Raw genomic sequence first — 54,660 nt, 5'->3', positions numbered from 1 at the left:
GTGGTGGTTCGCACCGCCAAGGGTGTTCGTCGCCAAGACGGCTCGCTGATCAAGTTCGACGGCAATGCAGCCGTCTTGTTGAATACCAAGCTCGAGCCCATCGGCACCCGCATTTTCGGGCCGGTCACGCGTGAGTTGCGTAGCGAACGGTTCATGAAGATCGTTTCGCTCGCGCCGGAAGTGCTGTAAGGAGTCGCGATGAACAAGATTCGCAAGGGTGACGAAGTCGTCGTCATCACCGGCAAGGACAAGGGCAAGCGTGGTGTGGTGCTGGCCGTCGGTGAAGATCGCGTGACGGTGGAAGGCATCAACCTCGTTAAGAAGCACGTCAAGCCGAACCCGATGAAGGGTACGACGGGTGGCGTGGAAGCGAAGACGATGCCGCTGCACATTTCGAACGTCGCGCTCGTCGACGCGAACGGCAAAGCCTCGCGTGTGGGCATCAAGGTCGAGGACGGCAAGAAGGTGCGCTTCCTGAAGACGACCGGTGCCGTGCTGAGCGCCTGACGCTGCGGAGTATAAAAAATGGCTCGTTTGCAAGAGTTTTACAAAGAGAAGGTCGTTCCCGGCCTTATCGAGAAGTTCGGCTACAAGTCGGTCATGGAAGTGCCGCGCATCACCAAGATCACCCTGAACATGGGTCTTGGCGAAGCCGTCGCTGACAAGAAGATCATCGAAAACGCCGTGGGCGATCTGACGAAGATCGCAGGTCAAAAGCCGGTCGTGACGAAGGCTCGCAAGGCAATCGCGGGCTTCAAGATCCGTCAAGGCTACCCGATCGGCGCGATGGTCACGCTGCGTGGTCAAGCGATGTACGAATTCCTGGATCGTTTCGTGACGGTGGCGCTGCCCCGCGTGCGTGACTTCCGTGGTGTGTCGGGTCGGGCGTTCGACGGTCGCGGCAACTACAACATCGGTGTGAAAGAGCAGATCATTTTCCCCGAAATCGACTACGACAAAATCGACGCGCTGCGTGGGCTGAACATCAGCATCACCACGACCGCGAAGACCGACGAAGAAGCCAAGGCACTGCTCGCCAGCTTCAAGTTCCCGTTCAGAAACTGAGGTTACCGTGGCTAAACTGGCACTGATCGAACGTGAAAAGAAGCGCGCCCGCCTGGCGGCGAAGTTCGCCCCGAAGCGCGAAGCGCTGAAGGCGATCATCGACGACCAATCGAAGTCGGAAGAAGAGCGCTATGCAGCTCGCCTCGAGCTGCAACAACTGCCCCGCAACGCCAACCCGACGCGCAAGCGCAATCGCTGCGCGATCACGGGTCGTCCGCGCGGCACGTTCCGCAAGTTCGGACTTGCGCGTAACAAGATTCGCGAAATCGCATTCCGCGGCGAGATCCCCGGCCTGACCAAGGCGAGCTGGTAATAGGAGAAACATAAATGAGCATGAGTGATCCTATCGCCGATATGCTGACTCGCATCCGCAACGCGCAGATGGTCGAGAAGGTTTCGGTGGCAATGCCCTCGTCGAAAGTTAAGGTGGCGATTGCGCAAGTCCTGAAGGACGAAGGTTATATCGACGACTTCGCCGTGAAGTCGGAAGGCGCGAAGTCGGAATTGAACATCGCGTTGAAGTACTACGCTGGCCGTCCGGTCATCGAGCGCCTCGAGCGCGTCTCGAAGCCTGGTCTGCGCGTGTACCGCGGTCGCAATGACATCCCGCAGGTCATGAACGGCCTCGGCGTCGCGATCGTTTCGACGCCCAAGGGTGTGATGACCGACCGCAAGGCCCGCGCCAATGGCGTCGGCGGCGAAGTCATCTGCTACGTCGCTTAACGCCGAAAGAGGAGAAGAAACATGTCTCGAGTAGGTAAAAGCCCGGTTGCGCTGAACGGCGCCGAAGTGAAGGTCGAAGGCGGCCTCATTACGGTCAAGGGCGCGCTCGGCACGATTTCGCAAGCTGAAAACAAGCTCGTGAAGGTCGTCGTCGACGGCGCCGTCCTGAAGTTCGAGCCGGTTGACGAAAGCCGCGAAGCGAATGCGATGTCGGGCACGATGCGCGCGATCGTCGCGAACATGGTGCACGGCGCGACGAAGGGTTTCGAGCGCAAGCTCACCCTCGTCGGCGTGGGTTATCGTGCGCAAGCGCAAGGCGACAAGCTGAATCTGTCGCTGGGTTTCTCGCACCCCGTGGTGCACCAAATGCCGGAAGGCGTGAAGGCTGAAACCCCGTCGCAAACGGAAATCGTGATCAAGGGGATCGACAAGCAGAAAGTCGGCCAAGTCGCTGCCGAAGTGCGCGGCTATCGCCCGCCTGAGCCCTACAAGGGCAAGGGTGTGCGCTACGCCGACGAGGTGGTGATCCTCAAAGAAACGAAGAAGAAGTAAGGGTGCGCAATCATGGATAAGACTCAATCTCGCCTGCGCCGCGCTCGTCAGACGCGTATCAAGATCGCCGAATTGCAGGTCGCGCGCCTTGCTGTGCATCGCACGAACACGCATATCTATGCGCAAGTGTTCTCGCCCTGCGGCACCAAGGTGCTCGCCAGCGCGTCGACGCTCGAAGCTGAAGTGCGTGCGCAATTGGCCGACCAATCGGGCAAGGGCGGCAACATCGCCGCCGCCACGCTGATCGGCAAGCGTATCGCTGAAAAAGCCAAGGCCGCCGGCGTCGAATCCGTCGCCTTCGATCGCTCGGGCTTTCGCTACCACGGCCGCGTGAAGGCGCTGGCCGATGCGGCGCGCGAAGCCGGGCTCAAGTTCTAAGGGAAGGAATTCGTCATGGCAAAGATGCAAGCGAAAGTTCAGGCTGACGAACGCGACGACGGCCTTCGCGAAAAGATGATCTCGGTCAACCGCGTGACCAAGGTGGTGAAGGGCGGCCGGATTCTCGGCTTCGCCGCACTGACCGTGGTCGGCGACGGTGACGGCCGCGTCGGCATGGGCAAGGGCAAGGCGAAGGAAGTGCCGGTTGCCGTGCAAAAGGCAATGGAACAGGCCCGCCGCAACATGTTCAAGGTGCCGCTCAAGAACGGCACGCTGCAGCACGAAGTGCACGGCAAGCATGGCGCGTCGGTTGTTCTGCTCGCTCCGGCGAAGGACGGTACCGGCGTGATCGCCGGCGGCCCGATGCGCGCGGTGTTCGACGTGATGGGCGTGCAAAACGTCGTTGCGAAGAGCCACGGTTCGACGAACCCGTACAACCTCGTGCGTGCCACGCTCGACGGTCTGCGCAAGCAGTCGACGCCGGGCGACATCGCTGCGAAGCGCGGCAAGTCGGTCGAAGAAATTTTGGGCTAATGCCTAGGTGGTCACCATGTCTGATAAAACTGTCAAGGTTCAGCTCGTCAAGAGCCTGATTGGGACCCGCGAATCGCACCGTGCCACGGTGCGCGGCCTGGGCCTGCGCCGACTCAACTCGGTCAGCGAACTGCAAGACACGCCCGCCGTGCGCGGCATGATCAACAAGGTCTCGTACCTTGTTAAGGTCATCGCTTAAACGCGGTCAGGGACTCGAGGAGTTGAATATGGAATTGAACAACCTGAAGCCCGCCGCGGGCGCCAAGCACGCCAAGCGTCGCGTCGGCCGTGGTATCGGCTCCGGCCTCGGTAAGACGGCCGGCCGTGGTCACAAAGGTCAGAAATCGCGTTCGGGCGGCTTTCACAAGGTCGGCTTCGAAGGCGGTCAAATGCCGCTGCAACGTCGCCTGCCGAAGCGCGGGTTCACGTCGCTGACGAAGGAATTCGTCGGTGAAGTGCGCCTGGGCGATCTGCAAGCCCTGCCCGTCGACGAAATCGACTTGCTCGCACTGAAGCAAGCCGGCCTCGTCGGTGAGCTGACGAAGAGCGCCAAGATCATCGCCACGGGCGAGATCTCGCGCAAGATCGTCGTGAAGGGCCTGGGTGCGACGAAGGGTGCGCGTGCCGCGATCGAAGCGGCCGGCGGCTCGTTCGCCGAGTAATTGGCTTTCGATCGCGTGATAAGCCGATTGCCGTCAATGACATTTGCATCGGAGAAGGTACTTGGCTAACAGCCCGAGTCTCGCAAAAACCGGTCGAAGCACGGCGAAGTTCGGCGATCTGCGCCGGCGAGCAATGTTCTTGCTCCTGGCGCTGATCGTCTATCGCATCGGCGCGCACATTCCGGTGCCGGGGATCGACCCGGACCAGTTGGCGAAGCTGTTCCAGAGCCAGTCGGGCGGCATCCTGGGCATGTTCAACATGTTCTCGGGCGGTGCGCTGTCGCGGTTCACGATTTTCGCGTTGGGGATCATGCCGTACATCTCCTCCTCGATCATCATGCAACTGCTCGCAATCGTGTCGCCGCAGCTCGAAGCGCTGAAGAAGGAAGGCCAGGCAGGGCAGCGCAAGATCACGCAATACACGCGGATTTTCACTGTGCTGCTGGCGACGTTCCAAGCGTTCGGCATCGCCGTGGCGCTCGAGAACCAGCCGGGCCTCGTGATCGATCCGGGTATGGTGTTTCGCCTGACGACGGTCGTGACGCTCGTGACCGGCACGATGTTCTTGATGTGGCTCGGTGAGCAGATCACCGAACGCGGTCTGGGCAACGGGATCTCGATCATCATCTTCGGCGGTATCGCCGCGGGTTTTCCGAATGCGGTGGGCGGTCTCGTGTCGCTCGTGCAGTCGGGTTCGATGTATCCGTTCACGGCGATTGTCGTGGTGGCGTTGATCGGTGCCGTGACCTACCTCGTGGTGTTCATCGAGCGTGGTCAGCGCAAGATCCTCGTGAACTACGCGAAGCGCCAGGTCGGTAACAAGATTTACGGCGGACAGTCGTCGCATCTGCCGCTCAAGCTGAACATGTCGGGCGTGATTCCGCCGATCTTCGCATCGTCGATCATCTTGTTCCCGGCAACGATCCTGAATTGGTTCAGCTCGGGTACGCGCGGCAACTGGCTCACCGATACGCTGCACAACGTCGCCGAGGCCCTGAAGCCCGGTCAGCCTGTGTACGTGTTGCTGTATGCGTTGGCGATCGTGTTCTTCTGCTTCTTCTACACCGCGTTGGTGTTCAACAGCAGAGAGACGGCCGACAACCTGAAGAAAAGCGGCGCATTCGTTCCGGGCATCCGTCCGGGCGACCAGACCGCACGGTATATCGACCGCATCCTCACGCGTCTGACGCTGGCCGGTGCGATCTACATCGTGTTCGTCTGCTTGCTACCCGAGTTTCTGGTGCTGCGCTGGAACGTACCGTTTTATTTTGGTGGAACGTCGCTGCTGATCATTGTCGTCGTCACGATGGACTTCATGGCGCAGGTGCAGTCGTACGTTATGTCGCAACAGTATGAGTCGTTGCTCAAGAAGGCGAACTTCAAGGGCGGCGGCAACATCCCGATGCGTTGAAAGGACTTATGGCCAAAGACGATGTAATCCAGATGCAGGGCGAGGTCATCGAGAACCTGCCTAATGCTACCTTCCGCGTGAAGCTGGAAAACGGTCATGTCGTGTTGGGGCATATCTCCGGCAAGATGCGGATGCACTACATCCGTATCCTGCCCGGCGACAAAGTGACAGTTGAGTTGACGCCTTACGATTTGTCGCGTGCGCGGATCGTGTTCCGGGCGAAGTGATTTGAAAAAAGGGTAATATCATGAAAGTGATGGCATCGGTTAAGCGCATTTGCCGCAATTGCAAGATCATCAAGCGCAAAGGTGTCGTGCGCGTGATTTGCAGCTCTGATCCGCGCCACAAACAGCGCCAAGGCTGAACGCCGCGCTTTTGCTTGCGCTTTTTGTTTGAGGAAAAACAATGGCTCGTATTGCAGGGGTGAACATCCCGAACCACCAGCACACCGTGATCGGCCTGACGGCGATCTACGGGATCGGTCGCACGCGTTCGCAACAAATTTGCGAAACGGCTGGCGTCGCAGTGAACAAGAAGGTCAAGGACCTGACGGACGCTGATCTCGAAAAGCTGCGTGAAGAAGTCGGCAAGTTCGTTGTCGAAGGCGACCTGCGCCGTGAAGTGACGATGAACATCAAGCGTCTGATGGACCTCGGCTGCTACCGCGGCGTCCGTCATCGCAAGGGTCTGCCCCTGCGTGGCCAACGTACGCGCACGAACGCCCGTACGCGCAAGGGTCCGCGCCGCGCTGCCCAATCGCTGAAGAAATAAGCGCGACTGACAGTTACAGGAAAACGTAATGGCTAAGGCTTCGAACAACACCGCGGCGCAACGCGTTCGCAAGAAGGTCAAGAAGAACGTCGCCGAGGGCGTGGTTCACGTTCACGCGTCGTTCAACAACACCATCATCACGATCACCGACCGTCAAGGCAACGCGCTTGCCTGGGCAACGTCGGGTGGCCAGGGCTTCAAGGGCTCGCGCAAGTCGACGCCGTTCGCGGCGCAGGTTGCTGCGGAGTCGGCCGGTCGCGTGGCGATGGAATACGGCGTGAAGAACCTCGAAGTGCGGATCAAGGGCCCCGGCCCCGGCCGCGAATCGGCGGTGCGCGCTCTGCATGGTCTTGGCATCAAGATCACGGCGATCTCCGACGTTACGCCCGTTCCGCACAACGGCTGCCGTCCGCCGAAGCGTCGTCGTATCTAAGACGCGCGCCTGTATGACGCCTGTTGGCGCTGACCCGCGCCAACAGGCTATTTGCGCATTGTCCGCGCATCGTTTGTGTTTGACTAAGCCCACCGTTCGTCCCCTCCGGGGAACGGACTAGCGCAGACGAAAGTTTGCGTGACTAAACCAGAAGGAAAGCAAAGTGGCACGCTATACCGGCCCTAAAGCCAAGTTGTCCCGCCGTGAAGGCACTGACCTGTTCCTGAAGAGCGCGCGCCGCTCGCTCGCCGACAAGTGCAAGCTCGATAGCAAGCCGGGCCAGCACGGCCGCACGTCGGGCGCCCGTACGTCCGACTACGGCACGCAGCTTCGCGAAAAGCAAAAAGTGAAGCGCATCTACGGCGTGCTCGAGCGCCAATTCCGCCGTTACTTCGCCGAAGCCGACCGCCGCAAGGGCAACACGGGTGAAAACCTGCTGCAATTGCTCGAGTCGCGTCTCGACAACGTCGTCTATCGCATGGGCTTCGGCTCGACGCGCGCCGAAGCACGCCAGCTCGTGAGCCACAAGGCGATCACGGTGAACGGCGTCGTGGCGAACATTCCGTCGCTGCAAGTGAAGGCGGGCGACGTGATCGCCGTTCGCGAGCAAGCCAAGAAGCAAGCCCGTATTCTCGAAGCGCTGTCGCTCGCCGAGCAAAGCGGTATCGCGAGCTGGGTTGCGGTCGATGCGAAGAAGTTCGAAGGCACGTTCAAGCAGATGCCGGAACGTAGCGATATCGCCGGCGACATCAACGAAAGCCTGATCGTCGAATTGTATTCGCGCTAATCGGATTTACGGCCGGGGTACCTCGATTGCGTTGCGCAAGGGGGAACCTCGGCTGTTTATTTTCAGGGTGTGACCGGTCAGCCTTATCGGTGTAACGAGCCGAGGGTATTGAAAAGGAAAACCTATGCAAACCAGTTTGTTGAAGCCCAAGATCATCGCTGTGGAATCGCTGGGCGAGAGCCACGCGAAAGTGGTCATGGAACCGTTTGAACGCGGTTACGGCCACACGTTGGGCAACGCGCTTCGGCGCGTGCTGCTGTCGTCGATGGTCGGCTATGCGCCGACGGAAGTGACGATCGCAGGCGTGGTGCACGAGTACTCGACGATCGACGGCGTGCAAGAAGACGTCGTCAACCTGCTCTTGAACATGAAGGGCATCGTCTTCAAGCTGCACAACCGTGACGAAGTGACGGTCACGCTGCGCAAGGAAGGCGAAGGTGTCGTGACGGCTCGCGACATCGAGTTGCCGCACGATTGCGAAGTGATCAACCCCGATCACGTCGTGGCGCATCTGTCGAAGGGCGGCAAGCTCGACGTGCAGATCAAGGTCGAGAAGGGCCGCGGCTATGTGCCCGGCAACGTGCGCCGCTACGGCGAGGAAACGGCCAAGATCATCGGCCGCATCGTGCTGGACGCGTCGTTCTCGCCGGTTCGCCGCGTGAGCTACGCCGTGGAAAGCGCCCGCGTCGAACAGCGTACCGACCTCGATAAGCTCGTGATGAACATCGAGACCAACGGCGTGATTTCGCCGGAGGAAGCGATTCGTCAATCGGCTCGTATTCTGGTCGACCAGTTGGCCGTTTTCGCGGCGCTGGAAGGCACGGAAGCCGCAGCCGAAGCCCCGTCGCGCGCGCCGCAGATCGACCCGATCCTGCTGCGTCCGGTGGACGATCTCGAGTTGACGGTGCGCTCGGCCAACTGCTTGAAGGCCGAGAACATCTACTACATCGGCGATCTGATCCAGCGCACGGAAAACGAGCTGCTCAAGACGCCGAACCTGGGCCGCAAGTCGCTGAACGAGATCAAGGAAGTGCTCGCGTCGCGCGGCTTGACGCTCGGCATGAAGCTCGAAAACTGGCCGCCGGCTGGTCTCGACAAGTAATGTATCGGGGCGCGTGCGCCCCACGTCTGGCAAAGACGCGGATTTTCCTTTAAAATCCGCGTCTTGTCTTTTTTCTTACCGGCCCGTGTCCGCACCGCTTGCTTCATTCGGCGGGGACGATAGAAGAGCTGGATCAAAACTTCGAACGAAGGAACTGAAATGCGTCACCGTCATGGTCTGCGGAAACTGAACCGCACGAGCAGCCACCGTCTGGCAATGCTCCGTAACATGTCCAACTCGCTGATCGAGCACGAAGTCATCAAGACGACGCTGCCGAAGGCGAAGGAACTCCGCAAGGTTGTCGAGCCGCTCATCACGCTCGGCAAGAAGCCCTCGCTCGCGAACCGTCGTCTGGCGTTCAACCGCCTGCGCGATCGCGACTCCGTCACGAAGCTGTTCGACGTGCTCGGTCCGCGTTTCGCGAACCGTCCGGGCGGCTATCTGCGCATCCTGAAGTTCGGTTTCCGCGTGGGCGACAACGCTCCGATGGCATTGGTCGAATTGCTCGATCGCCCGGAACCGGTGGAAGCGGAAGAAGTGCAAGAAGCTGAATAAAGACCGGGGCAAGCCGCACGGCTTGCCTTCGAGTGATTCGGCACAAGGGGTCAAGCGTGAGCTTGGCCCTTTTTGTTTGCGCATCGGATTTCAGGGAAGAACGGCGCCCGCGCGGCCAAGTGACGCGGCTCGCCCAGGCTGAGCGGGCCGAGAGGGCGAAAGCGCGGGCGGTGATACGATAGCGGCGTGTTGGATCGCTTCTAGGAAGACGCCTTGTCCTTGCCTGTGGTGCTCGTGTTGACGACGGTTCCCGATGACGAGTCGGCGCAAAAGCTCGCGCATGCCGCGCTGGAGTTGCGCTTGGCTGCGTGCGTGACGGAATTGGGCAAGGTGCGCTCTCGCTACCGATGGAAGGGCGAGATGGAAACCGCGGACGAAATCCAATTGCTGTTCAAAACCAGCGCCGCGCGCTCGCTCGAGCTCGAGCGATTCATTGCGGCGAATCACCCTTACGAGACCCCCGAATTGCTGACGTGGCAAGCCAATGCATCGGCCGCATACGGGGCCTGGGTGGTGACCGAGACCGATCGACCGACCCATGTTTAAGCCGCTTTCCAACTTCTCGCGCGTGCTCGCACGCGCCATGGTGTTTCTCATTGCATGCGCCGCGCTCGGGGCTGGGCTCGCCGGCGTGGCGCACGCGGACGATTTTCTCGATCCATCGGTCGCGTTCCGCTTCAGCGCCGAAGAAAAGCCGCGAGAAGTCGATGTCCACTTCAAGGTCGCCGATGGCTATTACCTGTATCGCGAGCGCTTTCAGTTCGCGGTGAAAAACGGCACGGCCACGCTCGGCGCGGCGCAAATGCCGGCGGGTCACGTCAAATTCGATCCGACGTTCGAGAAGAACGTCGAAACCTATCGCGGCGATCTGACCGTTCGCGTGCCGGTTCAGACCGCCTCGGGTCCGTTCGACCTCGTCGTCACGTCGCAAGGGTGTGCCGACGGCGGCATCTGTTATCCGCCTGCCGACCATGTCTATCACGTCAAAGGCGCCGCGTTGAACGCCGATGCGGGCGGTGCCGCGCCAACCGGAGGGGCCGCGACGCAGCAGGCCTCTTGGTACGAGCGGGCGACGAGCGCCGATTACGCGCAATCGCTATTGCAGGGCGGTAGTTTCGCCGCCACCGTGGGTTTGTATTTCTTGGCTGGGCTGGTATTGAGCCTGCTGCCGTGCTCGTATCCGATGATCCCGATCGTTTCGGCAATCATCATCGGGCAAGGCACGCAAGTCACGCGCGCGCGCGGGTTCGCCCTGTCGCTTGCCTATGTCGTCGGCATGGCGCTCGTCTATACGGCACTGGGGATCGCGGCCGCACTCGTCGGGCAGTCGCTCGGGGCCTGGCTGCAGAATCCCTGGGTCCTCGGGTTTTTTGGCGTGCTGTTGACCGCCTTCGCGTTGACGCTGATCGCCGGCGTCGATCTCGTGCTGCCGCAGCGCTGGCAAGACGGCGTATCGCAGGCGTCGAGCCGGCGTTCGGGCGGCACCTTCGCGGCCGTGGCCGTCATGGGGGCGCTCTCGGCGCTCGTCGTCGGCGCTTGTATGACGGCGCCGCTGTTCGCGGTGCTTGCCTTTATCGCGCATACGGGCAATGCCGTTCTCGGCGGCACGGCATTGTTTTCGATGGGACTCGGCCTCGGTGTCCCGCTGCTCATCATCGGGTTGGGCGCCGGCACGCTGCTGCCGCGCGCGGGCGCCTGGATGGATGGCGTCAAGGTGTTCTTCGGCGTCGTGTTGCTCGCCGCCGCGCTCTGGATCGTCTGGCCCGTATTGTCGTCGGCGGCGCAAATGGTGCTCGGCGCGCTATGGCTGTTGATCGCGGCGGCGGCGTTGGGACTCTTCACGCCCAATGCGGGCGGCCCCTCGGTCTGGCGCCGGTTGGGTCGCGGCCTCGGCGCGGCGCTCGCGATTTGGGCGGCGGCACTGCTCGTCGGCTTGGCGGCGGGTTCGGGCGATCCGGTGCACCCACTCCAGGTGCTGGCCGCGCGCGCAGCCGGTGGGCCGCAAGGCACGAGCGGTACCGTGCAGCCCGAAGCGAAATTTGCCCCGATTCAGTCGAGCGAGAAGCTCGATGCCGTGCTGAAGACCGATACGCGCCCCGCGATGCTCGACTTTTACGCGGACTGGTGCGTAAGCTGCAAGGAAATGGAGCGCTTCACGTTCTCGGACAAGCGCGTACAGGCGCGGCTTGCCGAGTTGCAGTTGCTGCGAGCGGACGTCACGGCGAACAATGTCGACGACCAAGCCTTGCTCAAACGCTTCGATCTATTCGGTCCGCCCGGGATCATCTTCTTCGACCGCACGGGCAAGGAAGTGCTGCGCGTCGTCGGCTACGAGTCGCCCGATAAGTTCTTGCGTAGTCTCGATCGCGTCGCGCCCGCATTGCAGTCTTGAGGCAAGCGGTGCGGGGCGGGCGCCGCTACCCGCTCCGATTGAGCGATCCCTCGGCCGCATGCTTGCAACCGCGAGGATCGCCCCGCGAAGGCGCTGCGATCGTTACTTCTGTGCCCGCAGCAGACGCGCCGCATCGAGCGCAAAGTAGGTCAGCACGCCATCCGCACCTGCGCGCTTGAATGCGAGCAACGACTCGAGCACGACCTTGTCGTGATCGAGCCAGCCGTTTTGCGCCGCGGCCTTGAGCATCGCGTATTCGCCGCTCACCTGATAGACGTAGGTCGGAAAGCGAAACTCGTCCTTCACGCGGCGCACGATATCGAGGTACGGCATGCCGGGCTTGACCATCACCATGTCGGCGCCTTCGTCGATATCCATGCGCACCTCGCGCAGCGCTTCATCCGAATTGGCCGGATCCATCTGGTAAGTCATCTTGTTGCTCTTGCCCAGATTCGTCGCGGAGCCTACCGCGTCGCGGAACGGACCATAAAACGCCGAGGCGTACTTGGCTGCGTACGCCATGATGCGCGTGTAGATGTGCCCCTCGCTTTCGAGCATTTCGCGCAGGGCGCCGATGCGCCCGTCCATCATGTCCGACGGCGCGACGATGTCGACGCCGGCCTCGGCCTGGGCGCGCGCTTGCTCGACGAGGATCTCGACCGTTTCGTCGTTCAGCACGTAGCCCGCTTCGTCGAGCACGCCGTCTTGCCCGTGGCTCGTGTAAGGATCGAGCGCGACGTCGGTCAACACGCCGAGTTCCGGAAAGCGCTTTTTCAACTCGCGCACGGCGCGCGGAATCAATCCCTCGGGGTTCGCCGCCTCGCGGCCATCGGGGGTCTTCAGCGCCGGCTCGATCGCCGGAAACAGCGAGAGCACCGGTACGCCGAGCGCCACGCATTGCTCTGCCACGCCCATCAACAGATCGACCGAGACGCGCTCGACACCCGGCATCGAGGCGACGGGTTGACGGACGTTATTGCCGTCGACGATGAACACGGGGTAGATCAAGTCGTTCGTCGTCAGCGTGTTTTCGCGCATAAGCCGGCGAGAAAAATCGTCACGACGCATGCGGCGAGGGCGGTGATGCGGATAGAAGCTCATAGGGGCGAAATCGCTATCGGTGAGTGAAAGCGCCGGCCTGGCCGGCACAAAAACTTTTGCAAACAATGGTATATGATAGCGATCGAGCGAAGCCCGTGCCTCCCAGTGAGCGCACGTCGCGGATCTCCCCGCTTCTCCTCCCTGAGCGGGTGCCTGTCGTTTTTTCGATTAGGCTGTTCAACCCGCCGGCATTCGGCGGGTTTTTTTATGGGCATTCGTCGTAGGTTTGGCAAGCATCTGCCGCGACTACATGTCGCGGGCGGCACCCTCGCCGGCTAGCCAGCCTTCGAGCCGCGCGTGGGCTTCGTCGAGGCCGACGCGCTTGAGCGCCGAGAACAACTGCGCCGAGAGTTCGCCCTTGAACCCGGCGGCCCGATACTCGGCGAAACCTTTCTCGGTCGCGCGCAGGGCATTGACGCTTTCTTGGCGCGTCAGTTTGTCGCACTTGGTCAAGAGCGCATGGATCGGCTTGCCCGTGGGCGCGAACCATTCGATCATGCGCCGGTCGAGTTCGGTCAACGGGCGCCGCGAGTCCATCATCAGCACCATCCCGCGAAGCTGGGCGCGGCTTTGCAGGTAGCTCGAGAGCAGCGCTTCCCAATGCGCCTTGGCCGCGCCGGGCACTTCAGCGTAGCCGTAGCCGGGCAAGTCCACGAGATAACCCGCGGGCTCGGCTTCGGGCCCGACGCTGAAGTAGTTGATATGCTGCGTGCGGCCGGGCGTTTTACTCGCGAAAGCGAGCCGCTTTTGGTTGCACAAAATGTTGATCGCCGTCGATTTTCCGGCGTTCGAGCGTCCGGCGAAGGCGATCTCGGGCTGGACCGTCGCGGGCAGGTCGCGCAGATGATTGACGGTCGTATAGAAGCGGGCTTGGTGCAACAAGAAGGCCATGGCGAGACAGGAAGGAGAGTGCGGGAATGCGCCCGAAGAACGGCGCGGACGAGGCGGGGGCTTGCCCGACTGGCGTCTTGGCGAATAGCGAGTTATTGTACAATACGACGGTTTACTGGAGACCGATCGAGGTGTTTGTCAAGCTTTTGTCAAGCGCTTCGTCACTTATGGCCGTGCGACTTTTGGCGGTGATCGGTTGCTGTCGTTTTTGCTTCAACCTCTCGGGAAAACGCCGGGCCGCTTGGCGATCCCGCCGTCCGCAAGGGCGGCGTCCGAATTCGGGCGCTAGAGGACACTCTATTCTCACAAGACGAAACCGGGTGTGCGAATGAATCGACTGTGCAAGTCTTTGAAGGTGCTTGAGGTCGTTGCAGCAGCGGGTTTGTTGAGTTTGGCGGCACAAACGAGAGCGGCGGATTCTCCGAAGCCGGATTTGAATCGAGGGCAGGCGATCGCGACGCAGGTATGCGCCGCGTGTCATGGAGCGGACGGCAACAGCGCGAGCGGATCGTTTCCGAAATTGGCGGGGCAGCAGCAGGCTTACCTCGTCAAGCAGTTGAAAGACTTCAAAGTGCAAGCGGGCGCGAAAGCGGCCGCGCGCAAGAACGACATCATGGCCGGCATGGCGGGTGCGCTAAACGACCAGGACATGATCAACGTGTCCGCGTATTTCGCGAGCCAAACGCCGAAGCCCGGGTTCGCGCACGATCCGGCCGCGGTGCAGGAAGGGCAGAAGATTTACCGTGGCGGCATCGCCGAGAAGAACGTGCCGGCGTGCGCCGCTTGCCACGGGCCGACGGGGACGGGTATCCCCGTGCAGTACCCGCGCTTGTCGTGGCAGTGGGCCGACTACACGGTGACGCAGTTGCACGCGTTCCAGCAGGGTCCGGGGGCGCGTAACAACAGCGACGTAATGCACGCGATCGCCTCGCGGCTCTCGGATAACGAGATCAAGGCGGTTGCCGATTACATCGCCGGCCTGCACTGAGCACCACCGGGAACGAACGAAGCGCCGGGTCTCCCGGCAAGAACAACAAGGGTGGGAGCGCCACCGCCTCCGGCGGTCGGCCCTCACCCTTTTTTGCTGTAACGAGATGGATAGCGCCGGGCCGTCGCTCAACGACGGCCGGCCGATCGAAGGATGAGACCTGGGTGGCCCTCGATGCGCTCGCCCCGGTCCACGGGAGTTTGAATGAGCGTCAGTACGTCGGGTTTTGAGTTGAAGTCGGACCGCCGGGTCCTCACGCATGTCATCGAGCTTTTGAGTTCGATGCGCTTCGCCATCGCGCTGCTCGTCGTGTTGGCGATCGCGAGCATCGTGGGGACCGTGCTGACGCAAGACGACCCTTACCCCAACTACGTCAATCAGTTCGGTCCATTCTGGGCCGACATCTTCCGCGCGGCCGGTCTGTTCACGGTGTATAGCGCGTGGTGGTTCATGCTGATTCTCGGCTTTCTGATCGTGTCGATCTCGCTGTGCGTGATACGCAATGCGCCGAAGATGATCGCCGACATGAAGAGCTGGAAGGACAAAGTGCGCGAAGGCAGCTTGCGCGCTTTCCACCATAAGGCCGAGTACGCCGCCGGCGCGGCGCGCGCCGATACGGCGCAGCGTTTGTCGGCGCTCGCGGGCAAGCTCGGTTACCGGTATGTCGTGCGCGAAACGGAAGGCGCGACGCTCGTGGCGGCCAAGCGCGGCGCGCTCTCGAAGATCGGTTATATCTTTGCGCACTTGGCGATCGTCGTGATCTGTATCGGCGGGCTGATGGACAGCAACTTGCCGATCAAATTCCAAATGTGGCTGTTCGGCAAATCGCCGATCTCCACGAGCGCGGTCATCAACGACATTTCGGGGGCGCACCGGCTTTCGCCGTCCAACCCGACATTTCGGGGCTACGCCTGGGTGCCGGAGGGGCAGCACGTGTCCACCGCGATCCTCAATCAGCCGAACGGCTCGTTGATTCAGGACCTGCCGTTCTCCATCGAGCTCCAGAAGTTCATCGTCGACTATTACTCGACGGGCATGCCCAAGCTGTTCGCAAGCGATATCGTCGTCGTCGATCATCAAACGGGCAAACGCATCCCGGCGCGCGTCGAAGTGAACAAGCCGTTCGAATACGACGGCGTTTCGATCTATCAATCGAGCTTCCAAGACGGCGGCTCGCAAATGTCGATGACGGCTTGGCCGATGACGGGCGATACGACGAAGACGGTGCCGGTCTCCGGAACGATCGGCAGCGCGGCGCCGCTTGCGGCCTCGATGCCCGGCGTCAACGGTCAAACCGTGGAGTTCGCCGATTTCCGCGCGATCAACGTGGAGAACATCACAAACGGCAGCGGCCAGACCGATGCGCGCGGGGTCGTCGTCCATCATTCCGTCGAGCAGATGCTCGACGCCAGGCTCGGCTCGGGCGCCAAGTCGTCCAAGCAAATGGATCTGCAAAACGTCGGGCCGTCGGTTCAGTACAAGATTCGCGGCACCGATGGGCAGGCACGCGAGTTCAATAACTACATGCTGCCGATCGAGGTCGAGGGGGCGCGCTACTTCCTCGCCGGTATGCGCACGACGCCCAACGATCCGTTCCGCTATCTGCGCATCCCCGCCGACGAGCAAGGCGGCCTGACGCAATGGATGCGGCTGCGTGCCGCGCTGGCCGACCCGGGCCTGCGCGCACAGGCCGCGCATCGGTTCGCCGAGCGCTCGGTGGCCGATGCGAATCCGGAACTGCGGACCCATCTCGAGGAAAGCGCCGCGCGCGTACTCAACCTGTTCGCGGGCGCCGACGACAGCGTGACGAAAATGGCGCCGGGCATGGCACCGGGCGGGTTCCAATCGATCGCCGCGTTTATCGACCACTCGGTGCCGAAGGGCGAGCAAGAAAAGGCGGCGTCGCTGCTACTGCGTATGCTCGAAGGTTCGACCTGGGATTTGTGGCAACTCGCGCGCGAACGCGCGGGCGAGCCCGACGCCAAGGCCACGCCGAGCGCCAGCCGTTTCGTGCAGAATTCGATCAACGCCCTTTCCGACAGCTTCTTGTACGGATCTCCTGTCTATTTGCAGCTTGATTCGTTCAAACAGGTGCAGGCGTCGGTGTTCCAGCTCACGCGCGCGCCCGGCACGAAAGTGGTGTATCTTGGCAGCTTGCTGCTCGTCGCGGGCATCTTCTCGATGTTCTACGTGCGCGAGCGGCGGCTCTGGTTCTGGCTCAAAGACGCGGCGACGGGCACGACCGTGGTGATGGCGATGTCGACGGCACGTAAAACGCTCGACTTCGACAAGGAATTCGCAACGGTGCGCGACGCGGTCGGCGCCGTGCTCGGCGCGGCGCCGCACGACGCGCCGCCATCGATCCATCATCCCCGCGCGCAAGACGGCGCGCAGTTGCCGGCGCTCGAATCGTCCTCCGGCTCGCAAGACTGACACTCGATATTCATCATGGACCTGACTCACGCTTCTCGATCCGGCCCGGCCGCGGATTCGGCCGCCGGTGCGCTCGACGAACGTTCGTTCCTGCGCCGCCTCGGCATCATCGATTGGGTGTTCGCGGCGCTCGTCGCCGGCGGGGCCGGCTTCGCGCTGTCCCGCTATCACGCCTACATGAACTATTACGACAAGCTCGTGCTCGTGTGCACGGTGCCCGCGCTCCTCGTGCTCGGCTGGCGCTGGAAGCCGGTTCGACTGCTCGCGGCCGGTATCGCCGCGTTCTCGTTGCTGTCGTTGCAGATTTATCACGGCGATTTGGCGCGCGCCGATTCAGCCTTCTTCTTGAAGTACTTCTTGTCGAGCCAGTCGGCGATCCTGTGGATGAGCGCATTGTTCGTCCTCGCCACGTTGTTCTATTGGATCGGACTGCTGTCGCGCTCGCCGTCGGGCGCCGCGATCGGTTCGAAGCTCACTTGGTTTGCCGTGTTGATGGGCTTCACGGGCATGATGGTGCGTTGGTATGAGTCGTACTTGATCGGAAGCGACGTCGGCCATATCCCGATCTCGAACCTCTACGAAGTGTTCGTCCTCTTTTGCCTGATTACGGCGCTGTTTTATCTGTATTACGAGCGGCACTACGCGACGCGTTCGCTTGGTGCGTTCGTGCTGCTCATCATCAGCGCGGCCGTCGGCTTCCTCATGTGGTACTCGGTTGCGCGCGACGCTCAGCAGATTCAGCCGCTCGTCCCCGCGCTGCAGAGCTGGTGGATGAAGATTCACGTGCCGGCCAACTTCATCGGCTACGGTTCGTTCGCGCTCTCGGCCATGGTCGCCGTGGCGTATTTGCTCAGCGAGCGCGGGATCTTGGCCGACCGCCTGCCTTCACTCGTCGTGCTCGACGATGTCATGTACAAGTCGATCGCCGTCGGGTTTGCCTTCTTTACCGTGGCGACGATTCTCGGCGCGCTGTGGGCCGCCGAAGCATGGGGCGGCTATTGGAGTTGGGACCCGAAGGAAACCTGGGCGCTCATCGTATGGCTCAACTATGCCGCCTGGTTGCATATGCGCTTGATGAAGGGCCTGCGCGGCACGGCGGCGGCTTGGTGGGCGCTGACCGGCCTCATCGTGACGACGTTTGCGTTCCTCGGCGTGAACATGTTCCTGTCGGGGCTGCATAGCTACGGCAAGCTGTAAGGACGCGCCTGCGCCGATTTCGATCGCGCTCCGTCACGAAGAAACCGCCGCAGGTTTGCTCTTGCGGCGGCTTTTTTTTTGTTCGTCGGCGCAATTCGGTGCATCCGAACGGTGTTTGCGCCGGTATATACGGCAGTGGGGCGTCATCGAGCAGCGGCCCGGTTTCTTTCATCAGGAGCAGCATCGTGTTGATCAAACGAGAGCAGCGGATCTTACTGGCCGGCGAGGACATCGCCGCGAGCGACATTACCGCGCGTGCGGTATTCGACAATCGGCGGCGCGTTTTGCAAGCAGCGGGCGCTGCGGGCTTGGCCGTCGCCGGTGGTGCGCTAGGGTTCGGCCGCGCCGCGTTCGGGGCCTATGCGTCGCCCGATGCCAAAGCGCACAAACTAGTCGCGGCGACCAACGCCAAGTTCGTCGTCGACGAAAAGGTCACGCCGTATCAAGACGTGACGACGTATAACAATTTCTACGAGTTCGGCACCGGCAAGAGCGATCCGTCCCAAAACGCGGGCACATTGCGTCCCCACCCGTGGCGCATCAGCGTCGAGGGCGAGATCAAGAACCCGAAGGTGTACGACATCGACGAGTTGCTGAAGCTCGCGCCGCTCGAAGAGCGCGTCTACCGGCATCGATGCGTGGAAGGATGGTCGATGGTCATTCCATGGGTGGGCTACCCCCTCGCGGAGCTGATCAAGCGCGCGCAGCCGACGAACAATGCGAAATTCGTGCAATTCATCACGCTTGCCGACCCGTCCCAGATGCCTGGAATCGCCGATCCGATCCTCAATTGGCCGTATTCCGAAGGATTGCGGATGGACGAAGCGCTCAACCCGCTGACGCTGCTCACCATGGGCGTGTACGGGCAGGTGTTGCCGAATCAAAACGGCGCCCCCATCCGCGTCGTTTTACCGTGGAAGTACGGCTTCAAAAGCGCGAAATCGATCGTCAAGATCCGCTTCGTCGAGCAACAACCGCCCACGAGTTGGAATACCTACGCGCCGCATGAATACGGGTTTTATTCGAACGTGAACCCGAACGTGGACCATCCGCGCTGGAGCCAAGCCACCGAGCGGCGGATCGGCGAAGACGGCTTTTTCAAGCCGAAGCGCAAAACGCTGATGTTCAACGGGTACGGGCCGCTCGTCGCCTCGATGTATCAGGGCATGGATCTGCGCAAATACTTTTAAGCCGACGAGGAGCGCCGCATGTCAGTCGAGAGCCAAACGTTGAGACGCGGCGAGCCGCCCGCGGGGCGCGTTTCGCCGAGCGCGCGCGCGGCGGGCACCGCCGGCCGCCGAGCCGGGGGCGAGCGTTGGCTCGCACCGGCCAAGATCGCCGTCTTCATCGCCGCCCTATATCCACTGGCCCGCATCGTGTTCTTCGGCCTGACCGATCGGCTCGGAGCGAACCCCATCGAGTTCATCACGCGCTCGAGCGGGCTGTGGACCCTCGTGTTCTTGTGCATCACACTCGCCGTCACGCCGGTGCGCCGGCTCACGGGCATCAACGCATTGCTGCGATTCAGACGAATGCTAGGCCTGTACGCATTCTTTTATGCGGTGCTGCATCTGACGACCTATGTGTGGTTCGATAAGTGGTTCGACGTCGCGGACATGCTGAAGGACATCGGAAAGCGTCCGTTTATTACGGTCGGATTTCTGGCTTTCGTCTTGTTGATTCCGCTGGCGGCAACCTCGCCGCGAGCGGCCGCGCGCAAGCTGGGGCGACGCTGGCAAACGCTGCATCGCGCGATTTATCCTATCGCCGTGCTTGCGATTTTGCATTTCTGGTGGATGAGGGCGGGCAAGCACGACCTGATCTTGCCGAAGACCTACGGTGCGATCGTTCTCATCTTGCTGGGCTGGCGCTTGGCGACGTGGGGCGCCGGCAAACTCACCGCGACCAAGCGCGCTTGAGTTGCATCGAAATAAATGCAAAGGGCCGCCGCGTGGCGGCGGCCCTTATGGGCGGTCAGCGCTAAGTAGTAGTGCGTACGGTTAGCGCGGCAGAATCGATTCGCCGGCGAAGAGTTCGGGCACGGTCTCGCGAGCGCGAACCAGATGGACTTCGCCGCCGTCGACCATGACTTCGGCGGCGCGCGGTCGCGTGTTGTAGTTCGAACTCATGGCGAACGAGTAGGCGCCGGCCGAGCGGATCGCCAGCAAGTCGCCCGGCTCGATCGCCAGCGCACGCTCGCGGCCGAGCCAATCGCCGCTCTCGCAGACGGGGCCGACGACGTCGTAGACGTGCGGTGCGTCTTGGCGCGGCACGACGGGATCGATCGCATGATAGGCCTGGTACATCGCGGGCCGCGCGAGATCGTTCATCGCGGCATCGACGATCGCGAAATTCTTCTCGGCCCCGGGCTTCAGGAACTCGACGCGCGTCAGCAAAATACCGGCGTTGCCCGTTACCGAGCGCCCCGGTTCGAAGAAAACCTCACGATGGCCGTGGCCCCGCGCCTCGATGCGCGCGAGCAGCGTGCGCACGAATAGGCCCGTCTCCGGCGGCGTTTCGGTCGAGTAGGTGATGCCGAGACCGCCGCCGACATCGATGTGACGAATGCGAGCGCCGTCCGCTTCGATTTGCGTGACGAGATCGAGCAGCTTATCGAGTGCGTCGATGTACGGCGCGATCTCGGTGATCTGCGAACCGATATGGCAGTCGATGCCGACCACCTCGAGATGTTCGAGCGCCGCGGCCGCGCGGTAAGCCGAGCGCGCTTCGTCGAAAGCCACGCCGAACTTGTTCGCCTTGAGCCCCGTCGAGATATACGGGTGTGTCTTCGGATCGACGTCGGGATTGACGCGCAACGAGATCGGCGCCTTCTTGCCGCGTTGTCCCGCCACGGCATTGAGGCGATCGAGTTCGGCGATCGATTCGACGTTAAAGCATTTCACGCCGGCGTCGAGTGCCTGGCGCATTTCGTCCTCGCTCTTGCCGACGCCCGAAAACACGATGTCTTTCGCTTGACCGCCCGCGGCCAGCACGCGCGCGAGTTCGCCGCCCGAGACGATATCGAAGCCCGCGCCCAGGCGTGCGAACACGTTGAGCACGGCCAGGTTTCCGTTGGCTTTGACGGCGACGTGCACGCATGCCCGGTGTCCTTCGCAGGCTTTCGCGTAGGCTTGGTAGGCCTCGGTCAACGCGGCGCGCGAGTAGACGAAAAGGGGCGTGCCGAAGCGTTCGGCAAGCGTGACGGCGCTGACGCCTTCGGCGTGCAGCACGCCGTCGACATAGGCAAAGGCGGAGTGAGACATGCGAAAGTCCTGCGTTATTGATCGGGGGCGGCGCTCGATGCGGCCGCCGGCGCGGCCTGGCTACCGGCGTGCGGCGTGCTGCCTAGTGAATCGGCCGGTGCCAGCGTGAGCGGCGCATGGGCGTCGTTGCCGGACGAGTCGATCTCGCCCTGGGAGCCCGTGCTGCCCGCCGGCGCTTCAGGCGCGGTGCGAATGACGGGTTTCTCAGGCAGCGGAGGAACGCTCGGCAGGTAAAGCGGCCCGCGTTGACCGCATCCGGTCAGCGCCGCGCTTGTCGCAACGGCCAAAGCCGCTACAATCGCGCTCATCCTGAAAACGACTCGCATGACTGTGTCTAATGAGCTGTGAGTTCAACCGGCGGAGTTTAGCATGACCGACAGCGACTACCTTTCCCGTGCGGAGGCCGTACTCTCGAGCATCGAGGAGGCCGTCGACGATAACAGCGCCGACATCGAACTCGATCGCAGCGGCAACGTATTGACGCTCGAATTCGAGAACGGCTCCAAGATCATCGTCAATCTGCAGCCCCCCATGGAAGAAATCTGGATCGCCGCGAAATCCGGCGGATTTCACTTCAAATTCGTCGACGGACGCTGGCTCGATACGCGCAGCGGCCGCGAGTTTTTCGAGGCGCTTTCCGATTACGCGACGCAGCAGGCCGGCGAGAGCGTGACGTTCTCGGCCTAATGCACCCGCCGCGCTAGGACGCTCTCGGCGGCCTCGCGGCGGTGCAAGACGCGTGGGCTCGCCACGATTACTGCGCGCCGCCGGGTTGCGACGCGGCGGGAGGCTCATCGTAGTGCCCGCCCGTCGCGGATTGCTCGGTCTCGCCGTCCGAACCGGTTTGCGGCTCGCCTGCGTGCAAGGCCGCTTCGCTGATGCCGACGGTCGAGACGAATCCTTGGCCCGGCAAGAACGAATCGAAATACAGTTCGCCGCCGATCGTGGCGACGTCCGGCGGCATCGGCATTTGATACTCGGGCACGCCCTTCAGCGCTCGGCCCATATAGTCCATCCAGACCGGCAACGCAAGGCCGCCCCCGGTTTCGCGATCGCCGAGGCTGCGCGGTGCGTCGTAGCCGATCCATGCGATCGCCGTCAGCGTGTGCTGGTAGCCCGCGAACCATGCATCGCGTGAATCGTTCGTCGTCCCCGTCTTGCCGGCCAGGTCTTTACGTCCGAGTGCGTTCGATTTTGCTCCGGTGCCGCGCTGCGCGACGCTTTGCAGCAAGCTCGTCATCACATAGTCGTTGCGCGCATCGATGACGCGCGGCGCATCGCGTTCGGCCACGATCGGCTGCGCACGCGCGAGCACGGTGCCGTCCAGATCGGTGACCTCGGAGATCAGGTAAGGATTGACGCGATAGCCGCCGTTCGCGAAAACGGAGTAGGCGCCGGCCATCTGTAACGGCGTGACGAGCCCCGCGCCGAGCGCCATCGGCAGGTAAGCCGGGTGCTTATCGGCGTCGAACCCGAAGCGTGTGATGTATTGCTGGGCGTAGTGGGTGCCGATATGCGACAGGATCCGGATCGACACCAAGTTGCGCGACTTTTGGAGTGCCGTGCGCATCGTCATCGGGCCGTCGAAGCCGCCGCCGTAGTTTTTTGGTTCCCAGGGGCGTCCGCCTGTCTCGCCCGCGCTGAAGTAGAGCGGGGCGTCGTTGATGATGGTGGCGGGGCCCAGTCCTTTATCGAGCGAGGCCGAATAGATGAACGGCTTAAAGCTCGAGCCGGGCTGACGCCACGCTTGCGTTACGTGGTTGAACTTGTTCTTCCCGAAATCGAACCCGCCGACGAGCGCGCGGATCGCGCCGTCGCGCGGCACCATCGATACGAACGCGCCCTCCACCTGCGGCAATTGGACGATCGACCAAGCACCGGTACTGTCTTCGGCCAGGCGGACGATCGCGCCGGGACGCATGCGCGCGGCGCTTTTCCCGCGCGCGCCGAGCGCGGCTGCGGCGAAGCGCAGACCCTCGCCGCTCACGACCGCCTCCGTGCCGTCGGCCAGCACCGCGCGCACTTGCGCCGCATCGGCCGCGACCACCACACCGGCGACGATGTCTCCGTCGTCGGGATACTTCTCGAGCGCCGCGGCGATCGCGTCGGCGCGTTTGCCCGGATCGGACGGAAGTTCGACGTACGCCTCGGGACCGCGGTAGCCATGGCGAGCGTCGTAACCGAGCAGGCCTTCGCGCAGCGCCCGATAGGCGCTGTCCTGATCGCCCGAGTCGATCGTCGTGACGACGCTCAGGCCGCGCGTGTAGGCCTCATCGTGATATTGCGCGACCATCGCTTGCCGGACCATCTCGGCCACGTATTCGGCATGCACGCTGAATTGCTGCGCCGGGGCCGCCGCGACGGTGAGCGGCTCGGCGACGGCCGCGTCGTACTGCGCGCGCGTGATGTCGTGCAAGGCCAGCATGCGCTGCAGGATGTATTGCTGACGCAGCTTCGCGCGCGACGGATTGACGACGGGATTGTAGGCCGACGGCGCTTTCGGCAGCCCTGCCAGCATCGCCGCCTGCGCCAGCGTAATGTGCGAAATGTCCTTGCCGAAGTAAATCCGGGCGGCGGAGGCGAAGCCGTAAGCGCGCTGCCCGAGAAAGATCTGATTCATGTAAACCTCGAGAATCTGATCTTTCGTCAACTCGCGTTCGATCTTGTACGCGAGCAGCATCTCGTAAATCTTGCGCGTGTAGGTCTTCTCGCTCGACAAAAAGAAATTGCGCGCGACTTGCATCGTGATCGTGCTCGCGCCTTGCGTGGCATGGCCGTTGGTCAGCGCGGCGACGCCCGCCCGCACGACCCCGGCCAAATCCACCCCGCCGTGCTCGTAGAAGCGCGCATCCTCGATCGCCAGGATGGCCTGCTTGAGATACGCCGGTACTTCGCCGATATGCACCACGTCGCGCCGTTCTTCGCCGAACTCGCCGATCAGGACGTGATCGGCGGTGTACACGCGCATGGGCACCTTGGGCCGATAGTCGGTGAGCGCGTTGAGCGACGGTAGACGCGGCGCGGCGATGACCAGCGCATAAAACAGTACGAGCGCGCACGAGATGGACACGAACGCGACCGTGCCCAAGCACCAAAGCGCAAGACGCGTGTACCAGCGGCGACGCCTAGGGGGCGCGGGCGGCGGGGGCGGGGGTGACGACGGGAGGGGAAGCGGCTGCGAATCCATAACGAAACTGACGTGCGATGGCCGCGATTATAGCGGCGCCGGGTGAAGCTTTCGGTTGGCTTAATGGCCAATGCGCATTTCGATGCCGTCGCGGCGCCTCGGAATCGCATTGGCCATCCGGACGAATGTCCGCGTGAGCCGGCGCTGCGCACAATTGCCCGCAATCGGCCGATGCCGCCGCTCATCCCGAGGGGCCGGCCGTCCGCGAGGAATTGCCATGCAGATCAGAGATACCCTTTGCCCGATACGGCGCTTCGCAGCCGGCATCGACGTCGGTCCGCGCGAGGTGCGCCTAGTCATTGCCAGCCGCGCTCGGCGCGGCAGGCGGCCGGTCGGGGTCGATTGGACCGGGTTCGCCCCGCTCGCGCCCGGCGCCGTGCGCGGCGTTCACCTCGTCGATCGAGCTGCGCTCGTCGAGGCTTTATCCGCGTTGCGAGCGCGCATGCCGCGCCGGCGAGCCATGCGCGGCATGCCGTGCGCGATGGCGATACCCGCGGCGGTCGCGGGCGATCCGACGGTGCCGGCGAACCCTCATCTGCAAGCGCGCATCGAAATAGCGGCAGCCGCGGGTATCGCGCTGGCCGCCGTCGATAGCGAGCCGTCGGCCGCGTTGCGCGCGCTAGCCCATGCGGCGCACTGCACGTTGCGTCCGGATGCGCGATTCGTCGCGCTCTGGGCGGGCTATGACGGATTGCACGGTTGGCGTGTTGTCGACGATAGGGTGCAAGCCAGCATTCGTTTTCCGGGCGGCGAGCACGCCGATCCCGAGTCCGCGCTGAGGGCGTTGGCGGGCGCCGAGGCGCTCGACCGTGCGCTCGTCGGCGGCGACGTTCACTTGCTCGAGCGCGCCGGGCTCGCTTTGGCGGATATCGGCGAATGCGTCGGTTGTACGGTTGTTCCGTTCGAGTGTGATTCGTTCGATTCCGGCGGTGGCGTGCTCGCCCGGCATGGCGATTGGCGCCGGGCAGCGGGCTTCGCCGTCGCGTTCGGCTTGGCGTTGAGCGGGGTGTCCGAATGAGTTCGGTTGCCATGGATTCGCCTGCTTGGGCGCATGGCGGGCCCGATGCGCTTCCCGGTTTAAGCCGCACGCAGCCCCGGCGCGGCATTGCTCGGCATTGGATCGAAGGCGTGGCGGCGGTGCTCGCCGGGGCGTTGATCGCAATGGGCTGTGCGGGCATGCGCTCGAGCGACGACGGGGCGAGCGCGCGGCGCGTGTCGCTCGAGCGGGAACTTTCCGAATTGTCATCGCCGCTTGCCGAATTGGCGCGCTTGGAAAGAGCGAGCCACCTCTCCCACGAGAGCGCGGCGTCGGCCGCGGCTCGGGCGCGACCCTACCTCGAACTGCGTGCGCTGCTCGATACGTTGAGCCGCGAAGCGGCCACGGGCGTGACAGTCAGCCGTTTGCGGCAGACCCGCGAGGGATTCGAATTGCGCATCGTGGGCGAGGATAGTGCCGTCTGCGCGTCGTGGGTCGCCCGCCTAGCGCGCCGGGCCGAGTGGAAGAGCGCGCAGATCGTCGAATTCAAGTTCGCCGCCGCGCCCATTGACGCGAATGCCAGCCGCGCGGTCGAGGCTACCGTACGGCTGCCGATGGATCTCTCGGCCGCGGGGCCGGAGACCGCGCAAAGACAGCCAATCGGCGGGTCGGACGAGCCGGCGTTGCGGAGGGAACGATGAACGTCGCGCGGCTTCGTCGAACGATTCGTCGGATGCGTCGAGCGATCTCGCGTCCCGTGCTCATCGTGCGGCCGGCTCGTGTACGACGATGTCCTGCGCGACGCTGGGACGTAAAACGGCGGCTCATGGCCTGCACGGCCGCGGCGTCGGGCTCGTTCGTGGCCGCGACCTATGCCTGGCGTGCATTGGACGCCGATAGTCGGGCGGCGAGCGCGGCGGCGATCGAGACCATGCAAGCTCGCCTGCATGAGAGCCGGGCCACGCTTGCCCGGTTGCCGGAGGCGCGGCGCAGGGCGCGTGAGGCGGCGCCGGCGGCCTCGGCGAGCCATGCGGCCGGCGCGCAGTGGCATGCCGTCGCCGAACTCGCGTCGCGCACCGGCGTGAGACTGCGCACGCTCGCGCCCGCCTCCGGAGCGAGCGGCCAACGCGTGTCGAAAGGGAGCGGCGCGCCGCGGACCTTGCGCGTCGACGGCGAGGCCGGCTTCTCGCAGTTATTTGCCTTTTTCACGGGGCTTTCGTCGCTGCCGATGCTGGTCGTGCCTGAGGCCGTCGATATCAAGCACGACAAAGGCAGTCTTGCCCTAGGCGCGACGTTCGGCCTATTCGATAAGCCGCCGATGCCGATCGCGCCAACCGGCGAGGCAAGCGCGGCGGACCGGGACGCCGCGCTCGCGAGCGCGAGTCTCCCGGCGAACGATCCGTTCGGGCCCGGCGAGCCCACGGCTTACGCCGGCGCTCGAGCGGGGCGGTTGGTCGGTGTCATGCGCGGCGCTGGGCGGGCGCTGGCTTTATGGGAGGCGCCGGGCGGATCTCACGCGCTCGCCGCCGAGCCCGGCGAGACGGTGGGGATGGACCGGCTCGTGTCGATCGATGCCGCCGGTGTGACGCTCGCGGGCAGCGGGCAGCCGCGCAGAGTCTCGATGTCGGAGAACAAGCCGTGAATCCGGATCGCAAAACCGTGCTTGTTCGCGTTGCCGTCCGGATGATGCCGGCGTTGCTCGCGGCTTTGTTCGCATCGGCGCACGCGTCGGCGGATATCGCGCGGACGCCGCCGCTGCCCCCGTTGCCGCCTTTGCCGGCCGCAATCGGTGACGACGACCGCGCGGCGCCGTGGCCCAGCGTGGGCGAGCCGCCGCTCGAGCCCGATGCGATGCCCGAAGACGTGGATGCGGCCGAACAAGCGTGGGACGCCAACGAGCCGACGGCACAGCCGGCCAAGGGGGCGCGGGCCGAGTCCGGCGGCGAGCCAGGCGTCGCGGTAAGCACAGCGATAAGCGCAGGGGCGCAGTTGCCGCCAGGCCTCGAGGGGCCGCCCGTGCCGCTGGCACCGGCTGCGCGCATGAGCGATGGCGAGCATGAGCGCTCCGCCGGGAGTCCCGACGACGACAAGCCGCTTACGATGCGCTTCAAGCATGCGGAGCTGGCGGACGTGCTCGATGCGTTTTCCCGTTTCACGGGGCTGAATATCGTCGCGAGCGAGCGCGTGCGTGGGCGCGTCTCGCTAAGCTTGACCGGCGTTCCGTGGCGCGTGGCGTTCGATACCTTGCTCGATGCGCACGGCCTCGCGATGTCGCGGCGCGGGAACGTCATCTGGGTCGCGCCGCTCGCGGAACTGGCGGCCCGCGAGCGGCAACGGTTCGAGACGCACGCGCGGGCGGCCGATCTCGAACCGTTGGCGAGCCGCACGTTCGCGCTCAGCTACCCGCGCGCCGAAGAGGTGCAGCGGCTGTTGACGGCGCCGGGCACCCAGCGCGTCTTGTCCAAGCGCGGCGCGGCGATGGCCGACGCGCGCACGAATCTGCTGTTCGTAACGGACTTGAAGGCACGTTTGGAGCAGGTGGCCGAACTGATCGAAACGATCGACCAGCCGAACCGCCAGGTGCTGATCGAGGCGCGCATCGTCGAGGGAGAGCGCGGTTTCACCCGTGAACTGGGCGCGCGCCTGTCGTTGCGTTCGGCCGGCGGTGATGCGTCTGACGCGCTCGCCCTAACACGAGGCCTGACGAGCGGCGCGGGAGGCCATATCCACGATTTGGCGGCGCGCACGATCGCGGGCTTCGAGGCAGCCACGGCGGGGCTGACGCTTTTCGCGGCGGGCGCCACGCGCTGGGTGACGGCGGAGCTGTCCGCGCTCGAGGCGCAGGGACGCGGGCAAATCGTATCGAGTCCACGCGTCGTAACGGCGGATAGGACGAAGGCACTCGTCGAGCAAGGCACCGAACTGCCTTACCAAGCCAAGGTGCGCAACGGCGTATCGGGCGTGCAGTTTCGCCGCGCGAGCCTGAAACTGGAGGTCGAGCCGCGGATCACGCCGCGCGGCCGCGTCATCCTCGATCTCGACATCGCCAAGGATAGCGTCGGCAAATCGACGGCCGGCGGGCCTGCCATCGATACGAAGCACGTACGCACGCGGGTGGAGGTGGAGGACGGCGGGACGGTCTCGATCGGCGGCATTTACGAGAGTCAAGACCGCGACGATGTGACGCGCGTTCCACTGTTGGGCAAAATACCGCTGTTAGGGGCGCTTTTTCGCCATCGGGCGGTGCGCGAGCAGCGCAGCGAACTCGTCGTTTTCATCACGCCGAAAATCGTGCCCATCGATTGAGCGGCACGCCTGGCGAGGCCGCGCGCGCGGGCCGCCGGGCTCGACAAGGCGGCGGCTTTGCCAGTAAGCTGCGCCACGAACCATAGCCGATTGAACAGAGGATACCTTGCAAGAGCGGGGCGCCAACACCAACATTTTTTTCGTGGGGCTCATGGGCGCCGGTAAGACGACCGTCGGCCGCGCCGTGGCCCGCCGGCTTGGGCGGCCATTCTTCGATAGCGACCACGAAATCGAGGCGCGTACGGGCGCCCGCATCCCCGTCATCTTCGAGCTCGAGGGCGAGGCGCGGTTTCGCGAACGCGAGGCGCAAGTGATCGCCGAGCTCGCCGCCCGCGATTCGATCGTGCTCGCAACGGGCGGCGGCGCGGTCTTGCGTCCGGAAAATCGCGCGGTGCTGCGCGAGCGCGGTCTCGTCGTTTATCTTCGAGCCAATCCGCACGATCTCTGGCTGCGCACGCGCAAAGACAAGAATCGGCCCTTGCTGCAAATCGAAGATCCGAAGGCCAAACTCGAGGCACTCTACAGCGAGCGCGATCCGCTTTATCGCGAATGCGCGCACTTCATCGTCGAAACCGGGCGGCCGTCCGTCAATGGGCTCGTGAACATGGTGCTCATGCAACTCGAGCTGGCCGGCATCACCAAACAGATACAGCCATGATTACCGTCAACGTCGACCTCGGCGATCGTTCGTACCCGATTCGCATCGGCGCCGAGCTGATCGGCCAAACCGAATTGTTCGCGCCGCACATCGCGGGTTCGTCCGTCACGATCGTGACGAACGAAACCGTGGAGCCGCTTTACGGCGAGCCGCTGCGGGCAGCGCTTGCCCCGCTCGGCAAGCACGTCTCGACCGTCGTGTTGCCCGACGGCGAGGCCTACAAGAACTGGGAAACGCTAAACACGATTTTCGATGCGCTGCTGGGCGCGCAAGCCGACCGCAAGACGACGCTGATCGCGCTGGGCGGCGGCGTAATCGGCGACATGACGGGCTTCGCGGCAGCCTGCTACATGCGCGGGGTACCGTTCATCCAAGTCCCCACGACGCTGCTTTCGCAAGTCGATTCGTCGGTGGGCGGCAAGACGGGCATCAATCATCCGCTCGGCAAGAATATGATCGGCGCGTTCTACCAGCCGCAAGCGGTGATCGCCGATATCGCCGCGCTGCGCACGCTGCCCGAGCGAGAGCTGGCGGCCGGCTTGGCCGAGATCATCAAGACGGCTGCGATCGCCGACGCCGCTTTCTTCGAATGGCTCGAACAAAACATCGAGGCGCTCAATCGCCGTGAACCGGCGGCGCTCGTGCATGCCGTGAAGCGCTCCTGCGAAGTGAAGGCATCGGTCGTGGCGGCCGACGAACGCGAGGGCGGTCTGCGCGCGATTCTCAATTTCGGCCACACGTTCGGGCATGCCATCGAAGCGGGCCTCGGGTACGGCGAATGGCTGCACGGAGAGGCAGTCGGGTGCGGCATGGTCATGGCGGCCGATCTGTCGGTGCGGCTCGGGCTGCTCGACGAAGCGGTGCGCCGCCGGCTCGTCGCCTTGATCGAAGCGGCGCGGCTGCCCACGCGCGCGCCGGCGCTCGGCGATGCGCGCTATATCGAACTCATGAAGGTCGATAAGAAAACCGAGGCCGGCACGATCAAATTCATCTTGCTCAAAAAACTCGGCGAAACGCTGATCACGGACGCTGCCGAGCCGGCATTGCGCGCGACGCTCGCCGCGAGCCTTTGAGCCAATAGCTGCCAACGCACCGCGCAGCACGCATGCGGGAGGGAAACGATGAGCGCAGGGGCTGACCGAATGCGGCAACCGGCGACGACCGGCACGCCGAAAGGTGACGTGCATACGGCACTCGTCGAGCCGCCGACGCTCGCGATGCTGGAGGCGCATCTTGCGCCCTACGCCGCGCATTCCGTCACGTCGCGCGGACGTCGATTTCCGGAGGCGCCGCCGTCGGCGCGCACCGAATTTCAGCGCGACCGCGACCGGATCGTCCATTCGACGGCATTCAGGCGGCTCGAATACAAGACGCAGGTTTTTGTCAACCACGAGGGCGATCTGTTCCGAACGCGACTGACGCATAGCTTGGAAGTCGCGCAAATCGCGCGGTCGGTGGCCCGCAATCTGCGCCTGAACGAAGACCTCGTCGAAGCCATTTCGCTCGCGCACGATTTGGGCCATACGCCCTTCGGCCATGCCGGGCAAGATGCGCTGAACGAATGCATGCGCGACCATGGCGGCTTCGAGCACAACCTGCAAAGCCTGGCTGTCGTCGACGAACTCGAGGAGCACTACGGCGGTTTCAACGGACTGAACTTGTGCTTCGAAACGCGCGAGGGCATTTTGAAGCACTGCTCGCGCGAGAATGCGCTGAAGCTAGGCGATCTCGGCGAGCGTTTTCTGTCGGGCAAACGCCCGTCGCTCGAAGCGCAAATCGCCAACATCGCCGACGAAATCGCCTATAACAATCACGATGTCGACGATGGTCTACGCTCCGGACTCCTGACCATCGAACAACTCGCGCAAGTCGAACTCTGGCAGACGCATTACGAGCAAGCCCAGCGCGAATACAAGCAACTGGACGGCCGCCGGATGGTGCATGAGACCGTACGCCGGATGATCAATACGCTCATCGTCGATCTGATCGAAACGACACGGCGAAACCTGGCCGCGCATGCACCGGGATCGCTCGATGCGGTGCGCTCGGCGCCGCCGCTCGTCGCGCATAGCGGCGCCGTCGCGGCGCAGGCCACCGAACTCAAGCAGTTTCTGTTCAAGAATTTGTACCGGCATTACCGCGTGATGCGCATGGCGAGCAAGGCGCGGCGCGTCATTCGCGGCTTGTTCGATGCGTTCAGCGAAGACCCGCGCCTGTTGCCGCCGGCGTACTTCGCAAACGACGATGCGGCGCAGCCGCGCTTGATCGCGCATTACATCGCGGGCATGACCGACCGCTATGCGCTCAAGGAGTACCAACGTTTGTTTGTCATCAACGATAACTAAAATGCCGCCCCGGCACGGCGCGCGAAGACCGCGTGCGGGGCGATCGTGGTTTGGAGAGGGTTTACCTTAGGAGAACTAAATGAGCAAGGGTTGCAAGACGGTGGTCCGGTCGCTCGTACTGGGCGCCGCGCTCGTCGGGGCGAGTCACGCGGCATTGGCCGCGACGGAGATTCAGTTTTGGCATGCGATGGAGGCCGCGCTCGGCGAGCGCTTGACCGATATCGCGAACGATTTCAATCAGTCGCAAGGCGACTACAAGATCGTCCCGGTCTTCAAGGGCACATACGATCAAACGCTCGCGGCGGGCATCGCGGCCTATCGTAGCGGCAATGCGCCGGCGATCTTGCAAGTCTATGAAGTCGGCACGGCGACCATGATGGCGGCCAAGAAGGCCGTGCTACCGGTGACGGACGTATTCAAGCAGGCCGGCGTGCCGCTTGACCAGAAGGCGTTCGTGCCGACGATCGCCAGCTACTACACCGATGCGAAAACCGGCGAACTCGTGGCCATGCCGTTCAACAGTTCCACGCCGGTGCTCTACTACAACAAGGAAGCCTTCAAGAAGGCGGGCCTCGATCCGAACCAGCCTCCGAAGACGTGGGACGACGTGCGCGCCGATGCCAAAAAGCTGAAGGCAGCGGGCATGTCGTGCGGCTTCACCACGGGTTGGCAAGGCTGGATTCAACTCGAAAACTATAGCGCTTGGCACGGCGTGCCCTACGCGTCGGAGAACAACGGCTTCGACGGCCTCGGCGCGAAGCTCGAATTCAACAAGCCGCAGCAGATCGCCCATATCCAGTTCCTGCAAGATATGGCCAAGGACGGTTCGTTCACCTACGTCGGCCGCAAGGACGAAGCGGTCTCGAAGTTCTATAGCGGCGATTGCGGGATTCTGACGAACTCGTCCGGTTCGCTCGCCACGATCCGCAAGTACGCGAAGTTCGATTTCGGTACGGGCATGATGCCGTACGACGCCAATGTGAAGGGCGCGCCGCAAAACGCGATCATCGGCGGCGCCAGCCTTTGGGTGCTCGCGGGCAAGGATCCGAACGTCTATAAGGGCGTCGCCAAGTTCCTGACGTATTTGTCGTCGCCGGCCGTGGCCGCCAAGTGGCATGAGGATACGGGCTACTTGCCCGTGACGACGGCCGCCTACGACCTCGCTCGCAGCCAGGGCTTTTATGCGAAAAATCCCGGGGCCGATACGGCGATCAAACAGATGCTGAACAAGCCGCCGCTGCCTTACACGAAGGGCCTGCGTTTGGGCAACATGCCGCAGATTCGCACCATCGTCGACGAGGAACTGGAACAGGTGTGGGCCGGCAAGAAGTCGCCCAAGGACGCGCTCGACTCCGCGGCCGCCCGCGGCGACGAACTTTTGCGCCGCTTTCAGCAAGCGGGTCAGTAAGATCCGAGCACGCGGGCCGCGCACGCCGGAGAACGGCTTGCGCGCCGCCCGTGCGATTGGAAGCGCTCCAGTTCTCTTTGAGATTCGCCGCGCCGCCGGCGTCCGGCGCGTCGCTTATTCGGCGACGCGAACGGGCGAGGCCGCGGCATCGACTGATTCATCGTCCATCGGCCATCGTCCATGCAAGAACGTTCTCGTTTCGCCGCGAGCGCATTGCCCTATCTGCTGGTCGCGCCGCAACTCGCCATTACCGGCTTGTTCTTTCTCTGGCCCGCCGGGGTGGCGCTGTGGCAATCGACCCAAACGCAAGATGCGTTCGGTACTTCGAGCGAGTTCGTCGGTCTCGCGAACTTCGCTCATCTGTTCGCCGATCCGCTCTATCTCGATTCGTTCAAGACGACGCTCGTCTTTAGCGCGCTCGTCACGGTGTGCGGTCTCGTGATCGCCTTGCTGTTGGCGGCATGCGCGGACCGCGTGACCCGGGGCGCCAAACTCTACCGCACGCTGCTCATTTGGCCGTATGCGGTTGCTCCGGCCATCGCCGCGGTGCTCTGGGCATTCCTCTTCAATCCGAGCATCGGCATCGTGACCTATGCGCTCGCGAAAGGCGGGATCGTCTGGAACCACGCGTTGAACGGCACCCAGGCGATGGCGCTGGTCGTGCTCGCCTCGGTTTGGAAGCAGGTCAGCTACAACTTCTTGTTCTTCTACGCCGGATTGCAGGCGATTCCGCGTTCGCTGATCGAGGCCGCGGCGATCGACGGCGCAGGGCCCGCTCGGCGTTTCTTCGGTATCGCGTTGCCGCTGCTGTCGCCGACGACCTTTTTCTTGCTGGTCGTCAACGTCGTCTATGCGTTCTTCGACACGTTTCCCGTCATCGACGCGGCCACGGGCGGCGGGCCGGCGCAAGCCACGAAGACGTTGATCTACAAAATCTTCGCGGAAGGTTTTCAAGGTCTCGACATCGGAAGTTCGGGCGCGCAATCGGTCGTGCTGATGCTGATCGTCGTCGGTCTGACCGTCGTTCAATTCCGCTTCATCGAACGCAAGGTGCAATACACATGATCGAAAATCGCAGGGGCTTCGATCTCTTTTGCCACGCCGTGTTGATCGCCGGCGTGGCGCTCGTCGCGTTTCCCGTCTATGTCGCGTTTTGCGCGGCGACGATGAGCGAGCACGAGGTCTTCACCGTACCGCTCTCGCTCGTACCCAGTACGCATCTGCTCGAGAACGTCGCGGCCATCTGGTCGCACGGTTCGGGTAACGCGGCGAGTCCGTTCGGCCGCATGCTGCTCAATAGCCTGGTGATGGCGCTCGCGATTGCCATCGGCAAGATCGCGGTCTCGATCATCTCGGCCTACGCCATCGTCTTTTTCCGCTTCCCTTTGCGCAACACCGCGTTTTGGCTGATTTTCGTCACGCTGATGCTGCCCGTGGAAGTGCGGATCTTCCCGACCGTGCAAGTGGTCTCGTCGATGCATCTGACCAACACCTATGCGGGACTGACGCTGCCGTTGATCGCTTCCGCGACGGCGACATTCCTATTCCGCCAGTTTTTCATGACGCTTCCCGACGAACTCGTCGAAGCCGCGCGCATCGACGGCGCCGGCGCGCTGCGTTTTTTCTACGACATCGTGCTGCCGCTGTCGAAAACCAATGTCGCGGCGCTGTTCGTCATCACGTTCATTTACGGCTGGAATCAGTATCTGTGGCCGATCCTGATCACCAACGAACAGTCGCTCACGACCGCCGTCGTCGGTATCAAGACGATGATCGCGAGCGGAGACACGGCGACCGAGTGGCACCTCGTGATGGCCGCGACGCTGCTGGCGATGCTGCCGCCGCTCGTCGTCGTGCTGGCGATGCAGCGCTGGTTCGTGCGCGGGCTGGTCGACGCGGAAAAATAATCAAGGGGATCATCGAGCATGTCAGGCTTGACTTTGAAGGGCGTGCGCAAGACGTACGACGGCAAGCAATTCGTATTGCACGGCATCGACGTCGAGGTGGGCGACGGTGAGTTCGTGGTATTGGTCGGACCGTCGGGCTGCGGGAAGTCGACGTTGTTACGGATGGTGGCGGGGCTCGAAAGCGTGTCCGAAGGCGAGATTGCGATCGGTGGGCGCGTCGTCAATCGGCTCGAGCCGAAGGACCGAGATATCGCGATGGTGTTTCAGAACTACGCGCTCTATCCGCATATGAGCGTGAAGGAAAACATGTCGTACGGGCTGAAAATTCGCGGGATCGCTCGGGAGACGATCGAGGCGCGCGTCGCGGCGGCCGCGAAGATTCTCGAACTCGAGCCGCTGCTCGCGCGCCGCCCTCGCGAACTGTCGGGCGGCCAGCGTCAGCGCGTGGCGATGGGGCGCGCGATCGTGCGGGAGCCGTCGGTATTCTTGTTCGACGAGCCGCTCTCGAACCTCGACGCGAAACTGCGCGTTCAGATGCGCTTGGAGATTCAGCGGTTGCATGCGCGACTCGCGACGACGAGCTTGTACGTCACACACGATCAGATCGAGGCCATGACGCTGGCGCAACGCGTGATCGTCATGAATCGCGGGCATGCGGAGCAAATCGGCGCGCCGACCGAGGTCTACGAGCGGCCGGCCACGGTATTCGTTGCGAGTTTCATCGGTTCGCCGGCGATGAATCTGCTTTCCGGTACGCTGAGCGCGGACGGCGCAACGTTCGAGGTGGCGGGCGGCGGGCCGGCGCTGCCGATCGCGGGGGCGCCCGGCTTGGGGCGTGAGATTGCCGTCGGGCGAGAGTGGGTTCTCGGCATCCGTCCCGAGCATATGACGCCGCGAGCCGATTGCGCGCGCGCGCCGCTCACGGTCGAATCATGCGAACTGCTCGGCGCGGATAATCTGGTTCATGGCCGTTGGGGATCGCACGACGTCACCGTGCGGCTGCCTCACGCGGATCGGCCCGGCAGCGGGGAGGTCGTGCCGGCCGCGTTGCCGCTCGAACATCTGCATTTCTTCGACCCGGCCACCGGCAAACGCGCGTTTTGAACCAGCGGATACGAGCCCGGCGGTGCATTCGCCATTCGGAAAAGATATGACTTCAAGCACGAACCACCTCTCATCGGCTGCTCCTAGTGCGAGCTGGCCGTACCCGCGGATCGTCGCCCATCGCGGCGGCGGTTCGCTCGCGCCCGAGAATACGCTGGCCGCGATCGATGCCGGTGCGGCCCTTGGGCTTGAGATGATCGAGTTCGATGCGAAACTCTCGAGCGACGACGTCGTGTTCCTATTGCACGACGACACCGTCGAGCGCACGTCGAATGGACGCGGCGCGGCGGCGCGCATGGCCTACGCGGAACTGGCGACGCTCGATGCCGGCGGATGGTTCGACGCGCGGTTTCGCGGCGAGCCCATGCCGACGCTCGAGCGAGTGCATGAGCGATGCGTCGCGCACGGTTTGGCTGCCAATATCGAAATCAAACCGTGCGCGGGCCGCGAGCTAGCGACGGGCCGACGCGTGGCGCAAGAAGCCGCTCGGCTCTGGGCGAAGACGGACCCGGCGCGTTCGCCGCTGCCGCTGCTCTCATCGTTTTCGTTCGAGGCGCTGGCGGCCGCCCGCGATGCGCAGCCGGAATTGCCGCGGGGGCTCCTGTTCGGTGCCGTGCCGAAGGATTGGCGCGCGCAGACCGATGCGCTCGCTTGCCTATCGCTGCATGCGGATCACCGCCGGCTCGATGCGCGGCTGGTCGGCGAGATCAAGGCGGCCGGGCTGTTTATCCTGGCCTATACCGTCAACGATCCCGAGCGCGCGCGAACGCTTGCGCACTGGGGCGTCGATGCGATCTGCACCGATCGCATCGATTTGATCGGGGCGGACTTCCTCTCCTGAGCCGTGAGGGCCGAGCCCTGAGCCCAGCGATGCGCTCGCCGTCGTTCGAGCGGTTCGAGCGGCAAGCGAGCGCAACCGCGATCAGCGGCTACGCGCGAGCAGCCAGCCCGTCAGCAGCGCCACGCCGCCGACGACCGCTACCGTCTCCCAAGGGTTTTCTCGAATGTACCCTTGCGCGTCGCTAAGCGTCGCGGCCGCGCGATCGCGCAGCGTATCGCGGGCGCCGTCCAGGCGAGCCCGTGCCGCTTCGAGGCGCTTTTTCATTTGCTCGCGCAAAACGGCGGCGTCGGCCTGAGTGCCGTCGCCGAGCGTTTGCTCCAACTCCGAGAGCAGCTCGCGCATTTCGACGCCGATGTCCTCGGCTGCGTGGCGGCCGTGCCTTGCAATGCGGCGAGCGTGCCGGCCGGCACTATTCCACGATGTTTCGAGTGCGTCTCGCGTATTCGGTAGGGCGGTCATGGTCGCTCCGTCAGTGATTATTAACGGGATGAACGAACCCGCGAATCCGATGCGGGGAAGACCTACCGAGCCGCAACTTCGATGCCCGGGTGGGCAGCCGCATCGCGTGGGGTAACTTCCAAGTCTATGCGAGAGCAAGCAAGGATCAAGGCGGACGGAGAGACGAGCAGGGATGCGCTCGAAGGCGCGACGAAACGCAGGAAGAATCGACGAACGTACGCGGAAAGAATCGCCGCGAGAAACACCCGAAGAAACGGTAGGAGTGCGACTTACCGGTGGTTGAAATTACAACGCCGCCCCATCGGGGCGGCGTCGGATAGGCATGCGGCGATTTTCGGCCTAGGCTTTAGAAGGCGTAGCCGACCTTGGCGAACGTGACGATCGGGTTGAGCCTGATCTTTGCTTGGGATTGAACCGTCAAGCCGAACGGGCCGGCGTTCGTTGTTGTCAAGTTGGCAGTGACGCCGACCGGAATGTATGAAATCGACAAACCGGCGAACCAATGCTTATTGAACGAGTAGTTGAAACCCGCGTTGAAGACAGGCGCCCAGGAACGATCCGTCGAGACGGAGGTCGGACCATGCAACACGCCGGCTGCGAACGCGCCGTTCGTGATCTCCGCGTTCGTGAACCACACGCGCGTGACGCCGATACCGACGTACGGCCGGAATTTGTCCGTGGGGCTCAGGAAGTTCCACTTAAAGAGCAACGCAGGCGACCAAAGCTTCGCGCTGCCGAGCTTGCCGAACTGGGAAAGCTGGCCAGACCCGTCGATATCGAACTTCGGCGGGATCCCGAGTTCCAACTCCGTGGAGATGTGATCGGTCACGAAGTAGCCGATGCTCAAACCGATCGTGTCGGAGTTGTCGATTCTCGCGCCGGTGTTGGCTTGGTAGGCGTTGATGGGCGTGCCGCCGACGCTGAGTTCCTCGAGCGGGTCGCTACTGCTCTGAGGCGCGAAGTGGAACCACCCCGACGTCACGTAAAACGTCCCGGCCGTTTGGGCATGGGCTGCTTGTGCGCACACGAGCGCAACCGCGGCCCCTGTGATGGCCTGTTTTAATTTCATCTATGTGCTCCTCCATGAAAGGCCCGCCTATTATGAGTAGAAGGTTTGAAACAAACCAAGCGCGCATGCTAGAGCATTCTCCCTAAGCTGCGCCTGGGTTCACGAAAAGCCGCGCGCGTCTTTGCAAACGCTTGCCGAGCGCCGCATCGCCCTTGGGGTAATTACCAACGTACTAAACGGAATCCAGCATGGCACGGCTCGCACGTCTTTACGTTCCGAAACAGCCGCAGCACGTCATCCTGCGCGGACTCGATCAGCAGCCCGCCTTCGTCGACGAGCAGGATTACGAGCTTTTCGTCGATTGCTTGAAAGCCGCCTCGCGCGATCATCACCTCGACATCCACGCTTATGTCCTCATGCCCGGCGCGGTGCAACTGCTCGTCACGCCCAGCGACGAGACGAGCTTGCCGAAGGCGATGCAGGCGGTGGGCAGGCGCTACGTCGCGCACTTCAATCGCCGCTATGCCCGGCGCGGCACGCTCTGGGAAGGGCGCTACCGCGCAACGGTCATCGAGGGCGAGCGCTACTTTTTGCTCGCGAGCCGCGTCATCGAGTTGTGTCCGGTGCGGGCGCAGCTCGTCGGCGTTCCCGAGGACTACCGATGGTCGAGCTATCGGCACCATATCGGGCTAACCGTCGATAGCCTCGTGACCGACCATCCGCTCTATTGGTCGCTCGGCAACACGCCGTTCGAGCGTCAGCGCGCTTACAAGGAGCTGTGCGAGCAGCCCCTCGACGAACGCGAAGCCAACGAGCTGCAGCAAGCCACGCTCAAAGGCTGGGTGCTCGGGGGCGACTCGTACCGCGAGTGGGCGGCTCGGGCTGCCAACCGGCGCGTGTCGCCTTTGCCGCGCGGACGGCCTAAGAAGGTGCGGGAGACGCCGCAGACGCCCCAAACGCCGCAGCAACAGTAGCCGCGGCGCCCGGCGGATGCTCGCCGGACGACGTCTTCCTGCGGCGAGCGCGCTGTTCGCGGCGACGAATACCATGTCGAAACGGCCGCGTCGAAAACGGCACCCAAGGGTGTCGTTTTTGTTTGCCCCATTATGATGCGGCCCCAATAAATAGGCACCAACTCGATGCAGCTATTTTAATGGTGTCAGATCATCATGTTTTGTTTGCTATTTGATTGATTCGTCGCGTATATTCCGATTTCGGCGAGTGTCGGTGCCATAAGCACGGCCCGCCACGCGGCGCCTCCCCACCCCCGGTCATCCGCGACAAGTGCCCGTGTTTCGCCCCGGCCATCGCCGGCGGGCGGCGAACGCGAAGCGCGCATCCCCAGCGAACGGCCGCTATGGCCTCTGATAGACGGTGTCCCCCATGAACGACCAACAACCGATCCACTCGGTACCCGCCGCCCAAGGTCTGTACGACCCGAGCAACGAGCACGACGCCTGCGGCGTCGGTTTCGTCGCGCATATAAAGGGCCAGAAGAGCCATGACATCGTTCAGCAAGGCTTGAAGATTCTGGAGAACCTCGATCACCGGGGCGCCGTCGGCGCCGACCCGCTGATGGGCGACGGCGCGGGTATCCTGATTCAGATTCCGGATGCGTTCTATCGCGAGGAAATGGCGCGCCAAGGGGTGACGCTGCCGCCGGCCGGCGAGTACGGCGTGGGGATGATTTTCTTGCCGAAGGAACATGCGTCGCGCCTGGCCTGCGAGCAGGAACTGGAGCGCACGGTGAAGGCGGAAGGGCAAGTGGTGCTCGGCTGGCGCGACGTGCCGGTCGATCACGCCATGCCGATCTCCCCGGCAGTAAAGGCGACCGAGCCCGTGATCCGCCAGATCTTCATCGGCCGCGGGCGCGACATCATGGTGACCGATGCGCTCGAGCGCAAGCTGTACGTCATCCGCAAGACTGCGAGCCACCGTATCCAGGCCCTCAAGCTCAAGCACGGCAAGGAGTACTTCGTGCCGTCGATGTCGGCGCGCACGGTGGTCTACAAGGGCCTGCTCTTGGCCGGGCAAGTCGGCGTGTACTACCGCGATCTGCAAGACGAGCGCGTCGTGTCGGCGCTCGCGCTCGTGCACCAGCGTTTCTCCACGAACACGTTCCCGGCCTGGGAACTCGCGCACCCATACCGGATGATCGCCCACAATGGCGAAATCAACACGGTGAAGGGCAACGTCAACTGGCTCAACGCGCGTACCGGCGCGATCGCGAGCGCCGTGTTGGGCGAGGACCTGCCCAAGCTATGGCCGCTGATCTACCCGGGCCAGTCCGATACCGCTTCGTTCGACAACTGCCTCGAGTTGCTCGTCATGGCGGGCTACCCGCTCGTGCACGCGGTCATGATGATGATTCCCGAAGCGTGGGAGCAGCACACGCTGATGGACGAGAACCGTCGCGCGTTCTACGAATACCATGCCGCGATGATGGAGCCGTGGGACGGTCCCGCCGCGATCGCATTCACCGACGGCCGTCAGATCGGCGCGACGCTCGACCGCAACGGGCTGCGTCCGGCGCGTTACATCATCACCGACGACGATCTCGTCATCATGGCCTCGGAAGCCGGCGTGCTGCCGATTCCCGAATCGAAGATCGTCAAGAAGTGGCGCCTGCAGCCGGGCAAGATGTTCCTCATCGATATGGAGCACGGCCGCATCATCGGCGACAAGGAACTCAAGGACAACCTCGCCAACGCCAAGCCCTACAAGAGCTGGATCGACGCGGTCCGGATCAAGCTCGACGAAATCGAGCCGAACCCGCAGGACGTCGCGACCGAGCGGCGCGAGGCGGCGGCGCTGCTCGATCGCCAGCAAGCGTTCGGCTATACGCAAGAAGACCTGAAGTTCTTGATGGCGCCGATGGCGCTGCAAGGCGAGGAAGCGATCGGCTCGATGGGCAACGATTCGCCGCTCGCCGTCATGTCGAACAAGAACAAGACGCTCTATCACTACTTCAAGCAACTGTTCGCCCAGGTCACGAACCCGCCGATCGATCCGATCCGCGAGAACATGGTGATGTCGCTCGTCTCGTTCGTCGGCCCGAAGCCGAACCTGCTCGATACGAACAACATCAATCCGCCGATGCGGCTCGAAGTTTCGCAGCCGGTGCTCGATTTCAAGGACATCGCCAAGATCCGCGCCATCGATCAATACACGGGCGGCAAGTTCAGTTCGTACGAGTTGAACATCTGCTATCCCGTTGCTTGGGGCAAGGAAGGGATCGAGGCGCGGCTCGCCTCGCTGTGCGCGGAAGCCGTGGATGCGGTCAAGTCCGGCTACAACATGCTGATCGTGTCCGACCGCCGCACCGATCGCGACAACGTCGCCATTCCGGCGCTGCTCGCGACGGCGGCGATCCACACGCATCTCGTTTCGCAAGGTTTGCGCACGAGCACGGGTCTCGTCGTCGAGACCGGCTCGGCGCGCGAAGTGCACCATTTCGCGCTCTTGGCCGGCTATGGCGCGGAGGCCGTCCATCCGTATCTCGCGATGGAAACGCTGGCCCAGATGGCGCAGGGCCTGAAGGGCGACCTCTCGCCCGAGAAGGCCGTCTACAACTTCACGAAGGCGGTCGGCAAGGGCTTGCAAAAGGTGATGTCCAAGATGGGCATCTCGACCTATATGTCTTACACGGGCGCGCAGATTTTCGAGGCCGTCGGCCTGGCGGGGGACTTGGTCGAGAAGTACTTCAAGGGCACGGCGTCGAAGGTGGGCGGCATTGGTCTGTTCGATGTGGCCGAGGAAGCGATTCGCTTGCACCGCGAAGCGTTCGGCGATAACCCGGTTCTGGCGAACATGCTCGACGCGGGCGGCGAGTACGCTTACCGCGTGCGCGGCGAAGACCACATGTGGACGCCCGACGCGATCGCCAAGCTCCAGCATTCGACGCGCAGCAACTCGTACCAGACGTACAAGGAATACGCGCATCTGATCAACGATCAGACACGCCGCCATATGACGTTCCGCGGTTTGTTCGAGTTCAAGGTCGAACCGACGAAGGCCATCCCGCTGGACGAAGTCGAGCCGGCCAAGGAAATCGTTAAGCGCTTCGCGACGGGGGCGATGTCGCTCGGCTCGATCAGCACCGAGGCGCATGCCACGCTGGCCATCGCGATGAACCGGATCGGCGGCAAGTCGAACACGGGCGAAGGCGGCGAGGACGACTCGCGCTACCGCAACGAGTTGCGCGGCATCCCGATCAAGAACGGCGATACGCTCGCCTCCGTCATCGGCAGCGAAATCGTGCGCGATATTCCGCTCAAGGACGGCGATTCGCTGCGCTCGAAGATCAAGCAGGTCGCATCGGGCCGCTTCGGCGTGACGGCCGAGTATCTGGCGTCGGCCGATCAGATCCAGATCAAGATGGCGCAAGGCGCGAAGCCCGGCGAAGGCGGTCAACTGCCTGGCCATAAGGTGTCCGAGTACATCGGCAAGCTGCGTTATTCGGTGCCCGGCGTGGGCCTCATTTCGCCGCCGCCGCACCACGACATCTATTCGATCGAGGACTTGGCGCAGCTCATCCACGATTTGAAGAACGTCAATCCGGCCGCGAGCATCTCGGTGAAGCTCGTGTCGGAGGTGGGCGTCGGCACGGTGGCGGCGGGTGTCGCGAAGGCCAAGGCGGATCACGTCGTGATCGCGGGTCATGACGGCGGCACCGGCGCTTCGCCGCTGTCGTCGGTCAAGCATGCCGGCACGCCGTGGGAACTCGGTCTGGCCGAAACCCAGCAAACGCTCGTGCTGAACCGCCTGCGCGGACGTATCCGCGTGCAAGCCGACGGTCAGATGAAGACGGGCCGGGACGTCGTGATCGGCGCGCTGCTTGGCGCCGACGAGTTCGGCTTCGCGACGGCACCGCTCGTCGTCGAAGGCTGCATCATGATGCGCAAGTGCCATCTGAATACGTGCCCGGTCGGCGTCGCCACGCAAGATCCGGTGCTGCGCGCGAAGTTCCAGGGCCAGCCCGAGCATGTGGTGAACTACTTCTTCTTCGTCGCCGAGGAAGTGCGCGAAATCATGGCGCAACTGGGCATTCGCAAGTTCGAGGATCTCATCGGCCGCTCCGAACTGCTCGATATGAAGAAGGGCGTCGAGCACTGGAAGGCCAAGGGCCTCGACTTCACGAACGTCTTCTATCAGCCGGCGGTGCCGAGCGAGGTCGCGCGCAAGCATGTCGAGGAGCAGGATCACGGTCTGGCCCGCGCGCTCGATCACACGCTGATCGAAAAGGCGCGTGCGGCGATCGAAAGCGGCGAGCACGTCTCGTTCATTCAGCCGGTGCGCAACGTCAATCGCAGCGTCGGCGCGATGCTCTCGGGCGTGATCGCGAAGAAGCACGGCCACGACGGCCTGCCCGACGACTCGATCCATATCCAGTTGAAGGGCACGGCGGGGCAAAGCTTCGGTGCGTTCCTCGCGCGCGGGGTCACGCTCGATCTCGTCGGCGACGGCAACGACTATGTCGGCAAGGGGCTCTCGGGCGGACGCATCATCATCCGTCCGACCAACGACTTCCGCGGCAAGTCGGAAGAAAACATCATCTGCGGCAACACGGTGATGTACGGGGCGCTCGAAGGCGAGGCGTACCTGCGCGGCGTGGCCGGAGAGCGTTTCTGCGTGCGTAACTCGGGGGCGAGCGCCGTCGTCGAGGGCACGGGCGATCATGGCTGCGAGTACATGACGGGCGGCACGGTCGTGGTGCTCGGCGAGACGGGCCGCAACTTCGCCGCGGGGATGTCGGGCGGCGTGGCTTTCGTCTATGACGCCGATGGCTCGTTCGCGAGCAAGTGCAACAAGGCGATGGTTGCGCTGGAGCCGGTTCTGCAACAGGCCGAGCAAGAGCGCACGGTCGATCGCGGGCTGTGGCACGCGGGCGAGACCGACGAAGCGTTGCTCAAGGGCCTCATCGAGCGGCACTTCCAGTTCACCGGTTCGCCGCGCGCGAAGGCGCTGCTCGAGAACTGGGACGCGTCGCGCCGGCAGTTCGTGAAGGTCTTCCCGACCGAATACAAGCGTGCGCTCGGCGAATTGGCCGCGAAAAAGGCGGCCAAGGAGGCGATGGCCGCGTAAGCGACCGACGCAATCGACGCGGGCGCGAAGCGCGCCCGTTAAAAGACCCGAGCGGCCGGCGGAAACGGCTGCGCGCCTCGATGCCGAATCGAGCCGAGCGCGTGGCCTTCGCCGGCCCACCCCGATACCGACGATTTTGGAAAGAAGAGCACCCTATGGGCAAGGCAACCGGTTTTCTCGAGTTTGAGCGCCGCCACGAGCATTACGAAGCCCCGCTTGCGCGCGTGAAGCACTACAAGGAGTTCGTCCTCGCGCTCTCCGACGACGACGCGAAAGTGCAAGGCGCGCGTTGCATGGACTGCGGCATCCCGTTTTGCAACAACGGCTGCCCCGTCAACAACATCATTCCCGATTTCAACGACCTCGTTTATCACCAAGATTGGCAGCATGCGATCGAGGTCCTGCATTCGACGAACAACTTCCCCGAGTTCACGGGCCGCATCTGCCCCGCGCCGTGCGAGGCCGCTTGCACGCTAGGCATCAACGCGGAGCCGGTCGGCATCAAGTCGATCGAGCACGCGATCATCGACAAGGCCTGGAGCCAAGGGTGGGTCGCGCCTCAGCCGCCCAAGAAGAAGACGGGCAAGAAGGTCGCCGTCGTCGGCTCCGGCCCCGCCGGGCTCGCAGCCGCCCAGCAACTCGCACGCGCGGGCCATGAGGTGTCCGTCTTCGAGAAGAACGATCGCATCGGCGGGCTGCTGCGCTACGGCATCCCCGATTTCAAGCTCGAGAAATGGCTCATCGACCGGCGCATGCGCCAGATGGAAGCCGAGGGCGTGACGTTCCGCACGAACGTGTTCATCGGCCAAGAGCCGCTGGCGCCGCATATCGGCAATACGGCGAAGGAAACCATCACGCCGGAAACGCTGAAAGAGCAATTCGACGCGGTCGTGATCGCGGGCGGCGCGGAGACCCCGCGCGATCTCCCGGTCCCGGGCCGGGAGCTTGCCGGCGTGCATTACGCGATGGAGTTCTTGCCGCAGCAAAACAAGGTCAACGCGGGCGACAAGCTCGCCGATCAACTGCTCGCGAAAGGCAAGCACGTCATCGTGATCGGCGGTGGCGATACGGGCTCCGATTGCGTCGGCACCTCGAATCGGCACGGCGCGAAGAGCGTGACGCAGTTCGAACTCCTGCCGCAGCCGCCCGAGGAAGAAAACAAGCCGCTCGTCTGGCCGTACTGGCCGGTCAAGCTGCGCACGTCGTCCTCGCACGAGGAAGGCTGCAGCCGCGATTGGTCGGTAGCGACCAAGCGCTTCGAAGGCAAGAACGGCAAGGTCGAAAAGCTGATCGCCGCGCGCGTCGAATGGAAGGACGGCAAGATGCAGGAAGTGCCGGGTTCCGAGTTCGAGATGAAGGCCGACCTCGTGCTGCTTGCGATGGGCTTCACGCAACCGGCGGCACCGGTGCTCGACGCATTCCGCGTGGACAAGGATGCGCGCGGCAACGTGCGCGCATCGACGGAAGGCGAGCGCGCCTATTACACGTCCGTCGACAAGGTGTTCGCGGCGGGCGATATGCGCCGCGGCCAGTCGCTCGTCGTTTGGGCGATTCGCGAAGGCCGTCAATGCGCGCGCGCCGTCGATGCCTATCTGATGGGCAGCTCGGAGTTGCCGCGCTGATCGATATGGGGGAGCGGGGCGCCGTCGACGACGATTGGCATCGCTGCTTCATCGCGCTCGAGCCCGACGCGGCCACGCGCGATGCGCTCGCGGCATTGGCTGTCGGCCCGAGCGCCCGGCGCGTGCCGATCGATCAGTTGCATATGACGATGGCGTTCCTGGGGAGCGTCGCCCCCGAAAAGGGCGCCGCGCTCGCGCAGCGTTTGAGTTCCGTTGCGACCCCGCTCCCGCCGCAGCGCGCCGAGCGCAGCGAGTATTGGCCGAGCGCCGCGCGCCCGCGGCTCGTCGTGGTCCCGTTCGGCCCGGCGCACGGGCTGGCCGAAATCGAGGCGCGTATCCGCGCACTCTTAGCGGCGCTCGGTTTGCCCGTCGACACGCATCGTCCCTTCCGCCCTCACGTCACGCTTGCCCGCTTCGCTCGCTCGACCCATTTGGCCGGTCCTGCACGAGAAGCCGCCGCGGGCCGCGCTTTTCCCCAAACGAATTTGCCGCCCGGCGGCGCGATGCTCGAAGTCGTTCCGCGCTTCGAGGCGCTCACGCTCTATTCGAGCACGCTCGCCCGGCACGGGGCGCGCTATCGCTCACTCGCCTCCGTACCGGTGCCGCACGCTTGAGGGCTGCGCGCGTTCACGCCCGGTCTACGCCGCCGCCCGCTCGTCGGCCCGCGAGATGTCGAGGACGTGCTCGTGCATCGCGGCCAGCGATTCGCGGTGCGCGACGCTGACGAGCGCGGTGCCCGGCAGCCGGTCGGCCAACAAGCGATAGAGGTGCGATTCGTTTTCGGGATCGAGCGCGCTCGTCGCTTCGTCCAGGAACAGCAAATCGGGCTTGTGCAGCAGCACGCGCGCGGCGGCAAGGCGCTGCTGCTCGCCCGGCGACAGCACGCGCGTCCAATGCGCCGATTCGGACAGCCGTTGCACGTAGCCTTCTAGCCGGCATGCGCGCAGGACGTCGGCGCAGGCGTCGTCGGAGAAGCTGTCGGCCGGCGACGGATAGGCGAGCGCCGCCTTGAGCGTGCCGATCGGCAGGTAGCTTTGCTGCGGCACGAACATCGAGCGGGCGCCGACGGGCGCATCGATCGCGCCGTCGCCGAACGGCCAGAGGCCGGCGAACGCGCGCAGCAGCGTGCTCTTGCCCGCCCCCGACGCGCCGCGCACGAGCCAGCGCGAACCCGGTTTCACGGTGATGTCGGGAATCGCGGCGAGCGGGGTGCCGTTGGGCAACGCCAAGCGCAAGTCGCGCGTGGTGAGCGTCTGCGCATCGACATAGTGCAAATTGATGCCGCCGTGCTCCGTGGCGGGCGACACCGATTCGCGCAGATGCGTGCTATGGATGACGCGGCTGAATTCGCGCAGACGATTGACGGTGGCCCGCCATTCGACGAGCGACGAGTAATTGTTGATGAACCAGGAGAACGAGCCGCTGACGGTGCTGAAGGCATCCGATATCTGCATGAGCACGCCGAACGAGAAGGCCCCGGCGAAATAGCGCGGGGAAGCGACGAGCGTCGGGAAGATAATCGCGGCCTGCGAATAAAAGATCGACGCGAAATTCAGGCGGCGGGTGTACTTCATCACGCGCCACCAGTTGTCGCGAATCCGCCCGAACACGTTGAGCGCATTGCCCTCTTCGGTCCGCATGCCGTCATATAGCGCGATCTGCTCGGAGTTTTCGCGCAGACGGATGAGCCCGAAACGGAAGTCGGCCTCGACGCGCTGTTGCTGGTACGTGATCGAGACGAGCGGATGGCCGACCTTGTGAATGACATAGGAGCCGGCGATCGCGTAGATCGCGGCCGCCCACACCATGTAGCCGGGAATCGTCCAAGTCGTGCCGCTAAGCTGGAAGGTCAGCGGCCCCGCGATGCGCCAAAGAATAAGAATGAACGAGAACAGCGTGACGACCGTCGACAAGATGCCGAGGGAGAGCGAGAGCGTATTCGAGGCGAACGATTGCAGATCGTCGGTAATCCGCTGGTCGGGATTGTCGGCCAGCCGGTCGCGCTCGATCCGGTAAAAGGCGCGTTCGCCGAGCCACTCGCGCAGATAGCGGTTCGTCAGCCATTGGCGCCAGCGGAATTCGAGCATCTGGCGCAAATAGACGCGATAGACCGCTAGCGTAATGAATACGAACGCGACGACGGTGAACAGCATGATTTGGCGCCAGAACTGCGGAACGTCCTTGGATACGAGCGCATTGTTGAACGTCGCGGACCATTGATTGAACCAGACGTTGATCGCGACGATGATCAAGTTGATCGCGACGATCGACAGCAGCAGGCCCCACGCGGCTTTCCAGTCTTCCGACACCCAGTAAGGCTTGATAAGCCCCCAGGCCGTGGCCGAGACGGGGGTGGCTGAGGAGTTTTCGCGCTCGGGGACGGGAGTGAGGGACGCAGTCATATATGTTCCGAACGGTGTTTCCGAATCAGTTGCGCGGATTTGTTGCTCGGCCGCCCGAGCCGTGATGCCGGACGAGGCGCCGATGGCCGCGGATTGTTGCGCGAGCCTCTTAAAAGAGTCTTAACGGATGTGCGCAGCGGCGCCGGCGCAGACTCCGTGCCGAGCGGGCTTCGCATGCCGTGCCGGTCATTGTGCCAGAGCCCGCCTGCGCGCTCTGCCGTCGAATCCCGACGAGCGTAAAAAAGGGCGCGGTCGGGCCGCTGCGTCAGTGTGTCCGGTTTGCTGCGGCTTAGCCTTTTATGGTCTAATTGCCGACGACGAAACAGGGGTGCTTTGCGCGTTTCAGGTGGTGTGTACGGCAAGTTTGCCGTCCGTGCGCGAGGCTGAGAGAGACCCTTCGCACCCGATCCGGATAATACCGGCGCGGGAAGTTTCGGGAACGCTTTGCGTGGGACGTCCGCTCGCGGCCGTCCATCCCCGCCGGGCCGCGTCCGCTTTGCAGACCGCGCCGCTTGCCCGGCCGGCCCCACCGGCCGGTTTCGTCCTGATGTACGCGTTTTCGCCGTACGCAAAGGATGATCCGATGACCGCTCAATCTTCAGTCGTTTCGACGGGTGCGCTGCCCGACTTCGCCGTGCTCGGCGGCGGCCTGTGCGGCCGCCTCGTCGCATGGCGGCTGGCGGGCGCGGGCCACCGGGTGGCGCTCTACGAACGCGGCGACGCGGCCGGCTCGTCGTCGGCCGCCTGGGTCGCGGCGGCGATGCTCGCGCCGCTTGCCGAGGCGGCGGTCGCCGAACCGCTGATCGTCGAACTCGGTGCCGCTTCGCTCGAGGAGTGGCCTCGCATCATCGCGCAACTGCCCGAACCCGTCTTCTTTCAACGCAACGGCACGCTCGTGGTTTGGCACCACGGCGATCGGGCCGAGGCGTCGCTGTTCGAGCGGCGTGTGCGCGCCAATGCGCCGGCCGCGCTGCTCGCCGATGGCGGTCTTGCGCGCGTCGACGGCGCGGCGCTCGCCGCCGTCGAGCCCACGCTGGCCGGGCGTTTCGCGACCGGCTGGTTTATGCCGCGCGAAGGCCAGCTCGACAATCGCCAAGTTTTGCGCGCGCTGGCGGCAGGCCTTGCCGAACGCGGCGTCGCGACCCATTGGAACACGGTGGTCGAGGAGCACGCGCGGCCGCTCGCCCAGGTGACGATCGATTGCCGCGGGCTCGGCGCGAAGCCCGTGCTGCCCTCGCTGCGCGGCATTCGCGGCGAGGTGGCGCGCGTGAAGGCGCCCGGGATCGGGCTCACGCGTCCGGTGAGGCTGCTTCATCCGCGTTATCCGATCTACTTGGCGCCGAAAGAAGACGATGTCTACGTCGTGGGGGCGACGGAGATCGAGGGCGAGGATATGTCGCCCGTTAGCGTGCGTTCGGCGCTCGAATTATTGAGTGCGGCCTTTGCCGTGCACCCCGGCTTCGGCGAGGCGCGCATTTTGGAGCTCAATACGCAGTGCCGGCCGACGCTGCCCGATCATCGCCCCGCCATTTCGTGGGACGGCGGCCGGACGCTCACCGTCAATGGGTTGTACCGTCACGGATATATGATCGCGCCCGAAGTGTCGCGCGCCGCGGCGGATTTGGCCGGCGCGCTGCTTGCGGGGCGCATCGGCGATATCGACGCTTTCTGCGCGCAGCGCGAGACGTCGCCGTGGGCGCCGATGCTCCATTGCCCGGAGCCGCGCTTGCACCGAGCGCCGCCGGTCCGCGCATAAAGGCACGCTCATTCGGAACGCTGATTCGAATCGCTCAACGTATCAACCGTATTGCTGATCATGGACATACAAGTGAATCAAACGCCGCTGTCGGTGCCCGAGCGCTCGACGCTCGCCGACGCGCTGTCGCTCTTCGGCGCCCGTCCGCCGTTCGCGGTCGCGGTCAACGGCGAATTCGTCGCGCGCGGCCAACACGCGGTGCGCGCCTTGCAACCGGGCGACAAGATCGACGTCGTCCAGCCCGTTGCGGGCGGTTGAGCACCGCCGCCAGCCGGCGCAAGCCTTTGACCCGCTGCGCACCTTTCGCGTCGTTTCGCCTCCGGCCATTTCAGGACATCCGATGAACTCCGCCACCGACCCCGTCTCCCTTGCCGCCGATACGCTGACGCTGTATGGCACGCCTTTCTCGAGTCGCGTGCTGCTCGGTACGTCGCGCTATCCCTCGTTGCAGTCGCTGGCCGACTCGATCGACGCCGCGCGTCCCGGTATGGTGACCGTCGCTCTGCGCCGGCAGATGAATGCGCAAACGGCCGAGGCCGGCTTCTTCGATCTGCTCAAGGCGCGCTCCGTGCCGCTGTTGCCGAATACGGCTGGCTGCCAAAGCGTGGCCGAAGCCGTTACGACGGCGCATATGGCCCGCGAGGTTTTCGAAACCGATTGGATCAAGCTCGAACTGATCGGCGACGACTACACGCTGCAGCCCGATCCGATCGGTCTCATCGAGGCCGCGGAGCGGCTCGTCAAGGACGGATTCAAGGTGCTGCCGTACTGTACGGAGGACCTGGTCGTCGGGCGCAGGCTGCTCGATGCCGGTTGCGAGGCGTTGATGCCGTGGGGCGCGCCGATCGGCACCGGCAAGGGCGTCGTCAATCCGTACGGTTTGCGCGTTTTGCGCGAGCGGCTGCCCGACGTGCCGCTGATCGTCGATGCGGGCCTCGGCGTGCCGTCGCACGCATGCCAGGTGATGGAATGGGGATTCGACGGCGTGCTGCTGAATACGGCTGTTTCCCAAGCGACGCATCCGGCCGCGATGGCGCGGGCGTTTGCGCGGGCGGTCGAAGCCGGGCGCGAGGCCTATATGGCCGGCCCGATGGCCGAGCGCGACAGCGCGCAGGCGAGCACGCCCGTCGTCGGCATGCCGTTTTGGCATCAGGACGGGCAATGAACGCGGCGCGCGCGGGGCACCTGCCATGGAAACGCTGAAGCTGACCGATCGCGGCTGGTTCTGGCCGCCCGTCGACGAGCTGAGCGAGGCCGCGGAGCGTATTCGCGCGCGGCTCGGCGATTGGCCGCGCACGAGCCGGGCCTGGCGCATTTGCCTTGCCGCCCCCGAGGCGGCGGGGCCGAACGATTTGATCGTCGTGATCGGACGCGAGGTGCCGGACGGCGAAGTCGCGGCCTGGCGCGGGGATGGGGCGGCCGTGGTGCAAGCCAGTGCGGGCGGCGCGACGCTGATGGCGCCGGGCGGCGAGCGCTTTTCCCTCGAAGGGGCGCTCGCCGAGGATTGGCTCGCCGCCTTGGCGGCTTTTCTCGACTGCGGTTTCGATGCGCAAGATGCGCTCGTACTGGCGCTGGCGTGGCGCGACGGCGACGAGATGCGGAGCGAGGACGCGTGGCCCGTCGAGCTGTCGCGCTTTCCGCGTGTGGCGCAATTGCCCCCCGCGCCGGTGCTGGCTTTCCCGGCTTGCCCGCCGCGGCTCGGCCTCTATCCCGTCCTGCCGAGCGCGCAATGGGTCGAGCGCGTGCTCGCGATGGGCGTGAAGACGGTCCAATTGCGCGTGAAGGATGCGGATGCGCTCCCTAGCGGGTTGGAAGACGACATCGCGCGCGCCGTGGCCGCCGGGCGCCGATACGATGCCCGCGTGTTCATCAACGACCACTGGCGGGAGGCCGCGCAAGCGGGCGCGTACGGCGTGCATTTGGGGCAGGAAGACCTCGACACGGCCGACCTCGAAGCCATTGCGCGAGCGGGCATGCGCTTGGGCTTATCGACGCACGGCTATTACGAAATGCTGCGGGCGCTGCATTACCGGCCTAGCTACCTGGCGTTCGGCGCAGTGTTTCCGACAGGGACGAAAACCGTCGCGACCGCGCCGCAAGGCATCACGCGGCTGGCCCGCTATGTGCGGCTGCTCGATGGACACGTGCCGCTCGTGGCGATCGGCGGAATCGACGCCTCGCGGCTTGCGGCTGTGCTGGCCACGGGCGTGGGCAGCGCCGCGCTCGTGAGCGCGGTGACGGCGGCCGCGGACCCGGCCGCCGCCGTCGCGCGGTTACAACAGGCTTTCCAGGCATAGGACGGCCCCGCGCGGGCGGACAGGCGGGGCGGCCGCCCGCAACGCACCGTTGCGGGCCCGGCAATAGCGGTGTCAACACAGGGTAATCGCTGAGGCCCTATAATTCCGCTTCCGCGTAATAGGAAAGTCCGCTTCGTGCCGCCTTCATCCTCCGAGCCTATCCTCGAACTTCGCAACGTCGACTTCGGTTACGACGAAGACCGTCTCGTTCTCTCGAACCTGAACATGCGCTTTGCGCGCGGCCAGGTCGTCGCCGTCATGGGCGGCTCCGGCGGTGGCAAGACGACGGTGCTGCGTTTGATTGGCGGCCTCGAGCGGGCGCGCCGCGGCGAAGTGTTGTTCCAGGGGCGCGACGTCGGCAAGCAAACGCGCGAGGGGTTGTACGCCCTGCGCCGCAAGATGGGGATGCTGTTCCAATTCGGGGCGCTCTTTACCGATATGTCGGTGTTCGAGAACGTCGCCTTCGCGTTGCGCGAACATACCGATTTGCCCGAGGCGCTGATTCGCGACCTCGTCTTGATGAAATTGAACGCCGTGGGGCTGCGCGGCGCGCGCGATCTGGCGCCGTCGCAAATCTCGGGCGGCATGGCGCGCCGCGTGGCGCTCGCGCGTGCAATCGCGCTCGATCCGGAATTGATGATGTACGACGAGCCGTTCGCCGGTCTCGACCCCATTTCGCTCGGCATCACGGCCAATCTGATCCGCACGCTGAATCAGGCGCTCGGCGCCACCTCGATTCTCGTGACGCACGACGTGCCCGAATCGTTCGCGATCGCCGATTACGTCTATTTCCTCGCGAACGGGACGGTCCTGGCCCACGGCACGCCGGCGCAATTGCGCGAATCGGTGGATCCGACCGTGCGCCAGTTCATCGACGGCGCCCCCGACGGTCCGTTCCGTTTCCACTACCCGGCGCAAGCGACGCTCGCGGCGGACTTCGGCTTGGGGGGCGGGCATGATTAGCGCACTCGGCAGTTGGGTGATCGGCCGCATCGTGCGCACGGGCTATGCGACGCGGCTATTCCTTCGTATCGTCCTGGAAGGGCTGCGACTGTTGCGCCGGCCCGGGCTCGTCGTCAAACAGATCTTCTTCGTCGGCAACTACTCGTTCATCATCATCGCGGTGTCGGGTTTGTTCGTCGGCTTCGTGCTCGGCTTGCAGGGCTACTACACGCTGAACCGCTACGGCTCCGAGCAAGCGCTCGGATTGCTCGTGGCGCTCTCGCTCGTGCGCGAACTCGGGCCCGTCGTTACTGCGCTGCTGTTCGCCGGCCGGGCCGGCACGTCGCTGACGGCCGAAATCGGGTTGATGAAAGCCGGCGAACAATTGACGGCGCTCGAAATGATGGCCGTCGACCCTGTTGCCACCGTGCTGGCGCCGCGCATGTGGGCCGGCATCATCTCCATGCCTGTGCTCGCGGCGATTTTCAGCGCCGTGGGCGTGCTGGGCGGCTATGTCGTCGGGGTGCTGCTGATCGGCGTCGATTCGGGTGCCTTCTGGTCGCAGATGCAAGGCGGCGTCGACGTCTGGCGCGACGTCGGCAACGGTGTCATCAAAAGCGTCGTATTCGGTTTCGCGGTGACGTTCATCGCCCTGTTCCAAGGCTACGAAGCCAAGGCGACGCCCGAAGGCGTATCGCTGGCGACCACGCGCACGGTCGTCTATGCGTCGCTTGCCGTGCTCGGGCTCGATTTCCTGCTGACCGCGCTGATGTTTAGCTGAGCGCCGGCGCCGTTTGCCGCTTAAGCCAATTTCTCTTTGTTGGAATGACGATGAAAAAGACTGTTCTCGACTTCTGGGTCGGCTTGTTCGTGCTGCTGGGCTTGATCGCCGTGCTGTTTCTGGCGCTGAAGGTCGGCAACATGAGCTCGCTCTCGTTCGAGGCCACCTATCCCGTCAAGCTCAAGTTCGACAATATCGGCGGTCTGAAGGTGCGCGCTCCCGTCAAAAGCGCGGGCGTGACGGTCGGACGCGTGAGCTCGATCGGCTTCGACACGAATACCTACCAGGCCACGGTCACCATCGATATCGACAAGCAGTATCCGTTTCCGAAGGACACG

57 protein-coding genes and 1 riboswitch (2 of these 58 only partly in view) are annotated in these 54,660 nt (G+C 64.0%); of the genes, 49 read left to right on the top strand and 8 right to left on the bottom strand.

Annotated elements, in window-relative coordinates:
- The 20 genes from rplN to dsbD all read left to right on the top strand — a co-directional run.
- Positions 1-189 carry the 3' portion of a 50S ribosomal protein L14 gene (rplN, locus tag DXT59_RS17105; RefSeq protein WP_102645112.1) on the top strand. The gene continues 180 nt to the left of window position 1, outside the view, so 189 of the gene's 369 nt are visible here — the last part of the coding sequence; the start codon falls outside the window, past its left edge; its stop codon occupies positions 187-189.
- Between the two features lie 9 nt (positions 190-198).
- The gene (rplX, locus tag DXT59_RS17100; protein WP_102645113.1) at positions 199-507 is read left to right on the top strand and encodes a 50S ribosomal protein L24; all 309 of its coding nucleotides are present in this window, start codon (positions 199-201) and stop codon (positions 505-507) included.
- Between the two features lie 18 nt (positions 508-525).
- Positions 526-1,065 carry a 50S ribosomal protein L5 gene (gene rplE, locus DXT59_RS17095; protein WP_102645114.1) on the top strand — a complete coding sequence of 180 codons (540 nt, stop codon included), beginning with the start codon at positions 526-528 and terminating at the stop codon, positions 1,063-1,065.
- A gap of 7 nt (positions 1,066-1,072) precedes the next feature.
- Positions 1,073-1,378 carry a 30S ribosomal protein S14 gene (rpsN, locus tag DXT59_RS17090; protein ID WP_085228311.1) on the top strand — a complete coding sequence of 102 codons (306 nt, stop codon included), beginning with the start codon at positions 1,073-1,075 and terminating at the stop codon, positions 1,376-1,378.
- A 14-nt stretch (positions 1,379-1,392) separates the two neighbouring features.
- Entirely contained in the window at positions 1,393-1,788 is a 396-nt protein-coding gene (gene rpsH / locus DXT59_RS17085; RefSeq protein ID WP_102645115.1) for a 30S ribosomal protein S8, read from the top strand.
- 21 nt (positions 1,789-1,809) lie between these two features.
- Entirely contained in the window at positions 1,810-2,340 is a 531-nt protein-coding gene (rplF, locus tag DXT59_RS17080; RefSeq protein ID WP_116138061.1) for a 50S ribosomal protein L6, read from the top strand.
- A 12-nt stretch (positions 2,341-2,352) separates the two neighbouring features.
- Positions 2,353-2,718, top strand: coding sequence for a 50S ribosomal protein L18 (gene rplR, locus DXT59_RS17075; RefSeq protein WP_102645117.1), 366 nt, complete (start codon positions 2,353-2,355; stop codon positions 2,716-2,718).
- Positions 2,719-2,733: 15 nt separating this feature from the next.
- Positions 2,734-3,252, top strand: a complete 519-nt coding sequence (rpsE, locus tag DXT59_RS17070) for a 30S ribosomal protein S5 (RefSeq protein ID WP_116138060.1) — start codon at positions 2,734-2,736, stop codon at positions 3,250-3,252.
- Positions 3,253-3,268: 16 nt separating this feature from the next.
- Positions 3,269-3,451: a 50S ribosomal protein L30 gene (rpmD, locus tag DXT59_RS17065; RefSeq protein ID WP_102645119.1), complete on the top strand. Its 183-nt coding sequence runs from the start codon at positions 3,269-3,271 to the stop codon at positions 3,449-3,451.
- A gap of 28 nt (positions 3,452-3,479) precedes the next feature.
- Positions 3,480-3,914, top strand: coding sequence for a 50S ribosomal protein L15 (rplO, locus tag DXT59_RS17060; protein ID WP_102611082.1), 435 nt, complete (start codon positions 3,480-3,482; stop codon positions 3,912-3,914).
- 61 nt (positions 3,915-3,975) lie between these two features.
- Positions 3,976-5,325 (top strand): preprotein translocase subunit SecY, encoded by a 1,350-nt coding sequence (gene secY / locus DXT59_RS17055; RefSeq protein ID WP_116138059.1) that lies wholly within the window; start codon positions 3,976-3,978, stop codon positions 5,323-5,325.
- Between the two features lie 8 nt (positions 5,326-5,333).
- Positions 5,334-5,552, top strand: a complete 219-nt coding sequence (gene infA, locus DXT59_RS17050) for a translation initiation factor IF-1 (RefSeq protein ID WP_004521905.1) — start codon at positions 5,334-5,336, stop codon at positions 5,550-5,552.
- Between the two features lie 20 nt (positions 5,553-5,572).
- Positions 5,573-5,689, top strand: coding sequence for a 50S ribosomal protein L36 (gene rpmJ, locus DXT59_RS17045; protein WP_004199844.1), 117 nt, complete (start codon positions 5,573-5,575; stop codon positions 5,687-5,689).
- Positions 5,690-5,730: 41 nt separating this feature from the next.
- Positions 5,731-6,096, top strand: coding sequence for a 30S ribosomal protein S13 (gene rpsM, locus DXT59_RS17040; RefSeq protein WP_116138058.1), 366 nt, complete (start codon positions 5,731-5,733; stop codon positions 6,094-6,096).
- A 28-nt stretch (positions 6,097-6,124) separates the two neighbouring features.
- Positions 6,125-6,529, top strand: a complete 405-nt coding sequence (gene rpsK, locus DXT59_RS17035) for a 30S ribosomal protein S11 (RefSeq protein ID WP_017777173.1) — start codon at positions 6,125-6,127, stop codon at positions 6,527-6,529.
- Positions 6,530-6,692: 163 nt separating this feature from the next.
- Positions 6,693-7,316 (top strand): 30S ribosomal protein S4, encoded by a 624-nt coding sequence (gene rpsD, locus DXT59_RS17030; RefSeq protein ID WP_116138057.1) that lies wholly within the window; start codon positions 6,693-6,695, stop codon positions 7,314-7,316.
- 124 nt (positions 7,317-7,440) lie between these two features.
- A complete protein-coding gene (locus DXT59_RS17025; RefSeq protein WP_102645123.1) occupies positions 7,441-8,418 on the top strand; it encodes a DNA-directed RNA polymerase subunit alpha in 978 nt (325 codons plus the stop codon).
- A 159-nt stretch (positions 8,419-8,577) separates the two neighbouring features.
- A complete protein-coding gene (gene rplQ / locus DXT59_RS17020; RefSeq protein ID WP_085228303.1) occupies positions 8,578-8,973 on the top strand; it encodes a 50S ribosomal protein L17 in 396 nt (131 codons plus the stop codon).
- Positions 8,974-9,186: 213 nt separating this feature from the next.
- Positions 9,187-9,519: a divalent-cation tolerance protein CutA gene (cutA, locus tag DXT59_RS17015; protein ID WP_240324553.1), complete on the top strand. Its 333-nt coding sequence runs from the start codon at positions 9,187-9,189 to the stop codon at positions 9,517-9,519.
- The gene (gene dsbD, locus DXT59_RS17010; RefSeq protein ID WP_116138055.1) at positions 9,512-11,365 is read left to right on the top strand and encodes a protein-disulfide reductase DsbD; all 1,854 of its coding nucleotides are present in this window, start codon (positions 9,512-9,514) and stop codon (positions 11,363-11,365) included. The genes cutA and dsbD overlap by 8 nt, the downstream gene beginning before the upstream one ends.
- A gap of 102 nt (positions 11,366-11,467) precedes the next feature.
- On the opposite strand, the gene hemB is transcribed toward dsbD, so the two are convergent.
- Both hemB and yihA read right to left on the bottom strand, forming a co-directional pair.
- Complete coding sequence (gene hemB, locus DXT59_RS17005) at positions 11,468-12,466, bottom strand: porphobilinogen synthase (protein WP_116138054.1); 999 nt, start codon at positions 12,464-12,466, stop codon at positions 11,468-11,470.
- A 246-nt stretch (positions 12,467-12,712) separates the two neighbouring features.
- A complete protein-coding gene (gene yihA, locus DXT59_RS16995; RefSeq protein WP_116138052.1) occupies positions 12,713-13,357 on the bottom strand; it encodes a ribosome biogenesis GTP-binding protein YihA/YsxC in 645 nt (214 codons plus the stop codon).
- Positions 13,358-13,685: 328 nt separating this feature from the next.
- Here yihA and DXT59_RS16990 point away from each other — a divergent pair, with 328 nt between their 5' ends.
- The 5 genes from DXT59_RS16990 (at position 13,686) to msrQ (ending at position 19,894) form a co-directional block, all read left to right on the top strand.
- The gene (locus DXT59_RS16990) at positions 13,686-14,345 is read left to right on the top strand and encodes a c-type cytochrome (protein WP_116138051.1); all 660 of its coding nucleotides are present in this window, start codon (positions 13,686-13,688) and stop codon (positions 14,343-14,345) included.
- Between the two features lie 204 nt (positions 14,346-14,549).
- Positions 14,550-16,778 (top strand): cytochrome c biogenesis protein ResB, encoded by a 2,229-nt coding sequence (locus DXT59_RS16985; RefSeq protein ID WP_116138050.1) that lies wholly within the window; start codon positions 14,550-14,552, stop codon positions 16,776-16,778.
- A 15-nt stretch (positions 16,779-16,793) separates the two neighbouring features.
- Positions 16,794-17,975 carry a c-type cytochrome biogenesis protein CcsB gene (gene ccsB / locus DXT59_RS16980; protein ID WP_116138049.1) on the top strand — a complete coding sequence of 394 codons (1,182 nt, stop codon included), beginning with the start codon at positions 16,794-16,796 and terminating at the stop codon, positions 17,973-17,975.
- A gap of 185 nt (positions 17,976-18,160) precedes the next feature.
- Positions 18,161-19,165: a protein-methionine-sulfoxide reductase catalytic subunit MsrP gene (gene msrP / locus DXT59_RS16975; protein ID WP_116138048.1), complete on the top strand. Its 1,005-nt coding sequence runs from the start codon at positions 18,161-18,163 to the stop codon at positions 19,163-19,165.
- A gap of 18 nt (positions 19,166-19,183) precedes the next feature.
- A complete protein-coding gene (gene msrQ, locus DXT59_RS16970) occupies positions 19,184-19,894 on the top strand; it encodes a protein-methionine-sulfoxide reductase heme-binding subunit MsrQ (protein ID WP_116138047.1) in 711 nt (236 codons plus the stop codon).
- 81 nt (positions 19,895-19,975) lie between these two features.
- Here msrQ and lysA read toward each other — a convergent pair whose 3' ends face one another.
- On the bottom strand, positions 19,976-21,238 hold the full coding sequence (gene lysA, locus DXT59_RS16965) for a diaminopimelate decarboxylase (protein ID WP_116138046.1): 1,263 nt from the start codon (positions 21,236-21,238) through the stop codon (positions 19,976-19,978).
- 14 nt (positions 21,239-21,252) lie between these two features.
- Positions 21,253-21,564: an LPS translocon maturation chaperone LptM gene (lptM, locus tag DXT59_RS16960; protein ID WP_116138045.1), complete on the bottom strand. Its 312-nt coding sequence runs from the start codon at positions 21,562-21,564 to the stop codon at positions 21,253-21,255.
- A 43-nt stretch (positions 21,565-21,607) separates the two neighbouring features.
- On the opposite strand from lptM, the gene cyaY reads away from it, so the two are divergent.
- On the top strand, positions 21,608-21,925 hold the full coding sequence (gene cyaY, locus DXT59_RS16955) for an iron donor protein CyaY (protein ID WP_116138044.1): 318 nt from the start codon (positions 21,608-21,610) through the stop codon (positions 21,923-21,925).
- A gap of 67 nt (positions 21,926-21,992) precedes the next feature.
- Here the strand turns inward: cyaY and DXT59_RS16950 are convergent, their stop codons facing one another.
- Positions 21,993-24,425, bottom strand: a complete 2,433-nt coding sequence (locus tag DXT59_RS16950) for a penicillin-binding protein 1A (protein ID WP_116138043.1) — start codon at positions 24,423-24,425, stop codon at positions 21,993-21,995.
- 217 nt (positions 24,426-24,642) lie between these two features.
- On the opposite strand from DXT59_RS16950, the gene DXT59_RS16945 reads away from it, so the two are divergent.
- The 12 genes from DXT59_RS16945 (at position 24,643) to ugpQ (ending at position 36,970) form a co-directional block, all read left to right on the top strand.
- On the top strand, positions 24,643-25,443 hold the full coding sequence (locus DXT59_RS16945) for a hypothetical protein (RefSeq protein ID WP_116138042.1): 801 nt from the start codon (positions 24,643-24,645) through the stop codon (positions 25,441-25,443).
- Between the two features lie 11 nt (positions 25,444-25,454).
- Entirely contained in the window at positions 25,455-26,102 is a 648-nt protein-coding gene (locus DXT59_RS16940; protein WP_116138041.1) for a hypothetical protein, read from the top strand.
- A gap of 125 nt (positions 26,103-26,227) precedes the next feature.
- Positions 26,228-27,043, top strand: coding sequence for a hypothetical protein (locus DXT59_RS16935; protein WP_116138040.1), 816 nt, complete (start codon positions 26,228-26,230; stop codon positions 27,041-27,043).
- A gap of 41 nt (positions 27,044-27,084) precedes the next feature.
- Positions 27,085-28,707, top strand: a complete 1,623-nt coding sequence (locus DXT59_RS16930) for a type IV pilus secretin PilQ (protein WP_116138071.1) — start codon at positions 27,085-27,087, stop codon at positions 28,705-28,707.
- 151 nt (positions 28,708-28,858) lie between these two features.
- Complete coding sequence (locus DXT59_RS16925) at positions 28,859-29,365, top strand: shikimate kinase (protein ID WP_420823397.1); 507 nt, start codon at positions 28,859-28,861, stop codon at positions 29,363-29,365.
- Positions 29,362-30,438: a 3-dehydroquinate synthase gene (gene aroB / locus DXT59_RS16920; protein ID WP_116138038.1), complete on the top strand. Its 1,077-nt coding sequence runs from the start codon at positions 29,362-29,364 to the stop codon at positions 30,436-30,438. Before DXT59_RS16925 ends, aroB begins: the two co-directional genes overlap by 4 nt.
- A 69-nt stretch (positions 30,439-30,507) precedes the next feature.
- A complete protein-coding gene (locus tag DXT59_RS16915) occupies positions 30,508-31,710 on the top strand; it encodes a deoxyguanosinetriphosphate triphosphohydrolase (RefSeq protein ID WP_116138037.1) in 1,203 nt (400 codons plus the stop codon).
- 79 nt (positions 31,711-31,789) lie between these two features.
- Positions 31,790-33,118, top strand: a complete 1,329-nt coding sequence (gene ugpB, locus DXT59_RS16910) for a sn-glycerol-3-phosphate ABC transporter substrate-binding protein UgpB (RefSeq protein WP_116138036.1) — start codon at positions 31,790-31,792, stop codon at positions 33,116-33,118.
- 180 nt (positions 33,119-33,298) lie between these two features.
- The gene (gene ugpA, locus DXT59_RS16905) at positions 33,299-34,183 is read left to right on the top strand and encodes a sn-glycerol-3-phosphate ABC transporter permease UgpA (protein ID WP_116138035.1); all 885 of its coding nucleotides are present in this window, start codon (positions 33,299-33,301) and stop codon (positions 34,181-34,183) included.
- Complete coding sequence (gene ugpE / locus DXT59_RS16900; protein WP_116138034.1) at positions 34,180-35,025, top strand: sn-glycerol-3-phosphate ABC transporter permease UgpE; 846 nt, start codon at positions 34,180-34,182, stop codon at positions 35,023-35,025. Before ugpA ends, ugpE begins: the two co-directional genes overlap by 4 nt.
- An 18-nt stretch (positions 35,026-35,043) precedes the next feature.
- Positions 35,044-36,129: a sn-glycerol-3-phosphate import ATP-binding protein UgpC gene (locus DXT59_RS16895; RefSeq protein WP_116138033.1), complete on the top strand. Its 1,086-nt coding sequence runs from the start codon at positions 35,044-35,046 to the stop codon at positions 36,127-36,129.
- Positions 36,130-36,175: 46 nt separating this feature from the next.
- Positions 36,176-36,970: a glycerophosphodiester phosphodiesterase gene (gene ugpQ, locus DXT59_RS16890; protein ID WP_116138032.1), complete on the top strand. Its 795-nt coding sequence runs from the start codon at positions 36,176-36,178 to the stop codon at positions 36,968-36,970.
- An 81-nt stretch (positions 36,971-37,051) separates the two neighbouring features.
- On the opposite strand, the gene DXT59_RS16885 is transcribed toward ugpQ, so the two are convergent.
- Positions 37,052-37,429, bottom strand: coding sequence for an ElaB/YgaM/YqjD family protein (locus tag DXT59_RS16885; protein WP_116138031.1), 378 nt, complete (start codon positions 37,427-37,429; stop codon positions 37,052-37,054).
- A gap of 346 nt (positions 37,430-37,775) precedes the next feature.
- Positions 37,776-38,498 carry an OmpW/AlkL family protein gene (locus DXT59_RS16880; protein ID WP_116138030.1) on the bottom strand — a complete coding sequence of 241 codons (723 nt, stop codon included), beginning with the start codon at positions 38,496-38,498 and terminating at the stop codon, positions 37,776-37,778.
- 188 nt (positions 38,499-38,686) lie between these two features.
- On the opposite strand from DXT59_RS16880, the gene DXT59_RS16875 reads away from it, so the two are divergent.
- The 4 genes from DXT59_RS16875 (at position 38,687) to thpR (ending at position 46,758) form a co-directional block, all read left to right on the top strand.
- The gene (locus tag DXT59_RS16875) at positions 38,687-39,412 is read left to right on the top strand and encodes a transposase (protein WP_116138029.1); all 726 of its coding nucleotides are present in this window, start codon (positions 38,687-38,689) and stop codon (positions 39,410-39,412) included.
- 409 nt (positions 39,413-39,821) lie between these two features.
- Entirely contained in the window at positions 39,822-44,522 is a 4,701-nt protein-coding gene (locus tag DXT59_RS16865) for a glutamate synthase-related protein (RefSeq protein WP_116138027.1), read from the top strand.
- A 155-nt stretch (positions 44,523-44,677) separates the two neighbouring features.
- Positions 44,678-46,144, top strand: a complete 1,467-nt coding sequence (locus DXT59_RS16860; RefSeq protein WP_116138026.1) for a glutamate synthase subunit beta — start codon at positions 44,678-44,680, stop codon at positions 46,142-46,144.
- Positions 46,145-46,149: 5 nt separating this feature from the next.
- Complete coding sequence (thpR, locus tag DXT59_RS16855; protein WP_116138025.1) at positions 46,150-46,758, top strand: RNA 2',3'-cyclic phosphodiesterase; 609 nt, start codon at positions 46,150-46,152, stop codon at positions 46,756-46,758.
- 24 nt (positions 46,759-46,782) lie between these two features.
- Here the strand turns inward: thpR and DXT59_RS16850 are convergent, their stop codons facing one another.
- Positions 46,783-48,546 (bottom strand): ABC transporter ATP-binding protein/permease, encoded by a 1,764-nt coding sequence (locus DXT59_RS16850; protein WP_116138024.1) that lies wholly within the window; start codon positions 48,544-48,546, stop codon positions 46,783-46,785.
- 314 nt (positions 48,547-48,860) lie between these two features.
- Positions 48,861-48,993: riboswitch (TPP riboswitch) on the top strand.
- A gap of 136 nt (positions 48,994-49,129) precedes the next feature.
- Between DXT59_RS16850 and DXT59_RS16845 the strand changes: the two genes are divergently transcribed.
- From DXT59_RS16845 to mlaD, 7 genes are all read left to right on the top strand, one after another.
- Positions 49,130-50,302 carry an FAD-dependent oxidoreductase gene (locus DXT59_RS16845; RefSeq protein WP_116138070.1) on the top strand — a complete coding sequence of 391 codons (1,173 nt, stop codon included), beginning with the start codon at positions 49,130-49,132 and terminating at the stop codon, positions 50,300-50,302.
- Positions 50,303-50,362: 60 nt separating this feature from the next.
- Positions 50,363-50,560, top strand: a complete 198-nt coding sequence (gene thiS / locus DXT59_RS16840; protein WP_116138023.1) for a sulfur carrier protein ThiS — start codon at positions 50,363-50,365, stop codon at positions 50,558-50,560.
- Between the two features lie 82 nt (positions 50,561-50,642).
- The gene (locus DXT59_RS16835; protein WP_116138069.1) at positions 50,643-51,467 is read left to right on the top strand and encodes a thiazole synthase; all 825 of its coding nucleotides are present in this window, start codon (positions 50,643-50,645) and stop codon (positions 51,465-51,467) included.
- Between the two features lie 25 nt (positions 51,468-51,492).
- Positions 51,493-52,599, top strand: coding sequence for a thiamine phosphate synthase (thiE, locus tag DXT59_RS16830; RefSeq protein WP_116138022.1), 1,107 nt, complete (start codon positions 51,493-51,495; stop codon positions 52,597-52,599).
- Positions 52,600-52,734: 135 nt separating this feature from the next.
- Positions 52,735-53,562 carry an ABC transporter ATP-binding protein gene (locus DXT59_RS16825; protein ID WP_116138021.1) on the top strand — a complete coding sequence of 276 codons (828 nt, stop codon included), beginning with the start codon at positions 52,735-52,737 and terminating at the stop codon, positions 53,560-53,562.
- The gene (gene mlaE / locus DXT59_RS16820; RefSeq protein ID WP_116138020.1) at positions 53,555-54,322 is read left to right on the top strand and encodes a lipid asymmetry maintenance ABC transporter permease subunit MlaE; all 768 of its coding nucleotides are present in this window, start codon (positions 53,555-53,557) and stop codon (positions 54,320-54,322) included. The genes DXT59_RS16825 and mlaE overlap by 8 nt, the downstream gene beginning before the upstream one ends.
- A 44-nt stretch (positions 54,323-54,366) precedes the next feature.
- On the top strand, positions 54,367-54,660 hold the 5' portion of the coding sequence (gene mlaD / locus DXT59_RS16815; RefSeq protein ID WP_205417443.1) for an outer membrane lipid asymmetry maintenance protein MlaD. It continues 246 nt past the right edge of the window; only the first 294 of its 540 coding nucleotides appear in the window; the start codon lies at positions 54,367-54,369; its stop codon lies off the right edge, out of view.

The organism is Trinickia diaoshuihuensis (genome assembly GCF_003390925.1).
In the GTDB taxonomy this organism is placed as follows: Bacteria; Pseudomonadota; Gammaproteobacteria; order Burkholderiales; family Burkholderiaceae; genus Trinickia; species Trinickia diaoshuihuensis.
The sequence above is the reverse complement of the archived record's forward strand: the minus strand, read 5'-3'. Positions and strand labels throughout refer to the sequence as shown.

What these genes read in the sequence shown, in the direction of transcription:
- rplX (WP_102645113.1), top strand. Translation starts at nt 199, where the DNA reads ATGAACAAGATTCGCAAGGGTGACGAAGTCGTCGTCATCACCGGCAAG.
- rplE (WP_102645114.1), top strand. Translation starts at nt 526, where the DNA reads ATGGCTCGTTTGCAAGAGTTTTACAAAGAGAAGGTCGTTCCCGGCCTT.
- rpsH (WP_102645115.1), top strand. Translation starts at nt 1,393, where the DNA reads ATGAGCATGAGTGATCCTATCGCCGATATGCTGACTCGCATCCGCAAC.
- rplF (WP_116138061.1), top strand. Translation starts at nt 1,810, where the DNA reads ATGTCTCGAGTAGGTAAAAGCCCGGTTGCGCTGAACGGCGCCGAAGTG.
- rplR (WP_102645117.1), top strand. Translation starts at nt 2,353, where the DNA reads ATGGATAAGACTCAATCTCGCCTGCGCCGCGCTCGTCAGACGCGTATC.
- rpsE (WP_116138060.1), top strand. Translation starts at nt 2,734, where the DNA reads ATGGCAAAGATGCAAGCGAAAGTTCAGGCTGACGAACGCGACGACGGC.
- rpmD (WP_102645119.1), top strand. Translation starts at nt 3,269, where the DNA reads ATGTCTGATAAAACTGTCAAGGTTCAGCTCGTCAAGAGCCTGATTGGG.
- rplO (WP_102611082.1), top strand. Translation starts at nt 3,480, where the DNA reads ATGGAATTGAACAACCTGAAGCCCGCCGCGGGCGCCAAGCACGCCAAG.
- infA (WP_004521905.1), top strand. Translation starts at nt 5,334, where the DNA reads ATGGCCAAAGACGATGTAATCCAGATGCAGGGCGAGGTCATCGAGAAC.
- rpmJ (WP_004199844.1), top strand. Translation starts at nt 5,573, where the DNA reads ATGAAAGTGATGGCATCGGTTAAGCGCATTTGCCGCAATTGCAAGATC.
- rpsM (WP_116138058.1), top strand. Translation starts at nt 5,731, where the DNA reads ATGGCTCGTATTGCAGGGGTGAACATCCCGAACCACCAGCACACCGTG.
- rpsK (WP_017777173.1), top strand. Translation starts at nt 6,125, where the DNA reads ATGGCTAAGGCTTCGAACAACACCGCGGCGCAACGCGTTCGCAAGAAG.
- DXT59_RS17025 (WP_102645123.1), top strand. Translation starts at nt 7,441, where the DNA reads ATGCAAACCAGTTTGTTGAAGCCCAAGATCATCGCTGTGGAATCGCTG.
- rplQ (WP_085228303.1), top strand. Translation starts at nt 8,578, where the DNA reads ATGCGTCACCGTCATGGTCTGCGGAAACTGAACCGCACGAGCAGCCAC.
- dsbD (WP_116138055.1), top strand. Translation starts at nt 9,512, where the DNA reads ATGTTTAAGCCGCTTTCCAACTTCTCGCGCGTGCTCGCACGCGCCATG.
- hemB (WP_116138054.1), bottom strand. Translation starts at nt 12,466, where the DNA reads ATGAGCTTCTATCCGCATCACCGCCCTCGCCGCATGCGTCGTGACGAT.
- yihA (WP_116138052.1), bottom strand. Translation starts at nt 13,357, where the DNA reads ATGGCCTTCTTGTTGCACCAAGCCCGCTTCTATACGACCGTCAATCAT.
- DXT59_RS16990 (WP_116138051.1), top strand. Translation starts at nt 13,686, where the DNA reads ATGAATCGACTGTGCAAGTCTTTGAAGGTGCTTGAGGTCGTTGCAGCA.
- DXT59_RS16985 (WP_116138050.1), top strand. Translation starts at nt 14,550, where the DNA reads ATGAGCGTCAGTACGTCGGGTTTTGAGTTGAAGTCGGACCGCCGGGTC.
- ccsB (WP_116138049.1), top strand. Translation starts at nt 16,794, where the DNA reads ATGGACCTGACTCACGCTTCTCGATCCGGCCCGGCCGCGGATTCGGCC.
- msrQ (WP_116138047.1), top strand. Translation starts at nt 19,184, where the DNA reads ATGTCAGTCGAGAGCCAAACGTTGAGACGCGGCGAGCCGCCCGCGGGG.
- lysA (WP_116138046.1), bottom strand. Translation starts at nt 21,238, where the DNA reads ATGTCTCACTCCGCCTTTGCCTATGTCGACGGCGTGCTGCACGCCGAA.
- lptM (WP_116138045.1), bottom strand. Translation starts at nt 21,564, where the DNA reads ATGCGAGTCGTTTTCAGGATGAGCGCGATTGTAGCGGCTTTGGCCGTT.
- cyaY (WP_116138044.1), top strand. Translation starts at nt 21,608, where the DNA reads ATGACCGACAGCGACTACCTTTCCCGTGCGGAGGCCGTACTCTCGAGC.
- DXT59_RS16950 (WP_116138043.1), bottom strand. Translation starts at nt 24,425, where the DNA reads ATGGATTCGCAGCCGCTTCCCCTCCCGTCGTCACCCCCGCCCCCGCCG.
- DXT59_RS16945 (WP_116138042.1), top strand. Translation starts at nt 24,643, where the DNA reads ATGCAGATCAGAGATACCCTTTGCCCGATACGGCGCTTCGCAGCCGGC.
- DXT59_RS16940 (WP_116138041.1), top strand. Translation starts at nt 25,455, where the DNA reads ATGGATTCGCCTGCTTGGGCGCATGGCGGGCCCGATGCGCTTCCCGGT.
- DXT59_RS16935 (WP_116138040.1), top strand. Translation starts at nt 26,228, where the DNA reads ATGGCCTGCACGGCCGCGGCGTCGGGCTCGTTCGTGGCCGCGACCTAT.
- DXT59_RS16930 (WP_116138071.1), top strand. Translation starts at nt 27,085, where the DNA reads ATGATGCCGGCGTTGCTCGCGGCTTTGTTCGCATCGGCGCACGCGTCG.
- DXT59_RS16925 (WP_420823397.1), top strand. Translation starts at nt 28,859, where the DNA reads ATGGGCGCCGGTAAGACGACCGTCGGCCGCGCCGTGGCCCGCCGGCTT.
- aroB (WP_116138038.1), top strand. Translation starts at nt 29,362, where the DNA reads ATGATTACCGTCAACGTCGACCTCGGCGATCGTTCGTACCCGATTCGC.
- DXT59_RS16915 (WP_116138037.1), top strand. Translation starts at nt 30,508, where the DNA reads ATGCGGCAACCGGCGACGACCGGCACGCCGAAAGGTGACGTGCATACG.
- ugpB (WP_116138036.1), top strand. Translation starts at nt 31,790, where the DNA reads ATGAGCAAGGGTTGCAAGACGGTGGTCCGGTCGCTCGTACTGGGCGCC.
- ugpA (WP_116138035.1), top strand. Translation starts at nt 33,299, where the DNA reads ATGCAAGAACGTTCTCGTTTCGCCGCGAGCGCATTGCCCTATCTGCTG.
- ugpE (WP_116138034.1), top strand. Translation starts at nt 34,180, where the DNA reads ATGATCGAAAATCGCAGGGGCTTCGATCTCTTTTGCCACGCCGTGTTG.
- DXT59_RS16895 (WP_116138033.1), top strand. Translation starts at nt 35,044, where the DNA reads ATGTCAGGCTTGACTTTGAAGGGCGTGCGCAAGACGTACGACGGCAAG.
- ugpQ (WP_116138032.1), top strand. Translation starts at nt 36,176, where the DNA reads ATGACTTCAAGCACGAACCACCTCTCATCGGCTGCTCCTAGTGCGAGC.
- DXT59_RS16885 (WP_116138031.1), bottom strand. Translation starts at nt 37,429, where the DNA reads ATGACCGCCCTACCGAATACGCGAGACGCACTCGAAACATCGTGGAAT.
- DXT59_RS16880 (WP_116138030.1), bottom strand. Translation starts at nt 38,498, where the DNA reads ATGAAATTAAAACAGGCCATCACAGGGGCCGCGGTTGCGCTCGTGTGC.
- DXT59_RS16875 (WP_116138029.1), top strand. Translation starts at nt 38,687, where the DNA reads ATGGCACGGCTCGCACGTCTTTACGTTCCGAAACAGCCGCAGCACGTC.
- DXT59_RS16865 (WP_116138027.1), top strand. Translation starts at nt 39,822, where the DNA reads ATGAACGACCAACAACCGATCCACTCGGTACCCGCCGCCCAAGGTCTG.
- DXT59_RS16860 (WP_116138026.1), top strand. Translation starts at nt 44,678, where the DNA reads ATGGGCAAGGCAACCGGTTTTCTCGAGTTTGAGCGCCGCCACGAGCAT.
- thpR (WP_116138025.1), top strand. Translation starts at nt 46,150, where the DNA reads ATGGGGGAGCGGGGCGCCGTCGACGACGATTGGCATCGCTGCTTCATC.
- DXT59_RS16850 (WP_116138024.1), bottom strand. Translation starts at nt 48,546, where the DNA reads ATGACTGCGTCCCTCACTCCCGTCCCCGAGCGCGAAAACTCCTCAGCC.
- DXT59_RS16845 (WP_116138070.1), top strand. Translation starts at nt 49,130, where the DNA reads ATGACCGCTCAATCTTCAGTCGTTTCGACGGGTGCGCTGCCCGACTTC.
- thiS (WP_116138023.1), top strand. Translation starts at nt 50,363, where the DNA reads ATGGACATACAAGTGAATCAAACGCCGCTGTCGGTGCCCGAGCGCTCG.
- DXT59_RS16835 (WP_116138069.1), top strand. Translation starts at nt 50,643, where the DNA reads ATGAACTCCGCCACCGACCCCGTCTCCCTTGCCGCCGATACGCTGACG.
- thiE (WP_116138022.1), top strand. Translation starts at nt 51,493, where the DNA reads ATGGAAACGCTGAAGCTGACCGATCGCGGCTGGTTCTGGCCGCCCGTC.
- mlaE (WP_116138020.1), top strand. Translation starts at nt 53,555, where the DNA reads ATGATTAGCGCACTCGGCAGTTGGGTGATCGGCCGCATCGTGCGCACG.